This is a genomic window from Vreelandella sp. DA03-1M (assembly GCF_055725665.1).
On record NZ_CM146798.1, the window covers coordinates 854,580 to 911,171 of the forward strand.

The 56,592-nt window shown below is 54.9% G+C and carries 58 protein-coding genes and 3 pseudogenes (2 of these 61 running past the window's edge); 27 read left to right on the top strand and 34 right to left on the bottom strand.

What is annotated here, in order from left to right:
* From ACXUPB_RS04050 to tnpC, 5 genes are all read left to right on the top strand, one after another.
* On the top strand, positions 1-797 hold the 3' portion of the coding sequence (locus tag ACXUPB_RS04050) for a LysR family transcriptional regulator (RefSeq protein ID WP_472955512.1). 109 nt of this gene lie to the left of the window's left edge; the window shows 797 of its 906 coding nt (coding positions 110-906); the start codon falls outside the window, past its left edge; the stop codon is at positions 795-797.
* 87 nt (positions 798-884) lie between these two features.
* Complete coding sequence (locus tag ACXUPB_RS04055) at positions 885-1,115, top strand: DUF808 family protein (protein WP_472955514.1); 231 nt, start codon at positions 885-887, stop codon at positions 1,113-1,115.
* 76 nt (positions 1,116-1,191) lie between these two features.
* Positions 1,192-1,404: a hypothetical protein gene (locus ACXUPB_RS04060; protein ID WP_125749668.1), complete on the top strand. Its 213-nt coding sequence runs from the start codon at positions 1,192-1,194 to the stop codon at positions 1,402-1,404.
* Entirely contained in the window at positions 1,401-1,757 is a 357-nt protein-coding gene (tnpB, locus tag ACXUPB_RS04065) for an IS66 family insertion sequence element accessory protein TnpB (RefSeq protein ID WP_125749665.1), read from the top strand. The genes ACXUPB_RS04060 and tnpB overlap by 4 nt, the downstream gene beginning before the upstream one ends.
* Positions 1,758-1,802: 45 nt before the next feature.
* Positions 1,803-3,389 (top strand): IS66 family transposase, encoded by a 1,587-nt coding sequence (tnpC, locus tag ACXUPB_RS04070; protein WP_193085922.1) that lies wholly within the window; start codon positions 1,803-1,805, stop codon positions 3,387-3,389.
* Positions 3,390-3,637: 248 nt separating this feature from the next.
* On the opposite strand, the gene ACXUPB_RS04075 is transcribed toward tnpC, so the two are convergent.
* From ACXUPB_RS04075 to ACXUPB_RS04115, 9 genes and pseudogenes are all read right to left on the bottom strand, one after another.
* The gene (locus ACXUPB_RS04075) at positions 3,638-4,603 is read right to left on the bottom strand and encodes an isopenicillin N synthase family dioxygenase (RefSeq protein ID WP_179916702.1); all 966 of its coding nucleotides are present in this window, start codon (positions 4,601-4,603) and stop codon (positions 3,638-3,640) included.
* 33 nt (positions 4,604-4,636) lie between these two features.
* Entirely contained in the window at positions 4,637-5,425 is a 789-nt protein-coding gene (locus ACXUPB_RS04080; RefSeq protein WP_179916703.1) for an ABC transporter permease, read from the bottom strand.
* 1 nt (position 5,426) lies between these two features.
* Entirely contained in the window at positions 5,427-6,242 is an 816-nt protein-coding gene (locus tag ACXUPB_RS04085; protein WP_218927749.1) for an ABC transporter ATP-binding protein, read from the bottom strand.
* Positions 6,239-6,952 carry a substrate-binding domain-containing protein gene (locus ACXUPB_RS04090; RefSeq protein ID WP_246362162.1) on the bottom strand — a complete coding sequence of 238 codons (714 nt, stop codon included), beginning with the start codon at positions 6,950-6,952 and terminating at the stop codon, positions 6,239-6,241. The genes ACXUPB_RS04085 and ACXUPB_RS04090 overlap by 4 nt, the downstream gene beginning before the upstream one ends.
* Positions 6,953-6,970: 18 nt before the next feature.
* A pseudogene (locus tag ACXUPB_RS04095) lies at positions 6,971-7,153 on the bottom strand (LysR family transcriptional regulator); the annotation flags it as partial.
* The gene (locus ACXUPB_RS04100; protein ID WP_179916705.1) at positions 7,150-8,172 is read right to left on the bottom strand and encodes an adenosine deaminase; all 1,023 of its coding nucleotides are present in this window, start codon (positions 8,170-8,172) and stop codon (positions 7,150-7,152) included. The pseudogene ACXUPB_RS04095 and the gene ACXUPB_RS04100, both read right to left, overlap by 4 nt.
* Positions 8,162-9,307 (bottom strand): ABC transporter substrate-binding protein, encoded by a 1,146-nt coding sequence (locus ACXUPB_RS04105; RefSeq protein ID WP_179916706.1) that lies wholly within the window; start codon positions 9,305-9,307, stop codon positions 8,162-8,164. Before ACXUPB_RS04105 ends, ACXUPB_RS04100 begins: the two co-directional genes overlap by 11 nt.
* Before the next feature lie 131 nt (positions 9,308-9,438).
* A complete protein-coding gene (locus ACXUPB_RS04110) occupies positions 9,439-9,651 on the bottom strand; it encodes a transposase (protein WP_179916707.1) in 213 nt (70 codons plus the stop codon).
* Positions 9,633-9,791, bottom strand: coding sequence for a transposase (locus ACXUPB_RS04115; RefSeq protein WP_082072633.1), 159 nt, complete (start codon positions 9,789-9,791; stop codon positions 9,633-9,635). Before ACXUPB_RS04115 ends, ACXUPB_RS04110 begins: the two co-directional genes overlap by 19 nt.
* A gap of 18 nt (positions 9,792-9,809) precedes the next feature.
* Between ACXUPB_RS04115 and ACXUPB_RS04120 the strand changes: the two are divergent.
* Positions 9,810-9,929: pseudogene (locus ACXUPB_RS04120) on the top strand (GMP synthase (glutamine-hydrolyzing)); the annotation flags it as partial.
* Positions 9,930-10,162: 233 nt separating this feature from the next.
* Here the strand turns inward: ACXUPB_RS04120 and ACXUPB_RS04125 are convergent.
* Positions 10,163-11,047 carry a LysR family transcriptional regulator gene (locus ACXUPB_RS04125; RefSeq protein ID WP_141439889.1) on the bottom strand — a complete coding sequence of 295 codons (885 nt, stop codon included), beginning with the start codon at positions 11,045-11,047 and terminating at the stop codon, positions 10,163-10,165.
* Between the two features lie 135 nt (positions 11,048-11,182).
* Between ACXUPB_RS04125 and ACXUPB_RS04130 the strand changes: the two genes are divergently transcribed.
* From ACXUPB_RS04130 to ACXUPB_RS04150, 5 genes are all read left to right on the top strand, one after another.
* Entirely contained in the window at positions 11,183-11,953 is a 771-nt protein-coding gene (locus ACXUPB_RS04130) for an enoyl-CoA hydratase/isomerase family protein (RefSeq protein WP_141439888.1), read from the top strand.
* Between the two features lie 70 nt (positions 11,954-12,023).
* Positions 12,024-12,698, top strand: a complete 675-nt coding sequence (locus ACXUPB_RS04135; RefSeq protein WP_035563750.1) for a peroxiredoxin-like family protein — start codon at positions 12,024-12,026, stop codon at positions 12,696-12,698.
* A 46-nt stretch (positions 12,699-12,744) separates the two neighbouring features.
* Positions 12,745-13,461 (top strand): SDR family oxidoreductase, encoded by a 717-nt coding sequence (locus tag ACXUPB_RS04140; protein ID WP_035563754.1) that lies wholly within the window; start codon positions 12,745-12,747, stop codon positions 13,459-13,461.
* A gap of 360 nt (positions 13,462-13,821) precedes the next feature.
* On the top strand, positions 13,822-14,772 hold the full coding sequence (locus ACXUPB_RS04145) for a DUF808 domain-containing protein (protein WP_472955521.1): 951 nt from the start codon (positions 13,822-13,824) through the stop codon (positions 14,770-14,772).
* 65 nt (positions 14,773-14,837) lie between these two features.
* Complete coding sequence (locus tag ACXUPB_RS04150) at positions 14,838-14,987, top strand: hypothetical protein (RefSeq protein ID WP_218927750.1); 150 nt, start codon at positions 14,838-14,840, stop codon at positions 14,985-14,987.
* A 196-nt stretch (positions 14,988-15,183) separates the two neighbouring features.
* Here the strand turns inward: ACXUPB_RS04150 and ACXUPB_RS04155 are convergent, their stop codons facing one another.
* Positions 15,184-15,558: a GFA family protein gene (locus ACXUPB_RS04155; protein ID WP_472955523.1), complete on the bottom strand. Its 375-nt coding sequence runs from the start codon at positions 15,556-15,558 to the stop codon at positions 15,184-15,186.
* Between the two features lie 289 nt (positions 15,559-15,847).
* Between ACXUPB_RS04155 and ACXUPB_RS04160 the strand changes: the two genes are divergently transcribed.
* Entirely contained in the window at positions 15,848-16,210 is a 363-nt protein-coding gene (locus ACXUPB_RS04160) for a hypothetical protein (protein WP_045812166.1), read from the top strand.
* An 11-nt stretch (positions 16,211-16,221) separates the two neighbouring features.
* Positions 16,222-18,315: a pyrroloquinoline quinone-dependent dehydrogenase gene (locus ACXUPB_RS04165; RefSeq protein WP_472955527.1), complete on the top strand. Its 2,094-nt coding sequence runs from the start codon at positions 16,222-16,224 to the stop codon at positions 18,313-18,315.
* Positions 18,316-18,675: 360 nt separating this feature from the next.
* Here ACXUPB_RS04165 and ACXUPB_RS04170 read toward each other — a convergent pair whose 3' ends face one another.
* Positions 18,676-19,461, bottom strand: a complete 786-nt coding sequence (locus ACXUPB_RS04170; protein ID WP_179916710.1) for an AraC family transcriptional regulator — start codon at positions 19,459-19,461, stop codon at positions 18,676-18,678.
* A 107-nt stretch (positions 19,462-19,568) separates the two neighbouring features.
* On the opposite strand from ACXUPB_RS04170, the gene ACXUPB_RS04175 reads away from it, so the two are divergent.
* Both ACXUPB_RS04175 and ACXUPB_RS04180 read left to right on the top strand, forming a co-directional pair.
* Entirely contained in the window at positions 19,569-20,378 is an 810-nt protein-coding gene (locus ACXUPB_RS04175) for a TSUP family transporter (RefSeq protein WP_179916711.1), read from the top strand.
* Positions 20,379-20,619: 241 nt separating this feature from the next.
* Positions 20,620-21,117, top strand: coding sequence for a virulence RhuM family protein (locus tag ACXUPB_RS04180; RefSeq protein WP_472955530.1), 498 nt, complete (start codon positions 20,620-20,622; stop codon positions 21,115-21,117).
* Positions 21,118-21,362: 245 nt separating this feature from the next.
* Here the strand turns inward: ACXUPB_RS04180 and ACXUPB_RS04185 are convergent, their stop codons facing one another.
* Both ACXUPB_RS04185 and ACXUPB_RS04190 read right to left on the bottom strand, forming a co-directional pair.
* Entirely contained in the window at positions 21,363-22,442 is a 1,080-nt protein-coding gene (locus tag ACXUPB_RS04185) for an ATP-binding protein (RefSeq protein WP_179916713.1), read from the bottom strand.
* On the bottom strand, positions 22,439-23,173 hold the full coding sequence (locus tag ACXUPB_RS04190) for a response regulator (RefSeq protein WP_179916714.1): 735 nt from the start codon (positions 23,171-23,173) through the stop codon (positions 22,439-22,441). The genes ACXUPB_RS04185 and ACXUPB_RS04190 overlap by 4 nt, the downstream gene beginning before the upstream one ends.
* A 139-nt stretch (positions 23,174-23,312) precedes the next feature.
* On the opposite strand from ACXUPB_RS04190, the gene ACXUPB_RS04195 reads away from it, so the two are divergent.
* From ACXUPB_RS04195 to ACXUPB_RS04205, 3 genes are all read left to right on the top strand, one after another.
* Positions 23,313-24,473 carry an efflux RND transporter periplasmic adaptor subunit gene (locus ACXUPB_RS04195; RefSeq protein WP_472955533.1) on the top strand — a complete coding sequence of 387 codons (1,161 nt, stop codon included), beginning with the start codon at positions 23,313-23,315 and terminating at the stop codon, positions 24,471-24,473.
* Positions 24,474-24,491: 18 nt separating this feature from the next.
* On the top strand, positions 24,492-27,638 hold the full coding sequence (locus ACXUPB_RS04200) for a multidrug efflux RND transporter permease subunit (RefSeq protein ID WP_179916716.1): 3,147 nt from the start codon (positions 24,492-24,494) through the stop codon (positions 27,636-27,638).
* A 117-nt stretch (positions 27,639-27,755) separates the two neighbouring features.
* Positions 27,756-29,270 carry an MFS transporter gene (locus ACXUPB_RS04205; RefSeq protein WP_179916717.1) on the top strand — a complete coding sequence of 505 codons (1,515 nt, stop codon included), beginning with the start codon at positions 27,756-27,758 and terminating at the stop codon, positions 29,268-29,270.
* A gap of 125 nt (positions 29,271-29,395) precedes the next feature.
* Here the strand turns inward: ACXUPB_RS04205 and ACXUPB_RS04210 are convergent, their stop codons facing one another.
* Positions 29,396-30,337: a LysR family transcriptional regulator gene (locus tag ACXUPB_RS04210; protein ID WP_218927751.1), complete on the bottom strand. Its 942-nt coding sequence runs from the start codon at positions 30,335-30,337 to the stop codon at positions 29,396-29,398.
* Between the two features lie 176 nt (positions 30,338-30,513).
* On the opposite strand from ACXUPB_RS04210, the gene ACXUPB_RS04215 reads away from it, so the two are divergent.
* Complete coding sequence (locus ACXUPB_RS04215; RefSeq protein ID WP_179916718.1) at positions 30,514-31,638, top strand: M20 family metallopeptidase; 1,125 nt, start codon at positions 30,514-30,516, stop codon at positions 31,636-31,638.
* Between the two features lie 100 nt (positions 31,639-31,738).
* Entirely contained in the window at positions 31,739-33,103 is a 1,365-nt protein-coding gene (locus ACXUPB_RS04220) for a YfcC family protein (protein ID WP_179916719.1), read from the top strand.
* Between the two features lie 305 nt (positions 33,104-33,408).
* Here ACXUPB_RS04220 and ACXUPB_RS04225 read toward each other — a convergent pair whose 3' ends face one another.
* The 6 genes from ACXUPB_RS04225 to ACXUPB_RS04250 form a co-directional block, all read right to left on the bottom strand.
* Entirely contained in the window at positions 33,409-33,774 is a 366-nt protein-coding gene (locus ACXUPB_RS04225) for a cupin (protein ID WP_179916720.1), read from the bottom strand.
* Between the two features lie 148 nt (positions 33,775-33,922).
* Positions 33,923-34,447 (bottom strand): helix-turn-helix domain-containing protein, encoded by a 525-nt coding sequence (locus tag ACXUPB_RS04230; RefSeq protein WP_179916721.1) that lies wholly within the window; start codon positions 34,445-34,447, stop codon positions 33,923-33,925.
* A 75-nt stretch (positions 34,448-34,522) separates the two neighbouring features.
* Positions 34,523-34,819 (bottom strand): DUF1330 domain-containing protein, encoded by a 297-nt coding sequence (locus ACXUPB_RS04235; RefSeq protein WP_179916731.1) that lies wholly within the window; start codon positions 34,817-34,819, stop codon positions 34,523-34,525.
* Between the two features lie 69 nt (positions 34,820-34,888).
* A complete protein-coding gene (locus ACXUPB_RS04240; RefSeq protein WP_472955539.1) occupies positions 34,889-35,053 on the bottom strand; it encodes a hypothetical protein in 165 nt (54 codons plus the stop codon).
* Between the two features lie 280 nt (positions 35,054-35,333).
* Entirely contained in the window at positions 35,334-35,933 is a 600-nt protein-coding gene (locus ACXUPB_RS04245) for a LysE family translocator (RefSeq protein WP_179916723.1), read from the bottom strand.
* On the bottom strand, positions 35,923-37,179 hold the full coding sequence (locus ACXUPB_RS04250; RefSeq protein WP_179916724.1) for an MFS transporter: 1,257 nt from the start codon (positions 37,177-37,179) through the stop codon (positions 35,923-35,925). Before ACXUPB_RS04250 ends, ACXUPB_RS04245 begins: the two co-directional genes overlap by 11 nt.
* A 146-nt stretch (positions 37,180-37,325) precedes the next feature.
* Here ACXUPB_RS04250 and ACXUPB_RS04255 point away from each other — a divergent pair, with 146 nt between their 5' ends.
* Entirely contained in the window at positions 37,326-38,201 is an 876-nt protein-coding gene (locus ACXUPB_RS04255; protein WP_472955542.1) for a LysR substrate-binding domain-containing protein, read from the top strand.
* Between the two features lie 6 nt (positions 38,202-38,207).
* Here the strand turns inward: ACXUPB_RS04255 and hxpB are convergent, their stop codons facing one another.
* Positions 38,208-38,864 (bottom strand): hexitol phosphatase HxpB, encoded by a 657-nt coding sequence (hxpB, locus tag ACXUPB_RS04260; RefSeq protein ID WP_281662292.1) that lies wholly within the window; start codon positions 38,862-38,864, stop codon positions 38,208-38,210.
* 505 nt (positions 38,865-39,369) lie between these two features.
* Positions 39,370-39,879: a cupin gene (locus tag ACXUPB_RS04265; protein ID WP_472955545.1), complete on the bottom strand. Its 510-nt coding sequence runs from the start codon at positions 39,877-39,879 to the stop codon at positions 39,370-39,372.
* Between the two features lie 244 nt (positions 39,880-40,123).
* Between ACXUPB_RS04265 and ACXUPB_RS04270 the strand changes: the two genes are divergently transcribed.
* Positions 40,124-41,323, top strand: a complete 1,200-nt coding sequence (locus tag ACXUPB_RS04270; RefSeq protein WP_472955546.1) for a multidrug effflux MFS transporter — start codon at positions 40,124-40,126, stop codon at positions 41,321-41,323.
* On the opposite strand, the gene ACXUPB_RS04275 is transcribed toward ACXUPB_RS04270, so the two are convergent.
* The 4 genes and pseudogenes from ACXUPB_RS04275 to ACXUPB_RS04290 form a co-directional block, all read right to left on the bottom strand.
* The gene (locus ACXUPB_RS04275; protein WP_133733009.1) at positions 41,285-42,121 is read right to left on the bottom strand and encodes an ABC transporter ATP-binding protein; all 837 of its coding nucleotides are present in this window, start codon (positions 42,119-42,121) and stop codon (positions 41,285-41,287) included. The genes ACXUPB_RS04270 and ACXUPB_RS04275 overlap by 39 nt on opposite strands.
* Complete coding sequence (locus ACXUPB_RS04280) at positions 42,118-43,086, bottom strand: FecCD family ABC transporter permease (RefSeq protein WP_244286586.1); 969 nt, start codon at positions 43,084-43,086, stop codon at positions 42,118-42,120. Before ACXUPB_RS04280 ends, ACXUPB_RS04275 begins: the two co-directional genes overlap by 4 nt.
* 71 nt (positions 43,087-43,157) lie before the next feature.
* Positions 43,158-44,249: pseudogene (locus ACXUPB_RS04285) on the bottom strand (FecCD family ABC transporter permease).
* Positions 44,206-45,201, bottom strand: a complete 996-nt coding sequence (locus ACXUPB_RS04290; RefSeq protein WP_133733011.1) for an iron-siderophore ABC transporter substrate-binding protein — start codon at positions 45,199-45,201, stop codon at positions 44,206-44,208. The pseudogene ACXUPB_RS04285 and the gene ACXUPB_RS04290 overlap by 44 nt, the downstream one beginning before the upstream one ends.
* 262 nt (positions 45,202-45,463) lie before the next feature.
* On the opposite strand from ACXUPB_RS04290, the gene ACXUPB_RS04295 reads away from it, so the two are divergent.
* Positions 45,464-47,590: a TonB-dependent siderophore receptor gene (locus tag ACXUPB_RS04295; protein ID WP_472955549.1), complete on the top strand. Its 2,127-nt coding sequence runs from the start codon at positions 45,464-45,466 to the stop codon at positions 47,588-47,590.
* Between the two features lie 111 nt (positions 47,591-47,701).
* Here the strand turns inward: ACXUPB_RS04295 and ACXUPB_RS04300 are convergent, their stop codons facing one another.
* The 7 genes from ACXUPB_RS04300 to ACXUPB_RS04330 all read right to left on the bottom strand — a co-directional run bounded on the left by ACXUPB_RS04300 (position 47,702) and on the right by ACXUPB_RS04330 (position 53,102).
* Complete coding sequence (locus ACXUPB_RS04300; protein WP_472955551.1) at positions 47,702-47,998, bottom strand: DUF1330 domain-containing protein; 297 nt, start codon at positions 47,996-47,998, stop codon at positions 47,702-47,704.
* Positions 47,999-48,076: 78 nt separating this feature from the next.
* Positions 48,077-48,622 (bottom strand): hypothetical protein, encoded by a 546-nt coding sequence (locus ACXUPB_RS04305; RefSeq protein ID WP_472955553.1) that lies wholly within the window; start codon positions 48,620-48,622, stop codon positions 48,077-48,079.
* 85 nt (positions 48,623-48,707) lie between these two features.
* The gene (locus tag ACXUPB_RS04310; RefSeq protein WP_472955554.1) at positions 48,708-50,000 is read right to left on the bottom strand and encodes a PQQ-dependent sugar dehydrogenase; all 1,293 of its coding nucleotides are present in this window, start codon (positions 49,998-50,000) and stop codon (positions 48,708-48,710) included.
* Complete coding sequence (locus ACXUPB_RS04315) at positions 49,997-50,425, bottom strand: DUF2231 domain-containing protein (RefSeq protein WP_472955556.1); 429 nt, start codon at positions 50,423-50,425, stop codon at positions 49,997-49,999. Before ACXUPB_RS04315 ends, ACXUPB_RS04310 begins: the two co-directional genes overlap by 4 nt.
* A gap of 223 nt (positions 50,426-50,648) precedes the next feature.
* On the bottom strand, positions 50,649-51,788 hold the full coding sequence (locus ACXUPB_RS04320; protein WP_472955557.1) for an MFS transporter: 1,140 nt from the start codon (positions 51,786-51,788) through the stop codon (positions 50,649-50,651).
* On the bottom strand, positions 51,785-52,312 hold the full coding sequence (locus ACXUPB_RS04325; RefSeq protein WP_472955559.1) for a TetR/AcrR family transcriptional regulator: 528 nt from the start codon (positions 52,310-52,312) through the stop codon (positions 51,785-51,787). Before ACXUPB_RS04325 ends, ACXUPB_RS04320 begins: the two co-directional genes overlap by 4 nt.
* Before the next feature lie 67 nt (positions 52,313-52,379).
* Positions 52,380-53,102 carry an SDR family oxidoreductase gene (locus tag ACXUPB_RS04330; protein ID WP_339935490.1) on the bottom strand — a complete coding sequence of 241 codons (723 nt, stop codon included), beginning with the start codon at positions 53,100-53,102 and terminating at the stop codon, positions 52,380-52,382.
* 191 nt (positions 53,103-53,293) lie between these two features.
* Between ACXUPB_RS04330 and ACXUPB_RS04335 the strand changes: the two genes are divergently transcribed.
* The 4 genes from ACXUPB_RS04335 to ACXUPB_RS04350 form a co-directional block, all read left to right on the top strand.
* Complete coding sequence (locus ACXUPB_RS04335) at positions 53,294-54,220, top strand: AraC family transcriptional regulator (RefSeq protein ID WP_472955561.1); 927 nt, start codon at positions 53,294-53,296, stop codon at positions 54,218-54,220.
* A 556-nt stretch (positions 54,221-54,776) separates the two neighbouring features.
* Entirely contained in the window at positions 54,777-55,301 is a 525-nt protein-coding gene (locus ACXUPB_RS04340; RefSeq protein ID WP_035563824.1) for a sigma-70 family RNA polymerase sigma factor, read from the top strand.
* Positions 55,298-56,272, top strand: coding sequence for a FecR domain-containing protein (locus ACXUPB_RS04345; protein ID WP_472955564.1), 975 nt, complete (start codon positions 55,298-55,300; stop codon positions 56,270-56,272). Before ACXUPB_RS04340 ends, ACXUPB_RS04345 begins: the two co-directional genes overlap by 4 nt.
* Positions 56,273-56,355: 83 nt before the next feature.
* A protein-coding gene (locus ACXUPB_RS04350) for a TonB-dependent siderophore receptor (RefSeq protein ID WP_472955567.1) crosses the window boundary here: on the top strand, positions 56,356-56,592 show its beginning. Its footprint extends 2,172 nt past the window's final position; 237 of the gene's 2,409 nt are visible here — the first part of the coding sequence; it begins with the start codon at positions 56,356-56,358; its stop codon lies beyond the right edge, outside the window.

The window sequence follows — 56,592 nt, forward strand, 5'->3', positions numbered from 1 at the left end:
TTCGTGGGCTTGAGCGAGAGATGGGCGCGGCCCTCCTACACAGAACGACACGCAGCGTGCAATTGACCGAAGACGGACGTGCTTTCTATGAACGCGCACGTGATCTGCTGGCCGAAGCTCAGGACGTGCAGTCCATGTTCGCGAACAGCGGCGCACCTCTAAGGGGGCGATTGCGCGTAGATATGCCGACTGAGTTGGCAGAGAAAGTCGTGATCCCAGCTCTGCCCCAACTGCTCAATGTGAACCCTGAGTTGGAGCTTGAACTGTCCAGCACAGATCGCCGGGTCGATCTCGTCCAAGAAGGGTTTGATTGCGTCATCCGTATCGGGCCAATCATTGACGACAGGCTGTTCGCCCGCTCGCTGGGCAAGTTGCGAATGATGAACGCGGCGAGCCCAGGCTATCTGGTAAAGCACGGGATACCGCAAACACTCGACGACCTACTCATCCAGGGGCACCAGATGGTGCACTACACGCCAACACTCGGCGCCCGACTTGCTGGCTGGGAATATCCGGAGGGTGATGGCTATGCATCACTTGCACTGCCAGGGGCGATGCAAGTGAATAACGTGCAGACCTATCATGCTGCGGGCCTGGCGGGGATTGGACTGATCCAGGCAGGTTATTTGGCCCTGGCGCACCACATTAAAAGCGGCGATCTAGTGGAGATTCTGCCCGATCTACGCCCCGAACCGCTGGCGGCATCGCTCGTCGTCGCGCATCGGCGTAACCTTTCCCAACGCGTCCGGGCTTTCATGGCTTGGATTGAGTGTGTATTGGAGCCCTATTTTGATTAACCGCTAGGTATAGTGGCTCAAAGGGGCAACAGACGTTATTCACGGAGGAAGCATCCATGGCCATAGGCGGCTTGATAGGGTTACTGGATGACATTGCCGCATTGGCGGAAGTTGACCGCAGCATCACTGGACGATGTGAGTGCCGCTGCTGGGCGTGCGACGTCGAAGGCGGCCGGTGTGGTGGTGGATGACACGGCAGTGACACTACAATATTTGCAGGGGGTGACAGCGGAGCGTGAGCTGTCGATTGTGAAGCAGATCGCGCTGGGGTCTATTCGCAACAAGCTGATTTTTATCCTGCCGGTGGGTAATTGGTAAGCGCGCCATAAAACCCATCTACCCACATTAATGTTGGCTGATCACACTGATGGTTTCTTTGATTTTGGAGATCATCATGAGCCGCGAACTCAATTCCACTCAAGCGTTTTGGTTAGGCCACCTGTCTTATGCCGCCGCATTGGAGATACCGTTAAGTACTTATGCCGAAGCACAAGCCGTGACGTTAGCCGACCTGATGGCGTGGGAAAAACGGTTAATCGTGCAAGGGTTTCCCGTGCCACCGCGTTGTCGTCCCGCCCGGTTTGTCGCGGTGGAGGTCGTCGCATGATTCGCCCAGGCACTGATCTACAGGTGTATCTGTGCCGAGAACCCGTCGATATGCGCAAGCAAATTGATGGCTTGGCGCTGTTGGTGCAGGAAGCCATGGCCTTGAACCCGTTTGATCAAGCGCTGTTCGTGTTCGGTAATCGCCAGCGCGATAAAGTGAAACTGCTGTTCTGGGAACGTAACGGCTTTGTGGTGTGGTACAAGCGTTTAGAACGTGAGCGGTTTAAATGGCCAACGCACCTTAATGGTGAGACCGTGACGTTAACCGGCCAAGAGCTTAACTGGCTGCTGGATGGCTATAACCTGAAGGCTATGCAGCCTCACAAAGCGTTGGATTTTCAGCGGGTTGGATAGCCGTAGCGCTCCTATTTTAAGGGCGTTTTTGGTAAACTATGCAATATGAAAAACGCCACTTCCTCCTCACCGACGGTTACCCAGCTTGAGCGCAAGCTGGCCGCTGCTGACGCTGAAAATGCGCGGCTGTTGGCGTTGATGGAGAAAAAGGAAGCGCAGTGGGAGGCTACCAAGCAGTCGTTGTTTGAACAGTTCCGGCTTGCCCTGGAGCGTCAGTTCGGCCCCTCTACTGAGAAGTACCGTGTCGACCAGCGGGATCTTCTGATCAATGAAGCGGAAGTGGCGGTGGACGAGGAAGACGCATCGGAGAGCACCACCACTGTTGATGACGCGACGATCGACACCGCTACGCCTGCTAAGCGTCGCACGCGCGGCGGGCGCGTTGCGCTACCGCCAGAGTTGCCGCGTATCGAGGTTATCCATGAACTGCCCGACGAGGCGCGCCACTGCGACGATGACGGCACCGCGCTGAAGGTGATCGGTGAAGAGGTTAGCGAGGAGTTGCATGTGGTGCCCGCACGGATCGAGGTGATCCGTCATGTACGACGCAAATATGCCTGCCCGCTGTGCGAAGAGGGCGTTAACACCGCCCCAGCGCCGGCCAAGCTGTTGCCCAAGAGCAATGCCAGCGCCACGCTGCTCGCCTATATCGCGACGGCTAAATACCAGGACGCGCTGCCGCTTTATCGACAGAGCCAGATCTTTGCCCGCCATGGCGCCGAGATCCCCCGCAATACCCTGGCGCGCTGGATGGTGCAAGCGGGAGAACGGATCACCCCGCTGATCAACACGTTGCGCCAACATCTCTTAAACGCCCCGCTGATCTATATGGATGAAACCACCCTCCAGGTGAATCAAGAAGCGGATCGTAAAGCGAGTGCCACGTCTTACATGTGGGTGCAGCGCGGTGGGCCGCCGGGCCAGCAGGTGGTCTTGTTCAACTACGCGGCCAGCCGCGCCGGACGGGTGCCCGTTGATCTGCTAGGCGACTATGCGGGGCGCTTAATCACCGATGGCTATGAAGGCTACGCCGAGGTCGTGCGCCGTAATGGGATCACCCATGCGGGCTGCTGGGCGCATGCCAGGCGTAAGTTCGTCGAGGCCCAGAAGGTGCAGCCCAAGGGGAAGACCGGCAAAGCGGACTGGGCGCTGAACCAGATCCGTAAGCTATACAGCGTGGAAAAACAGGCGAAGGCCCTTGAACCCGAGGCGCGTCACGCGCTGCGTGAACAGAAGAGCCGCCCATTGATCGATCAACTGCGCACCTGGCTCGACAAGTCACTGGCCCAGGTGCTGCCCAAAAGTGCGCTGGGTAAAGCCCTGCACTACCTGGATAACCAGTGGCCCCGCCTGACCCGGTTCCTGGACGATGGCCTGATCCCGCTGGACAACAATCCGGCGGAGAACGCCATCCGTCCGTTCGTCATCGGCCGTAAAAACTGGCTGTTCAGCCATACTCCGAGCGGCGCTCAAGCCAGTGCGGCGATCTACAGCCTGATCGAAACCGCCAAAGCCAATGGTCTCTCGCCTTACGATTACTTGCAGTATGTCTTCGCGACACTGCCCACCCTCAATGATGATGAACTCAGCATGCTGCTACCCTGGCAGTGGAAAGAGACATTACCGATCTAAGAGAAATCTGCCTAGATGTGGTTAGTGGCTCGCTTACGGTAATTGAAAGGTTTATGGCGCGCTTACGCTAACACGATACCCCGCCAGACATAGTCATTCTCTGGCGAGGCCTCACACGATTAATGTCTCGTCGCAGGATGGCCCTTTCACCCTTACCAGCCGGTAAGTATGTGAAAGAGTAGAGAGCCGCTTACAAAACGTCGTAGATCATAGAGATCCTTGGACGCTAAGTTTTGATGATGGCTACTTCATCCTTTGTATTTCTGTACTTCACGAAAGCGCTTCAACAAGTAGTCACCAGACTTAATCGGCTTATGACGGGGAGGGTTATCGTCTGATTGGCAATTAGGAAGGCAAGTTACAGGCGTGTCGTAGTCTAAATTAAAGAATGTCGGAATCGAATAGCGTTCTTTTCCAGTGCGATTCACCACGCGATGGGGGGTAGAAACAAAGAGATCATTTGTCCAGACCCTGAACATGTCACCTAGATTGATTACAAAGGTATTGGGCACGAAGGGTGCTGAAATCCATTCCCCATCGCGCTTACATACTTCCAATCCTCCGATAGGATCCTGGGTCAGAATCGTCACCATGCCGTAATCAGTGTGAGGTGCGACCCCTAGCTCTTTTTCATCAACGACATCCTGTTTTGGATAGTGAAACAGCCTCGACTGAGCCATGGGTTTTTGGCTCCATTGGAGGAAGAAATCCTCATCTTGGTCAAGGGCTAGGGCGAAGAGGCGTAACAGGTCTTTTCCAAGGCGTATTGTGTGCTTCAGGTACGTTTCTGCCGCTGCTTGTAACCAAGGGGCGTGCTCAGGCCACCGATTAGGTCCGTGTAGAGGACGCCCTGCCTGCACATCAGGATCATCTAACGGTAGATCAACACCGAACTCATAGCTTTCTTTGAGATCAGGTTTAAAGCCTGCATGCTGATTGATGCCATAAGGCATAAACCCACGCCGGAAGCGCTCATCTATCAGATCGTTCATACGCACATCATGCGGTAAGTCGAAGTACCGGCGTGTGGCGTCGAATATATCGTCAATTACGTGCTGTGGCACACCGTGGCCTGATACATAGAAGAAGCCTGTTTTCATGCACGCATTTTTCAGCTCTGTTATTAGTTGGGTTGGACTGCCCCCATCTAGCCATGCCGATAGATTAAGTATGGGGACTTCATTACTACTTGCCTTACGCGGAGCTTCTAACATTTTTCACCTCTCAGAGTTGTCGAAATGACTTTTTTATTGCTGACGAAGGTCTTCACTGGTTTCGGACCAGTAAATAGTTCGTTTAGCGATAATTTTCATTATGGTATGGAGCCCAATTCCTATTGCAGAAAGGACAATGAGAATGGCGAATACACCGGTTATATCCATCGAAAAGTTACGCTGAAGGATCAGGTACCCCAAGCCAGCTTGGGCGCCTACGAACTCACCCACTATCGCTCCGATAATGGCCAGTACGATCCCTATATCCAAGCCGGCAAAAATATAAGGAAGGGCATGTGGGAAGCGTACCATTTGAAACATCTGCCAAGGCGAGGCAGTGAATGCCGTCATCATTTCAATTTGTTCACGAGGCGCTGAACGCAGTCCAACAATGGTGTTCGCTAGAATAGGGAAGAAGACAATTGTGGCTGTAATAATAATTTTAGAAGTGACACCAAATCCAAACCAAGCAACAAACAGAGGTGCAATCGCCACTTTTGGCATAGCTTGGAAGGCTACGATATAAGGATAAAGTATCTTTTCCAGTATTCTTATTTGCCCAATCAATCCCCCAAGTATTAATGCAATTATTGCACCTATAGCAAATCCCATTAATGTTTCATAGAGTGTTACGCCGGTATGTAGTAGGTATTCACCACTGACTATTCCTTTGTACAGTGCGGCTATAACACCTGCTGGAGCTGGAAAGACTAAAGAAGAAATATCGAACATTTTCACAGTGAAATGCCAAATAGCAATAACAAAGATGAAAAAGCTCGCTCTTAGCATAAAGTCGCGTTTGTTAAAAGTCATTTTTTTCATGTTAATCCAATCCAGCCTTAGAGTTAAAAGCATTTCTTATGTGGCGGTCATAGACTCCAAAATGTTCAGAATTAATAATAGAAAGCTCTTTCTCATAGGGTAAATCTATGTCCATTATCTCTTCCACACAACCTGGTCTTGGTGACATAATAATGACTCTATCACCAAGAAAAATTGCTTCTGGAATACTATGTGTTACTAACATTATTGTGGCGCCAATACGCTTTTTAAGGCGTAAAAGCTCCATATTCATGAGCTCACGTGTCATGGCATCTAAGGCACCAAACGGTTCATCCATTAGTAGAATGGAGGGGTCGTTGATTAACGCACGTGCAATGCCAACTCGCTGTTGCATCCCTCCTGATAACTCTTTTGGATATTTGGTTTCAAATCCTTTCAAACCCACCATGTCGAGTAATTCGTAAGCTTTTTTTCGTGACTCTTTTATGTCACGCTTTTGAATCTCAGCAGGAATTAGGACGTTATTCAGTATAGTGCGCCAAGGAAGTAGTACAGGGTTTTGGAACACGACCCCTATCTCAGAGCTAGGGCCCTTTTGAGGCATGCCATTGATTTCGATTCGGCCACTCGAAGCATTAACTATGCCCGCTAAAATTTTGAGGAGAGTACTTTTACCACAGCCACTGGGCCCAACAACAGTAACAAACTCTTTCTTAAAAACTTCAAAGTTTATATTGCTTAAGGCTGATACGTTCAAACCATCTCGGCTTTGGTAATTTTTATTAATATCTTGAAAGCAAAATGCTGATGCGTTTTTTACTTTAGTGTCGATGCCGTTAGTTGTAAATGCACTCACTTGTTATTCTCCAGCTGAAAAAGAGATTTTTTGAAAAATTCAATCAATGTCAATGCTGTTACAGACAAGTTTCTCCCTCGCCGAATACAGCAAGTCAAGCGCTGAGGTTTTACTCGTGGGTCATCGAATGGGATATAACGATATTGGGTTTTAGAACTTGATGAATGAGAGATATGGCTGTTGACGATTGCAATAGATAAACCCTGTATTGCCATACTGCGCAATAGCTCATAAGAATTACTAGTGAGATTGGTACGTGGCTCGATTCTTGAGTCTGAAAACATCTGGTCATAGACAACTTTTGCACTAACACTGCTATCGGGCAAAGCAATATCGTACTCTGCACAATCAGATAATCTAACGCTTTTCTTACTAGCAAGAGGGTGGGTTACATGGGCTAATACACAGGTGGGTAAAAGCATTTCATAGATATGCTTGATGTCGCTTATTGGCTGAGGATTGAAGCTCAAAGCAAAATCAAGTTCATCGCGCGCAAGCATTTCTAGTAGTTTTGGGGTGCCTGACACCTGAATGTTATAGGTGATGTTAGGATATTGCTGCTGAAAAGCTGCCAATGTCTCTGGCAGAAAATCCCTTACAAAAGACTCAGGCACACCAAAATTTATTTTACCTCTACGCATGCCTTTAAGTGCATCAATATCTGAGCGCATGCGCCTCATTTCACTTTCATCGTTACGAATGTAGTTCATAAGGAGCTCTCCCGCTGCAGTTAGTCGAAGCTGCTTGCGGCCAGCACTACGCTCGAATAATGGTTCCCCAAGTTCGTCCTCCAAGAGTTTTATTTGCCGGCTAATAGCAGACGTCGCTACATGCAGCTGTTCAGATGCGGCCCGGAATGAGCCACACTGAGCCGACACTGAAAAGTAGCGCATGGCGTTGCCTGGTATCATGGAGTAACTGCCGTATGAGCTGCGAACTTATCGATAACGCCAAAATATTGGTTTTTTTGGTTAGTATCTAAAAAAGCCGCTTCGATACTATTCCTTCCTAACATCAAGCACTGCTGCTCGGTTAATGAAAGCGCTTGCTGGCATGCTACTAGATTGTCATTGATATAGCCGTTGAAGTAGGCTGGATCGTCTGAGTTAATTGTTACTTTTAAGTCTTTTTTCAGCATCTTATTTAAGGAATGTTCTTTTAGTGAGCTCTCCACGTTAAGTCGCAGATTTGATAGTGGGCAAACAGTAAGCGCTATACCGCTTTCTACGAGATGCGCAACTAGAGCCGGATCATCTAAACAAGCATTACCATGATCAATACGGTCAACACCCAGGCGCTCAATACTTTCACGTACATACTCAGCTGGCCCCTCTTCACCTGCATGAGCTGTAAGATAAAAGCCGTAGGATTTTGCTTTGCGAAACACTCGCTCGAACTTGCGGGGAGGATTCCCTTGTTCAGCGCCTCCCAAACCAATACCTAAAAGTTTGTCGCGCCAGGGCATGGCTTCTCTAAGTATATCAATGGCTTCCTGTTCGGAACGGTGGCGTTGTAAACCTAGTAGCACTCCACTGGTAATACCCCAATCATGCTGTGCTGCTGCCATCGCAGCCAACGTTCCGTCAAGCATCTCATTCCAGCCTACCCTATTGGCCAAATGGGATTGCGGGCTTAGAAACATTTCTGCATGAATGACATTGTCATCTTTAGCCCGCTTTAAATAAGCGAGCGTAATGTCATAAAAATCATCTGCCCTTGTGAGCACGCGGCACCCATTATAAAATAGAGTAAGAAAGTCCTGTAGGCATGTAAAATGGTAAGCTTCCCGTACTTGCTGTTCATTCTCCCATGGAAGAGCAATATCATTGCGGTTTGCCAGTCTTAGCAACATGTCTGGCTCTATAGTGCCTTCTAGGTGCACGTGCAATTCAGCTTTCGGCATCTGACGGCAAAATTCTTCAATCAGCATAATGAGCAGAGCCCTTTACGTTACAGTTTCTGGCCGCCTCGATAATCGCTTCATGATCGAAGTCATTAGTCGCCTCAAAGAAGCCATCTTGATCAATGACCAGTTCACTGGTACTTACCGTGTTACTAATCATTCCATGTTCGTAAAGAAACTCTTGGATACCAGTGAATGCAGCTGGGTCTACATATCCTAATAGCTCGCCTCCATGCAGTTCGTGGGCCTTACGCATCGAGTCCAGCTGCGCATTGAGCAAGTTCAAGTCCCATTGCTCAAGAGTTTCAGAGTCGGCACCGGTGGGCTTAGTGCTAGGGAAATGCTCCCAATGAATTTGACGGACACATTCAGGGTTAGTCATGGCGAATAAGGTGGCTTTGTTGGCCCCTCGCACAATGGCTTCTACCATATCCGGGTTCTGGTCTATGGTGGATTGCAAGGTGCCGAGCGTAAAATCCGGCATTTCATGCCACGCGGGGTCACGAAAAACCCGCAGATCAGTGCCAGAATTTTCAAAAGAGGTTAACGCAGATTGCCAGAACATTAGGCCTTGTACCTGCCCAGAACGAAGGGCTTGTAAGGCCTGAGTTCCTGCTCCAACAGCTACAATGTTCACATCACGATCAGGGTCGATGCCATTCTGACGCAACAACGCTTTTAGCATAGGGACACCGCCAGTCGCTAAGCTGACAATACCGATGCGCCCTCCCTTCAAGTCAATAATGCTTTGAATAGGGCCATCTTCCTTTACACCGAGCCCCCAGTCGATCACGCCATTGCCCATGATCCCTCGGGCTGGAATACCGTTTTCGGCATTGGCTTGAATCAACACTGAGGAGTTGAACTGAACCAGATCAACAACGCCAGAAGCCATCATTTGTAAGCCCTGTAACGAGCCCTGCATTCCCACGACATTGACGTCATAACCTTCATCACGCCAATAACCGAGTGCCACTGGCATCATCAGCCAAGGGTAAGTGACATTGAGCACTTGACTGCCCAGCGCTATCGTCACTTCCTGTAATGGTTCAGTCTGTTGTGCCTCGACAGAGGTTGAGTAGCCTGAAACTGTCAGGGCTGTTGAAATAAAGGCTGTACCAAGGAGGAAGCGGGTTACGGTTCTAGTTAAAGATGTGTTCATTATTATGACTCTATTAGGTGTTTTTAGGACCTTACCATAGTGACTTGATCTCCTTAATTATCGTTTTTAGGAAAAAAATATCTAATAATTAGAACATAAGTGTTAGCAGGTGTCGGAGGCCGGATGATAGGTTAAGACAAAGGAGTTATTCTATATTGGCGGCGCGTAACGGTAATTGAACCGCCCCTCGGCGTGATGCGCCATTGAGCCGCCCTAGGTGTCGGAGCCTTCTGGATCCAGCGTAGCTTTTCCTTGATCACCCAGGCATCGGCAGTGGCGCTCTGATCAGCCGCTAACGCCTGGAGCGCCGCTAGCTGTTTGGGTGTCAGGTTCTCGTTGTCCACAGTAGTGCCCAGCGCAGCGACTTGGGGTGTCCTTGCTCACGGCGCTCTTTCTTGCGTACATCGTCCAGCCGCTTGGTGAAGGTCTGCACAATATGGAACCAGTCGACCGTGACCTCGGCCTGGGGAAGGTACTCGGTCACGCCGCTGAGGAAGGCTGGCGACTACGTGCGGTAGAGACCATCGACTTCATGACCGCCCGCTGGGCGCACCTGCCCTATGAGCTGCTGGAGAAAGTTTTCAACCGGATTATCAATGAGTTGGGGGAGGGGAGCAGATGATTTATGACGTTAGTAGGTTCGTTCATGATAATGAAGTCAATACGGGCAAAGGTCTCCGCTTGCTGCCTAGGATAGAGCACTGGATCCGAGGCTATGTCGTCTCAGAATTCGGAAAAAAAGCATCTTAAGCCAGATTGGAATCCCGGGCAGGGCATGACATTAGCTACAAGCTTCCCTGTAGAGCAGGAGCTGCATTTAAGATTAAAGGCCATTGTGGAGGCATCAATGTCAACTCAATGGCTTTCTTTCATAACGCTCTCCACAAACTTGGCGAACAAACGTGCTTTGGCTGTGGCAAGGCGTCCCGTGGGAAACACTGCCCATAGGTCAGTGTCAGGCAGCGACCAACTCTCCAGCAGGCGGAGCACACGATTATTGGCCAGCTCAGGAGCGAACATCCAGTCCGAGGCAATGGTTAGACCCATATCAGCGAGCACGGCGGCGCGGATACCTTCAGCGGCGCTGAAGCGTGCTCGTCCATGGATCATAACGGATACCTCGGTCCCCTCGCGACGGAACTTCCACACGTTGTCCAATTGGGTGTAGACGATCGTTTCGTGGTCGGCCAGATCGGCGGGAACCTGCGGTCTCCCCTTTTGCGTCAAGTATTCGGCAGTCGCCAGCACCGAGCAGCGCGAAGAGGCCAGTTTACGCGCCACGGCGCCGGTATCGGCCAGCTTTCCCAGTCTCAACGAGATGTCGATCCCTTCAGCGATCAGGTCAATCATCCGGTCGTCCAGCACCACGTCCACGTCGAGTCCGGGATGTGCCTCAAGGAATTGTGGCAAGTGAGGAATGACATGCAGGCGCGCGAAGGTGGGGGCGGCCGAGATTCGCAGCCGACCGGATAGTCCCCCACCAGCGCCCCGCGCGGCCAGTTCGGCCTCGTCCGCCTCTTGTATCGCCAGGCGCGCCCGTTCGTAGAAGCGTAAACCCGCTTCGGTCGGCGTCAGCCCGTGCGTAGAGCGCAGCAAGAGCTTCACGTTCAGCCGCTGCTCCAGCTGAGCCACGGTTTTGGACACCGCCGGCTGCCCAACGCCAAGCACGCGGGCAGCGCCTGAAAAAGAACCGGCTTCTAGCACACGCACGAAGACGATCATTGCCTGCAATCGATCCATGTAATTCCTGGTAGGAATAAATGTTATCACCGAATCATATCTGCCATTCCGTCAAGGGGGCAACCATAATTCGATCAACAGCCTGGCGCGCTGGATATCCCAAAAAAACCTATCACTTGCAACAAGGGAAAAACCATGTCCCGTTTCGATGACTACCGCAACGCCTATCCCAACGCCCGTCTGAGCCGTACGCCTGACGGCGTGCTCGAAATTGCCCTGCACACCGACGGCGGCAAGCTCGTGTTCAACGGACACACACACGAGCAATTTGTCGATCTGTTCCATGACGTCGGCAGCGACCCTGACAACCGCGTGGTGATCCTCACCGGCACGGGCGACGCCTTCATGGACGCGATCAGCGCCGAAGGCTTCGATTTCTTCACCCCGCGCGGCTACGACAAGATCTATCGCGAAGGCAAGAAAGTGCTGATGAATCTCCTTGACATCGAAGTGCCGTTGATTGCTGCGCTCAACGGCCCGGTGCTACTGCACTCCGAATACGCGCTGCTGGCCGACATCGTGCTGGCCACGCCGGAAACGGTGTTCCAGGACAAGCCGCATTTCGATTTCGGCATCGTGCCCGGTGATGGCGTGAACCTGCTGTGGCCAGAAGTCATCGGCAGCGTACGCGGCCGATATTTCATCCTGACCCGCCAGCAACTTGATGCACAGACCGCCCAGGCATGGGGCGCAGTCAACGAAGTGGTGCCGGCCGATCGCCTGCTGCCGCGTGCCCACGAGATCGCCGGCGAACTGGCGAAGCTGCCGCCGCTGACTGGTCGCTACACCCGTATCGCCCTGACCCAGAAGCTGCGCCGCATCATCGACGAAGGCGCCGGCTACGGTCTGGCCTTGGAGGGCATCAGCGCTGCCGAAGTGGCGCGCTCGATGACCCCGCCCGCCTGATCTGCGCGGCAGGTTGTCCGCTTCGCGGACGGCATGCTTTCTCATTTCCATGCTTACCAAGGACTTCACCATGTCACTGCAAGACAAGCTCGACGCCTTCAAGGCCGACTTCCAAGCTGGCAAACCACCCTATAACGTGCCGCCTACTGTCATCGAAACCATGAACCGTGCCACCGCCGAACTGACTGCTTCCGGTGCTGCCCAGAAAGCACTGAAGGCAGGCGACCACGCGCCGGCCTTCACCCTCAACGACCCGGATGGCAAGCCGGTTTCGTCCATCGACCTGCTGCGCCGTGGAACGCTGGTGGTGACCTTCTACCGTGGTGTCTGGTGCCCGTACTGCAATCTGGAATTGCAGGCGCTGCAAGCCGCATTGCCGGACATCCATGCAGCGGGGGCTGGCGTGGTGGCGATCTCACCGCAGATTGCCGCCAACAGCCGCAAGGCGTTGCGTCAGAGCGCGCTGACGTATCCAATTCTGTCGGATCCGCACAATGATACGGCAGCCGCGTTCGGCCTGCGCTTCGAATTGCCGGACTACTTGGTCGAACTCTACAAGTCATTGAAAAACGACCTGCCTGCATTTAATGGCGATCCGAGCTGGACGCTGCCGATGCCTGGACGCTACGTGATCGCACCGGATGGCACCATCGTTTATGCAGAGGTCAATCCTGATTACACCCGCCGCCCCGATCCGTCGGAAATACTGCCGGCCATTCGCAAGGCCGCTGCCGGCGTCGCCTGAATCACTTGGAATCCGCCGCCGTGTGGCGAGCGGTAAAGGAGCACACATGTCTCGTACTTTTCTCGTCACCGGTGCCAGCAAGGGCATCGGTCTTGCGCTTTCGGCGCGCCTTGCCGCAAGCGGTAACCATGTCGTCGGCTTGGCGCGCACTTCGCCACGCGACTTCCCCGGCACGTTCATTTCCGTCGATCTTGGCGATGACGATGCGACGAGAGTCGCATTGGATGACATCGCGCAACGCTTCGAGCTGGATGGCGTGGTGAACAACGTCGGCCTCGTTCGTCCTGCTTCGCTGGCTGACGTCACGCTGCCCGCACTGGACGAAGTCTTCAGCGTCAACCTGCATCCCGCGCTGTTGGCCGCGCAGGCGGCTTTGCCTGGCATGAGGGAACGACGCTGGGGCCGCATCGTTAACATTTCCAGCCTGACCATCCTTGGAATGCCGCACCGCACGGCCTATGCGGCCGCCAAGGCAGCGTTGGTCAGCTTCACCCGAAGTTGGGCGATAGAGCTGGCTGATGCCGGTATCACCGTCAATGCCGTGGCTCCCGGCCCAACCGAAACCGAATTGTTCCGCGCGAACAATTCGCCCGGGAGTGAAGGTGAGCAACGCTATCTTGCGGGGGTGCCGATGAGGCGCTTCGGGAAGCCAGAAGAGATTGCCGCGACCATCGCGTTCCTGCTTTCGGAAGAAGCTGGATTCATGACTGGACAGACCTTGCATGTCGATGGCGGCGCGTCCCTCGGACGCGCCGCGTTCTGAGGGAGGGCTCTCCTTTGTCCTTGACCGCTGATAAGGCTGCCTTTCCAAGCTACCCGGCGGTGGGCGTAGCACGCGCTATACGGTGTTACTTGGGCAAGCTCATGAAGGCACGCAGTAGCTAGTGGACTTTGTTAGTGAGGCCATATCGCTCCTTCTCAGTTTAACGAATGTGGCATGGCTAACCTAACAAGATACCTGCGTACCCATACCTCATGTTGTTTTTGAATCTCTGTTTGCCACGATAATTGCATTGAAAATCGACCTATAGCAAGTGAATGCCTTTGCCTCAAAACACTTTGAAGGTAACTCAGCCACTGTGTGTTTTACTATCTGCAACTGTTATTCACGGAGGAAGCATCCATGGCCATAGGCGGCTTGATAGGATTACTGGATGACATTGCCGCATTGGCGAAGTTGACCGCAGCATCATTGGACGATGTGAGTGCCGCCGCTGGGCGTGCGACGGCTAAGGCAGCAGGGGTGGTGGTGGATGATACGGCGGTGACGCCGCAATATTTGCAGGGGGTGGCAGCGGAGCGTGAACTGTCGCTTGTGAAGCAGATCGCGCTGGGGTCGATCCGCAACAAGCTGATTTTTATCCTGCCAGTGGCGCTGCTGCTGAATCACTTTTTGCCCGCGCTATTGCCAATCATCCTGATGGTGGGCGGTACTTACTTGGCCTTTGAGGGCGCGGAGAAGGTCTGGCACAAGCTTTCCGGCAAGCATGACGAGGACAAGCCAGCGGTAGAGCAGGGGCCGGAAGCCGAGAAAAAGATCGTAAGTGGTGCCATTCGGACCGACCTGATTCTGTCGGCTGAAATCATGGTAATCGCGCTGGCCACGGTCTCCCATCAGGGGTTCTGGTCTCAACTGGCGAGCCTGGTGGTGGTCGCGTTTTTCATCACTATTCTGGTGTATGGCGTGGTCGCGCTGTTGATCAGGATGGATGACATCGGCCTGAAGCTCGCCCAGCGGGATAGTTCGGGCATGCAGACCCTGGGTCGTGGTCTGGTGACGGCCATGCCCAAAGTGCTAGCGACCATCTCGGTCGTGGGTACCGTCGCCATGCTCTGGGTGGGTGGGCATATCCTGATGGTCAACCTGGGTGCCGATGGCACGGCGTGGTTCAACGCGCCCTATGAATGGGTACACCATATTGAGCAAGGCATTAGCGAGGCAACCGGTGCCTTGGGCGGCACGCTGGGCTGGAGCTTCAATACGCTGTGCTCTGCGGTGATTGGCTTTTTGGTGGGCTCGGTGGTGGTGGGGGTGTTGCACCTCATTCCTATTAAGAAGGCGCATGCCGGGTAGGTGTGGGCTGCGAAGCGTTATTGGGCTGGCTACGTGAGGTGTTGAGTGATGAGTGACGCTAGGGTTTGTACGAAACTCACAAAGAGCATATCGACAAGATTATTACCCGCTGGCTAAAACGCCACTTGCAGCGGCTCGGGGCTGAGGTCGACCTCAATCAGCTCAACAGTTTGGTGGAGGATAAAGACATGTTGGCAGAAAATTTGGAAAACTGAGCTCAGCAAGAACGTCAGGAAGGCGAAAAGCTGGGTATTGAGAAAACAGCTCGTCATCTGCTCAAGCTGGGGGGGCTTAGTGACGAGCAAATTGCTGAAGTGACCGGCTTGGCGTTAGAGGATGTGGTTAAGTTGCGTATTGAAGGTAAGCGCTGATCGATTGCCTTCTGACCTAAGCGGCAGCCCTTGAACCTGCTCAATCTTGCCGATCCCGGTCATATCGCTCCATGGCAGGGAAAGGCGGCAGCCAATGTTCGCGGCGAATGTTCCAAAGCTCATACGTCGGTTTCAGTTGATTCGGAGCATCAAGGGCCCCAAGGTGTATTTCGATTTCTTCCTCGCTTACCGAAAAAACCGACGAACCACATGTCGAACAGAAGTAACGCCCCTGATAACTCTGCGGTTCGCCTTCGATAATGACAGTTCGCTTGGGATAATCAGCAGCCGCATAGAAAAGCGCCCCATGATGCTTACGACAATCCATACAGTGACAAATACCTACCCGAAGCGGCTCGCCATTGGCCACGATTCTGATCTTGCCGCAGAGACAGCCACCTGTTAGTTGAGCCATTGCCAATCTCCAGAAAATTCATACCTTCTGAATTCAAAGTAGGTGGCACTTTCGGTTTTGTCTTGCTGCCATCTCGTTGGTATTTAATGGCCGTCAATTTAATGGCCGTAAAATGACATAAATCGAGAATGACAGGCTTTAACACATAAGTTAATCAAGTGATACTTTACAGGGTCGAGAATCTCTACTTGGATTAAGGAGGACGGCGCTTCATTTTATAAAGGCATTGTTAGTGGGTTTGCCAAGCGCTCTTGATAGCAATCAACCACGAACAACGGAGGTACCTGGTTTGGCTACCAATAAAGCATCTCGGGGTGTGGGCGGTTGGTTTCTGCTCGTGTTCGCCATCATTCTGGTCATCCTCGGCCTGATTCTTGCAGCCGGCGGGATCTGGCTGGTGACGCTGGGAGGCTCCTGGTATTACCTCATTGCCGGTCTGGGGCTGATCATTTCGGGTGGCTTAATGGCCAGGGATTTGCTCACGGGAGTCTGGGTCTATTTCTTGGTTCTGTTAGGTACGCTGATTTGGGCCTTATGGGAGGTTGGCTTGTCGCCATGGGAGCTGCTGCCCCGGGTATTCGGTTACATCGTCCTGGGTGTCATCGTCTTGGCGCTCCTGCCCACTCTCAAACGCCGCCAGGCCACTATATGAGGAGCGCTGCCATGTTCACGTCACTGCGAGTGCTGGCCTATGTCGTCAGCCTGTCACTGGCGACGCATGCCGTTGCCCAGAATGCCGAGGGTGAAACCGAAGTCCCGGAGGAGCCCACCTCAAGCGAGGCCCAGACACCGACCTTCTCGGCGACGCCGCAGCCTAGCGATGACCCAGCGCCCGGCGATTGGGCCGCCTGGGGACGAGAGAGCGGCGCCTCACGTCATTCGCCGCTGGATGAAATCACGCCCGACAATGTCAGCCAGTTGGAGGTTGCCTGGATCTATCGCACTGGCGATATGCCGGAAGAAGAGGGGCAGGGCAAATACGCACCTGAAACTACACCGCTTAAGGTTGGCGACAATCTGTATCTCTGCTCGGCCATGAACGTCATGGTCTCCCTCGATGCACGGACTGGGGAGGAGCAGTGGCGCCATGATCCCGAGGTCGATCCAGGTGCCATTCCCTATAGCGCCAGCTGCCGCGGCGTGACCTATTACGAAGTTCCGGATGCCGCCGATGACCAGCTCTGCGCAACCCGCATTATCGAGGGGACGTTGGACGCCAGATTGATTGCCGTCGATGCGCAAACGGGTGAGCTGTGCCAGGCGTTTGGTGACGGCGGTACGGTAGATCTATGGGCAGGCATCGGCGAGAAGGTTCCCGGTTGGTACGCCGTCACCGCGCCACCGGTCGTCGTCCAGGGCGTCTTGGTGACCGGTGCCCAGGTCAAGGACGGGCAAGCGGAGGACGCCCCCTCTGGCGTGATTCGCGGCTACGATGTCGTTACCGGCGAACTGGAGTGGGCGTGGGATATGGGCAACCCCAACTTGGATGGACTACCACCCGAGGGCGAGACCTATACTCGGGGCACGCCCAACATGTGGACCACTGCTTCCTCCGATGAGGAGTTGGGTTACGTCTACCTGCCGATGGGCAACTCATCGGTCGATTATTGGGGCGGAAACCGCAGCGAGGAAGAAAACGAGTTCTCGACTTCGCTCGTTGCTATCGACGTCAACACCGGCGAACCGGTCTGGCACTTCCAGACCGTCCATTACGATGTCTGGGACTATGATCTCGGTTCGCAACCGACCCTGGTCGATTTCCCTCGAGATGACGGCAGCACGGTGCCGGCGATCATTCTGCCCTCCAAACAGGGCGACATTTACGTTCTCAACCGTGAAACCGGCGAATCGCTATTCCCCGTGGAAGAGGTGGAGGCGCCCACTGGCGGTGTTGAGCCAGATAACCTCTCGCCCACGCAGCCTCGTTCAGGCTATCACTCCCTCGCTTTTCCGAACCTAGAAGAGAAGGACATTTGGGGGATGACGCCCATCGACCAGTTGTGGTGTCGTATTCAATTCCGCCGAGCCTCCTATAAAGGCATGTACACGCCGCCGACCGTGGATCAGCGCTTCATTCAGTATCCCGGCTACAATGGCGGCAACGACTGGGGCAGTACAGCGGTGGACGCCGAGCGCGGCATCATCATTGCCAATTACAATGACATTCCCAACTTCAACCGTCTCATCCCCCGTGAAGAAGCCGAGGAACGTAATCTTCGACCCATCTATGCAGGAGATGACAACACCGATAGCGACACGGATGGGCCCGCCGAAGGGGCCGGCGATCCACAAGTAGGTGCGCCTTATGCGATCGACGTCAATGCCGGCTGGCGAGCGCCGGTTACCGGCATGCCCTGTACCGCGCCTCCTTATGGCGGCATTCGCGCCATTGATCTGGCGAGCGGTGAAACGCTCTGGGATGAGCCATTGGGCACGGCGCGCAAGAATGGTCCCTTCGGCATACCGTCGCACATGCCGTTCAAAATCGGCACACCCAACAATGGCGGTCCATTACTCACGGCCAGCGGACTGATATTCATCGCTGCCGCCACCGACGATCTGATTCGCGCCATCGACACGGAGACCGGTGAGGTGCTTTGGAACGATGTGCTGCCGGCCGGCGGCCAGGCCAACCCCATAACCTATGAGGCGAATGGTCGCCAATACGTAGTCATCGGGGCCGGCGGGCATCACTTCATGGAAACACCGATAGGCGATTATGTAATCGCCTACGCGCTACCGGAAGACGGGAATTAAGATCGCTTTCTTGGCTGAGCCAGTATTCGACTGGCTCAGCTACCAGCCTGTGAGGATGAATATGGGAAGGGATGACAAGAAAGACAAGCGTCCTAACAAGCCCTCTGAATGCCCATGAGCCGAATATAAACCTTAATCGGCTCATAAAATGATCCGAATAGATGGTGCAATCAGCTCATTTATATTTGGGAATAGCTCCACTGGCCGTCTTTTTAACCGAGTAACTGTGCACCTGCTTCATCGCCGTCCCGTTCATTTGAGTAATTTAAGGCCCATGAGGGTTTTTGTGGGCCTTTAAATGTTCACTGTGGGTCAGGCTGGGCGAGGCCGTGACTATCTAACGTCTGTTCCAACTACTTTTTACGCTTCCTGCTGACGATTAGCCGCCCGAACGAAAGCGCTGGGAGATTGGCCTAGCACCTTGCGAAACATGCTGGAGAAAGCGGTTGGGCTGTCGTAGCCGAGTTCCAGCGCGGTTCGTGTAACGGAATTGCCGGAGAGCAGCCTGGGAATCGCCGCCATTAGGCAGGCCTGCTGGCGCCATACGGCGAAGGACATACCGGTTTGTTGGCGGAACAAGCGATTGAAGGTGCGCTGACTGCGATGCAACTGCTTGGCCCACTCCTCGGGAAGGCTATGGATGTGCGGCTGGCCGAGAAACTCTCTGCACAGGCTGGCGAGTGGAAGGTCATGGGGCAGGGGCGCAAATAGTGGCAAGGCCTGAGCACGTTCCAGTTCGTATAGGAGTAGTTGAGCCAGGGCTCCGTCGCGGCCGTTTTCATCATAGAGTGCGGGGATGTGGGCGGAAGCCAGCAGCAGGTGGTGCAGGAGAGGCGTCACGACCAGCACCTCACAGCTGCTCGAAGCGCGTGGCGCGACATGGGGCTCGACATACAGGCTTCGGGTGCTCACCCCGTTCATACGCACTTGGTGCCGCTTGCCCGCAGGTAGCCAGACGCCGCTATAGGGCGGCACCATCCAGGTGCCGTCATCCGTGTTCACCTCCATCACGCCGGTCATGCCATAGAGAAACTGGGCACGGCGATGAGTATGGAAGCCCAGGAGGGTGCCGGGGCGGTAATCAGTGCCGATGGCCACCATGGGCCGTGCTACATGATCCACATCTGAAAGAGGCGTATTGAGCATTAGCGTTAACCTGGCTGAAACGCGGTGATGGTTGTCCGAATGACGAGTGTCGGCCAAGCCTCGCCAGCATATAGTGCCTGCTGTTTCGTTTCATCAGGAGAGTGCCGGTGTATAGCGTATTGCTTCTTTGTGGCGGGGTGGCGGGAGTGACCACCGTATTGTTCGGTTTCGGTGGCGGGTTCGTGGTAGTTCCCTTGCTGTATACCCTGCTGATTGCCGTCCATGGGCCGGATAGTGGTATCGGCCAGGCGGCCATGCATATCGCGGTGGCTACCTCGACAGCATTGATGGTATTTGCGGCTTCCCTGTCCACATGGCGCCACCACCAACGGCAGACCGTGCAATGGCGCCTGGTGCGTCCGCTGGTGGGCTATATTGCTATCGGCGCTGTGCTTGGCGCAGCGGCGGCTGTGTCTTTGAGCGGGGAGTGGGTGCGCTGGGCATTCATCGGTTATCTAGCCCTCACGATTGCGGATGCTATTCTGCGGCCCGGTTTTCTGCATCAGGCGGGGAGTGATGTGCCTCCTATGGGGCGTGGAGTAACGGCGATAACGGGTACCTTGATGGGTGCGGTGGCCGCCCTGCTGGGCGTTGGTGGCAGCGTGATGACCGTACCGCTCATGCGTCGGAGAGGCGCGAGCATGACGGCAGCCACTGCGATGGCCAATCCGTTGTCGTTGCCCATGGCGGTGAGTGGCACCGCGACGTATGTGTTGCTGTCGGCAAATCACCCAGCGTTGGGGGACTGGTATGCCGGTTATGTGGATCTGCGCGCCTTGCTGGTACTCGCAGTGGGCTCATGGCTCGGTATTCGCCTGGCGTCGACCTGGATCGGGCGCATTCCTGACCGCCTGCATGCAAGGGTGTACTTGCTATTGCTGACCATGGTGTTGGTGGTGATGGCTTTTGTAGGTTGAAGCGCCCACTTTTGCTAGGCAGATTTATTTGGCAGAATCAGGGTAATATTTAGCTGTATGAATAAACTGTTTTTATGCTAAGGTTTACTTAACCTCTAATGGCGGGCGCGCTTGAGTCTCTCTTTTAGTATGCAAAGATGAGTACTGCTGGATTGACCACTGCTGGATTGAGTGCTGCTTGCTTGGGAGGTGCTTGTTTTGAAGTCGCAAAGCGCTTTATGTAAACCTGGAGGCAACACTCATGAATGATCAGCAAATACAGATATTCATCAGCGAAGATGGGCAATCACATCTAGAAGTAACGCTGGAGCAAGAGACCGTTTGGTTAAGCCAAGCGCAGATGTGTGAATTATTTGGGCGCGAGCGTTCTGTCATTACGAAGCACATTCGCAATGTTTTTAAAGAAGGGGAATTAGAGCGAAATTCAGTATGTGCAAAATTTGCACATACTGCTGAAGATGGCAAATCTTATCAGGTTGATCACTTCAATCTTGATGTCATTATTTCAGTTGGCTACCGCGTTAAATCTCCGCGAGGCGTTCAGTTTCGCAAGTGGGCTACAGATGTGCTCAAACAATATTTGATTCAAGGTTATACCTTAAACCAACGCCGCCTAACCGAGCGTGGCATCGAGTTTGAGCAGGCGGTGAATCTGCTCAGTCGAACCCTGACCAATCAAGGCTTGGTTTCAACAGAAGGCGAAGCGGTAGCCCGTGTGATTAGCGCTGTTAGTGGCTGAAAGCCTACCCGATCAGAAAACGTTGATGATTCGGCTGATCGAACATTTCATACTGCTGAAAGAAGAATGAAGCTATCGATACTGGGGCAGCGCTGAGATCTCATACCACGGCCGCGGCTCGCGATTGTGCTGCCGCCAGTTGTGCAGGGTCGCCGCGCTCTATCGCTGGCGCTTGGTTTGGTGGATAGAGGCACCGACCGCCGGTCATTCAGCAAACACGCGCCATGTCATCACGCTCTATGTGATCACGTACTTTGTGATGGAGTAGGCCAGCGCAACTCAAAACAAGAGCCACCCTCATCAGAGGGGTAACATCTGGCCTCGCCACGGTGGGCTCTCGCAATCGCCGCGACTACCGCCAATCCGAGCCCACTTCCTCGCTTGTCTCCTGGCATACCATTTTCGGCGTCCCGCGCATGGCGGAATGCCGTGAAAATATGAGCGGCATCTTCCTGCGGTATGCCTGGGCCAGCATCGCTAACACGCAAAACACACCACCCGTCGTTCTGGCGCGTTTGGATGATGAGTGTCCCCGGGGATGCATGCTGGCGAGCGTTTTCCAGCAACGCAAGCAATGCCTGACGTATACGGAAGGGGTCGCAATACGCAGTGCCAGACTGCAGGTCAAGGGTTGGATAATGGTTTGATGCATTTAGGGCATGCTTACAAAACTCAACGACGGATTCAATTTCAGCAGAAAGATCACATTCCTTGATCTCAAGATTCAGATGACCGCTTTCGGCCAAGCTCACGGCGCGAAGGTCTTCAATCAGTTGTGCCATGCCGTCGATTTGGGTAAGGAGACTTTGAAACTGGGGTTGTTCAGGAGGGAAGACGCCTTCTGCCAAGCCTTGCAGACGTCCGCGTAAAATAGTGACCGGCGTACGCAGCTCATGGGCAATAGCGGCATTCCAGAACGTCATTTCCTTGGACATACGCTGTAATTGGTCTGCTAGCGCATTGAAGTCGTTGGCTAACACGGCGGCCTCGCCTAACGAGCGATCACCGGTGGTGGCGCGTGCGTCCAGGTCGCCTTGCGCGACGCGACGCATGCTTTCTGTTACAGAGTTTAGCGGTACCAAAATGCGACGTGCCAAGTGAATGCCCACTATCACGGCGAACGCCAGCCCAACCAGCGTAGTGCTAACGAGCCAAGCCCACTCGAGCCCCGACGGGAACATGTTTGGTTCGTTAATCGACCCCTGCCAAAAATGGAAGGTAATGAAATAGAAAACATAAGAGGTCACTACGACTAGCAGTGTTATCCCAAACGCCATCGCTGCCATTGTTAACGCGATGGTCCGGCTCAATCCAATGAGTTTCATTCTTTTCCCCATAGCCGGTACCCAACGCCGCGTATGCCAACGGGTATGCCTCTCACATCGACGTCTTCCAGTTTTTTACGCAGCTTGCTGATATGGCTGTCGACAGTGCGCTCAAGCGCCTCACCTTCGGGCAGGCAGGCGGCCAATAACTCTGCGCGGGTGCACACCTTTTTGGGCGCGCGGGCAAGGTGCGTCAACAATCTGAACTCGGTGAGCGTTAACGCAAGGCTGTGCGAGTCTCCTCCTATCTGAACAAAGGCTTCGTGTTGTTCAAGGTCGATCTCAAAGGGCGGCACCCGGAGGACACGGGGTTGGTGGCTTGCATCAGCCATGGTGCGTCTTAACACTGCCTGAATGCGTGCGACGACCTCGGCAGGGTTAAACGGCTTGACGACGTAGTCGTCGGCACCAAAACGTAAACCCATGAGTTTATCGATATCCTGATCCATCGCGGTCAACATGATGACGGGTGTCTTACCACGGTGGCGAACCTCTGACAGCACCTGCCAGCCATCCATTTTAGGCATCTTTACATCAAGTAAGACGAGATCGGGTTTCATCGACATATGCATGTCCAATGCTTTGCGCCCATCTTCTGCGTAGATGGTTCGCAGGCCCGCCCGTTTCAGATAAGCCTGCAGAATATCAGCGATCTCAGGCTCGTCTTCGGCGATGAGAACCAGTGCTTGCTGGCCAGAATAAGAACTTGGCGACTGATGAGTCGTGGACATGAAAGCGCCTAATGAAACATTAATTGTGTTCTCCATCATATCTACACATACCGTCGACGTTAATACCACGCTACAGCGATATAGTCCCCTTCAATTTTATTGCTAGGCAAATGTTTGCCTATGTCTGAAGGGACGATACATGACGATCCGACATATCTATCGAAATGGTGGGTTCTGTGCCTTGCTGCTGATCGTGCTAACTGCTTGCGGTTCAGTTGAGCAAGAAGTAGCGCCGCCTCCTGCTCGAGTGACGGTTGTTACCTTGGAACCCGTTAAATTGGAGCTGACTGAAGACTTGTCGGCCCGGGTCGTCCCTTTTCAAATGGCGGAAATTCATCCGCAGGTGAGCGGGATTGTTCAACGTCGCCTGTTCGAACAGGGAACCGACGTGAGTGCGGGGCAGCCATTATTCGACATCAACCCAGCGCCGTTTCGAGCGGAAGTGGAAACAGCAGAAGCCGCTTTGCAGAAAGCCGAATCCGAACTCGCTCATGCCCGTGCGCAGTCAGCCCGGTTGGAGCCGCTTGTCCGGGCACAGTCGGTGAGCCGTCAGGCCTACGATGACACCGTATCCAAAAGTCAGCAGGCCGCCGCTGATGTGGCCCAAGCGCGTGCCACGCTGTCGCGCCGCCGCCTTGACCTGGAATTCTCCACGGTGGTGTCCCCCATTGCAGGCCGAATTGATCAGGCGTTGGTAACGGAGGGAGCGCTGGTGGCCAGCAGCGATAGCACGCCCATGGCCCGTGTTCAGCAGATCGATAAGGTCTATGTCGATGTTCGACGCCCGGCTTCCGCGCTCGAATCGCTTCAAGACGCGATGGCGTCGCAGCCCTCCCTCGACAATGGCTTACCGGTCATCATCCTGGGCAGCAACGGTACACCCTACGATGTCACCGGACGCATTCTTTTTTCGGGAATCAATGTGGATACCAGCACGGGTGACCTTTTGCTGCGAGTACTCGTGGACAATCCCAATCGACGCCTGCTGCCCGGCATGTTTGTGCGTGCCCGCGTGCCGTATGCACGCTATGACGATGCGTTGACGGTACCGCAACAGTCTGTGGTACGCATTGGCGGTAAGCCCTACATTTGGTTGATTGGTGCTGACGACAAGGCGGTGATGGTTTCAGTGGAGCTTGGTGAATTGGCGAACGGCAATTATCGGGTGCAAACAGGAGTGACAGAGGGGCAGAAAGTCGTCGTCGAGGGTATAGAACGACTGACTGATGGTGTCGACGTCAGCGCGACTGATTGGAAGATGCCTATGCCACTCAACGCCTCAGCGGCATCCTCTCACTAAGTTTCAGGAGTATCCGCAATGCCCCAGTTCTTCATCCAGCGCCCAGTCTTCGCGTGGGTGGTCGCGCTGTTTATCATCCTGTCGGGTGTGATCGCCATCCCTAAGTTGCCGGTCGCTCACTACCCTTCGGTAGCGCCCCCTTCGGTGACCATCACCGCGACGTATCCCGGCGCCACACCGCAGACCATGAACGACGCCGTGCTCAGTCTCATTGAACGTGAGCTCTCCAGCGTCAAGAACTTGCTGTACTTCGAGTCGTCCGCCGATGCTTCGGGGTCAGCCTCTGTCACCGCCACCTTCAAACCAGGGACAAACCCAGAACTGGCCCAAGTGGATGTGCAGAACCGGCTCAAGGCCGTCGAACCCCGGTTACCCCAGGCGGTTCGTCAGGATGGGCTGAGCGTAGAGTCAGCGTCATCCAGTTTTCTGATGATTGTGGGCCTGAATTCCGATGATGGGCGCTTTGATGAGATCGCGCTGAACGACTATATGGCGCGCAATATCGTGGAGGAGCTACGCCGCATTGACGGTGTCGGTCGTGTGCAGCTGTTCGGTGCTGAGCAGGCAATGCGCATCTGGATAGAGCCGGAGAAGCTGATTGCTTTCGGCTTGTCGGTGAATGATCTCTCGACCGCGATCACGGAGCAGAACGCACAGATTGTGCCGGGCAGCATCGGCGCGTCTCCGGCCTTACCCGGTCAAAAGGTGTCCTCGCTGTTGACCGCACAGGGGCAATTGAGCACGCCTGAAGCGTTCGCCGCTATCGTACTTCGCGCTAATGTCGACGGCTCAAAAGTGGTGTTGGGCGATGTGGCGCGCGTCGAGTTGGGCGCCCAATCCTACGGCTTCTCCAATCGTGAGAATGGCCAGCCAGCGACGGCGGCTGCCATACAACTGGCACCCGGTGCCAATGCGGTGCGCACGGCGGAAGGCGTGCAGGCGCGTTTGGCTGAGTTAAACCAGGCTCTGCCTGCGGGCATGAGCTCATCGATCCCCTTTAATACGGCCCCGTTCGTTAAGGTGTCTATCAAGAAGGTCATCCATGCCCTCATCGAGGCGATGGTACTTGTCTTCCTGGTGATGTTGCTGTTTCTACAGAACATCCGTTACACGCTGATTCCCGCCCTGGTCGCGCCGATTGCACTGTTGGGGACCTTCACGGTGATGCTGCTGGCAGGTTTCTCAATCAACGTGCTGACGATGTTCGGCATGGTGTTGGCGATTGGCATCATCGTCGATGACGCTATCGTGGTGGTCGAGAATGTTGAGCGCATCATGGCCAAAGAGGGATTGTCGCCAAAGGACGCCACCATCAAAGCGATGAAGGAAATCACGGGCGCGGTGGTGGGGATCACCCTGGTATTGACGGTGGTGTTTATCCCGATGGCCTTTTCGAGTGGCTCGGTCGGCGTGATCTACAAGCAATTCGCGCTGGCAATGGTGGTTTCGATTCTGTTCTCGGCGTTTCTGGCGCTGTCGCTGACGCCAGCGCTATGCGCCACCCTTCTCAAGCCCATTAAGCCGGGGCACCACGACAAAGGCGGCTTCTTCGGCTGGTTCAACCAGGCGCTTACCCGTATGACCACCCGTTACGAATCGCGTGTTGGAAAGCTGGTCGCTCGCAGCGGTCGGGTCATGGTGGTGTTTGTGGTCATCGCGGGTGTGCTGCTGCTCGCCTTCCGCCAGTTGCCTTCGGCTTTTCTGCCGGAAGAGGATCAAGGCTATTTCATGACCAGTATCCAGTTGCCCGCTAATGCGACCACTGAGCGCACCTTGGATGTGGTCAAGGCGTATGAGGAGTACGTCATTGCGCGCCCTGCTGTAGACGGCAATATGTCTATTTTGGGCTTCGGATTCTCGGGCTCCGGCGCGAATACGGCACTGACGTTCACCACACTAAAGGATTGGGGGCAGCGCGACGGCGTTACGGCGGCGAGTGAAGTGGAAGGGGTTCAGGAAGCCATGAGTCAACTGAACGAAGGGACGGTAATGAGTATGTTACCGCCGGCCATTGATGAATTGGGCACCAAGTCCGGCTTTACGATGTTCTTGCAGGATCAACGCAATCAGGGGCCGGCCGCCCTTAAGGCTGCCGAGACGACGCTGCTAGAACTGGCGGCGCAGAGCAAGGTGGTCAGCGACGTCTATTCCGACGGCCTGCCAGCAGGTGCGAGCATTCGTCTTGATATTGATCGTCAAAAGGCCGAAGCGCTCGGGGTGTCGTTCGCCAATATTAGCGACATCCTGTCTACCGCAATGGGGTCGTCCTACATCAACGATTTCCCGAATGAGGGCCGGATGCAGCAGGTGATTATGCAAGCGGATGCGTCGGCACGCATGCAGGTTGATGACGTGCTCAAGCTGCACGTGCGTAATAGCAGGGGTGGCATGGTGTCCTTGTCAGAGGTGGTTACCCCGGTATGGGACGAAACACCGCTACAAATGGTGCGTTACCTGGGCTATCCCGCCACCAGTATTTCTGGCGGTGCGGCGACAGGTGCCTCCACCGGAGACGCCATGGCTGAAATGGAGCGTCTGGCGCAGCAACTTCCGCCCGGCTTCGCAGTGGCCTGGACGGGGCAGTCCCTTCAGGAACGCCAATCGGTAGCTCAGGCACCCATGCTGGTGGCGCTATCCATCCTGGCGGTGTTTCTGGTGTTAGCCGCGCTCTACGAGAGCTGGACCATTCCGCTCTCGGTCATCCTGGTTGTGCCGCTGGGGCTGCTGGGGGCGGTGGCCGCCATGTTGCTGCGAGACCTACCTAACGATGTGTTCTTCAAAGTCGGTATGGTCACCGTGATCGGTTTATCGGCGAAAAACGCGATCCTTATTGTAGAGTTTGCCAAACAACTGCGTGAGCAAGGTAAGGGACTGAGAGAGGCCGCGGTGGAAGCCGCCAGCCTGCGCCTGCGCCCGATTCTGATGACCTCACTCGCTTTCGGTTTGGGGGTGGTGCCATTGATGGTCGCGTTTGGCGCCAGCGCCAACACCCAGCATGCGATAGGTACGGGTGTTTTCGGCGGCATGGTCAGCGGAACGCTGCTGGTGATTCTCTTTGTTCCGGTGTTCTTCGTTTTCGTGATAGGTCTTCAGGAGCGTGTTAATGGCTGGCGTACGGCTCGTCGCCCCTCATCATTAGAGCCCCATAACGACATAGCGCATTAATGCCATGCGATGACTGATGCTGCCTATCGTGCTAACGCTGTCGGCGTTCCCTGTGCCAGACGACATGTCAGTGACAGCGTTAGCAGTTACATCGATTATTTAGGAGTTAAGTGGCTAATGCTTTCTGCTATCCCGCAACGTTGGCTAGTGCTGTTTGCCGTCATGCTGGCGTTCCTACCTGTTGTCATCGATATGACCATTCTGCACGTCGCGGTGCCTGTGCTGACGCCAGCGCTGGGGGCCACGGGTACTGAGGTGCTGTGGATCATCGACATTTACCCATTGCTGATGGCAGGCCTGCTGGTGCCGATGGGTACGCTGGCTGACCGAGTTGGTACGCGCCGTGTGCTGCTGACCGGTCTCTCGGTGTTCGGGGTGGCGTCCCTCCTGGCGGCATTCTCGACGACACCCGCTATGTTGATCGGTGCTCGGGTGCTGCTCGCCATGGGTGGATCGATGATCATGCCCTGTGTGTTGGGTGTCATCCGCAAAACCTTCGAGGACGAGCGCGAGCGTGCGATGGCGCTTGGCCTGTGGGGAACGGTGGGGGCCGCCGGTGCCGCAGTGGGCCCCTTGATTGGTGGTGCCTTGCTGGAGCATTACTGGTGGGGCTCGGTATTCCTCATTAATGTGCCCATCATGCTGGTGGTGGCGCCGGTCGTTTATGGCCTGCTGCCGCGCCGCGAGGCGACGACACCAGGCAAGTGGTCTTTTGGTCAGGCGCTGATTTTGCTGGTCGGTATCATTTCGGTGGTCTACGGCATCAAGTCCGGGATGGGAGAGGGGCAGCCACTATGGCGTACTGGATTGGTGCTCTTCGGGGGGCTAGTCCTGCTGGCGTGGTTTGCACGTATTCAGTTGCGTTCGGTGATGCCGATGCTGGATCTATCACTCTTTCGCCATCCGGCCATTGTCGCCGGTATGGTAATGGCGCTCGTGGCCGCTGGCGCCCTGGCCGGTGTTGAGCTGACGCTGGCGCAAGAGCTGCAATATGTGCTGGGCAAGACGCCGTTGCAGGCCGGTCTTTTCATGGTGCCGATCATGGCGGCGGCTGCCGTCGGTGGGCCCGTTGCAGGTTACCTTTCCAACCGGTTTGGCTTAAGGCTGGTGGCCAGTTTATCGATGGCGTTCGCTGCAGCCGCGTTGGGTTATCTGGCGCAGGCGGACTTACACGCGCCTAACTGGACAGTGCCAACAGCGTTGGCCGTGCTGGGGCTAACCCTGAGCATTGGACTGACCGCTTCCTCGATTGCCATTATGGGGGCCGTGGACGCCAGTAAAGGAGGGGCTGCTGGCTCTTTGGAAGCCACCGGTTACGAGCTGGGCAGTGGGCTAGGCATCACTCTGTTTGGGGTTTTCATGGCGAGCATATATAGCAGCACCATTGTACTGCCGCCAGACTTGGAGCCAGCCCTCGGTGCACAGGCCGCGCGCTCAATGAGCGACAGCGTTGTTGTGGCACAAGGGCTTGATGCAGATAAAGCGGATGTCCTGATTATGGCCGCGAAGGCGGCGTTCTCCACCACGCACTCAATCCTGCTCACCGCTGCTGCGATTCTCATCGCATTGCTGACGGTGGTAGTGTTTTTGATGCTGGGGAGCCACTCAGACAAAGTGGGAGCGCATGAGTGATGTTGGTTGGGCTCTGGCAGATCCATATGGTTCTCGCCACGGTGCTAGCTATCAAAGTGAGCATGGCGGGTTGCCTTGTCAGCCTCATGTGCGTGTATTACTGGACGCGAATAGCGTTACCTGTTTTAAGCTCTGTGCTTTCCGGCAGACTGTGATTGCATTGAACTCGCGAGTACTTTCCATAGATGTTCAGCGGCAGGAGTGAACCTTCTCCCTTGGCTACGGATGAGGTGGCAGGTAGCGGTATGCGATAAAGGATGTTCGACTGGTATCGCAACGATATCTCCACGATCAACCAGCGGGCGGGCAGATTGCCGCGTCATGAAGGCAATACCTAGTCCTGATATTGCGAGCGCAATAGCCGTTGAAAAGTGATTGCACTGGTAAGCGGGCAGCGGGGCTAAGCGTTGGCTGCTGAACATTTCATTGATGTACTGTTGGATGCCGAATTGTTCTGCCATAAAGATCAATCGCTGGGGAGCCAGGGTTTCAAGCGTAATGGCTTCAAGGCCTGCCAGGGCATGGTGTGGCGGCACAATGGCACAAATGGGGCCGCGGTTAAAACTGCGAACCATGACCGGAGGATCGCCTAATGGACCAAAGCTGATCGCCATGTCCACTTTGCCTCGCAGCATCATGTTGATTGTTTCACTCATATTGCCAGAGTGAATATCCACAAACACATCAGGGTAATCTGCGCTGAACTGTTGGAGAGGCCCTTCCACAAATTCACTGATCATACCCTGCCCGACCCGTAGGCTGACACTGCCTCGACGCAAGTGGCGCATATCCTGCAGTGTCTCGGCTAACTGACGCCGCCGATACAGCATTTCCCGGTGGTGCTCTATCAGTAGCTTTCCCGCCTGGGTCACCGCGACGTTTCTTCCCTGTTTTTCGAGCAAGGGAATTTGCAGATGGCGCTCAAGCAGTGCTATTTGGCGGCTGATGGCCGAAGGGTTGACGCCGACCGATTCGGCTGCCGCTCTAACGCCCCCGTGCAGGGCAACCTCGTAAAGGTAAGCCAGCCGATGTTCGGTAATTCCCTGATCCATGCGTTGTTGCACCATTCTCTTTATCCTTCTCCGGCTTCTTAACCGTTGCTTTGAACGCAACGATTCAGCTGCGCACTTCTTATTCTTTCCTTGTTACGCCCCTCACATACTGACCGTGCGCTTATTTAATAGCACAACGCTGTTTTGGGTTGCTGCCGTTTAGAGGCCGTCATTCTTATTCGAGAGGCTATATGAATACCCTTCACACTTATCTGCAAGAGCATCAACGTTTTATTCTCGATGATATTGAAGCGTTAGTACGTGCTGAATCGCCATCCAATGATAAAGCCGCAGTGGACGCCTGTGGTCAATTGTTGCGTCGGTTATTTCAAGACCGACTCCAATGTCAGGCGGAAACGTTTCCACAAACTGAAAAGGGCGACCATATTGGCTTCACGCTAGGAGAGGGGGATCGTCAGATTCTTATTTTGGGGCATTTCGACACGGTTTGGGATATCGGCCGACTCGCTATCCGCCGTGAGGTGGACAAGTTTTACGGCCCCGGCATTCTGGATATGAAAGCAGGTATTGTTCAAGCCATTTGGGCTGTCAAAGCACTCGTTGAACTCGATGCGCTTCCCGATGCCCGCATTCGTTTTCTATGTACCAGTGACGAGGAGTTAGGTAGCCCTTCTTCGCGACAACGAATTGAAGAGGAGTCGGTGGCTAGCGATGTGGTGCTGGTTGTTGAACCTGCTACGGCGAATGGCAGCGCTTTGAAAACGGCACGTAAAGGTTCTGGACGCTTTTACATGCATATAACGGGTAAAGCAGCTCATGCAGGCAATAACCCTGAAGATGGGGTGAGTGCGATTGAGGAACTGTCCCACCAGATTCAGTACTTACATAGCCTGGCCGACCCTAGTCTAGGAACCACAGTGAATGTTGGGATGGTAAGTGGCGGAGGCCCGCTTAATGTCGTGCCAGAGAAAGCCGAGTTAGGTATTGATGTTCGGGTAACGACGCTGGAAGAAGCCGAGCGACTCTACAATGCCATTTATCAAAGTACCCCATTTCATCCCAGTGTAACGCTAACCGTTAGCGGTGACATGACGCGCCCGCCGATGGAGCGCACAAATGCTACGGCTCGTCTATTTGCGCTTGCCCAGCACGCTGCCAGTGCAGTCGGCATTGAGCTTACGGAAGCCTCGGTAGGCGGAGGAAGCGACGGCAATTTCGCTGCAGCCAAAGGTATTCCCACACTTGATGGGCTGGGCGCAACCGGCGCTGCTCCCCATGCGGAATATGAGCATATCGAAATAGCCTCAATTGTACCGCGTGCGGCGATGCTGGCGGCGTTGATAAGGCAGGTCTGATAGGCCATTAAGCCTTTTGCCAGTACATTAAATAAATAATTATATGAATAAATATTCAGGAAATTTCAACGTGAAAACTAGATCAATACAAAGAATGGCCATGCCTGATGCCTTTGTAATTCTGTTTGGGTTACTAATGGTGGCTTGGTTATTGAGTTTCTTTATCCCCTCGGGCCAGTTTGAGCGAACCACAGAGGGGCGGCCTACGGTTATTCCTGGCAGTTTTCATCTGGTGGAATCTAGCGGCCTTAATTTTTTCGATATTTTTCTTTCTATTCAGAGCGGTTTTATCAGCTCAGCAAACCTAATTGCTTTAGTTCTGGTAATGGGCGGTGCGATTGCCGTGGTGGAGTCTACCGGTGCGATCAATGCGGGTATCAAAAGCCTGGTTGATAAAGCCCGGGGGCGTAAATATCTGCTCGCGATTGTGGTGTCTTTTGTATTTGGTGTGATATCTGCCATTGGCGTTGGGTCGAATGCCGTTATTGCCTTTATTCCACTGGGTATTGTGTTGGCACGAGCGCTTAAGTTAGATGCGATCGCGGGGATCGCCATTGTCTATCTGGGCTATTTTTCGGGCTCAGCGGCTGCTGTTTTCGATCCTATTACGCTGGGTATCGCGCAATCTATAGCAGGGCTGCCGCTATTTTCTGGCGCGCCGCTTAGGGTGGCGCTATTTTTCGTGCTACTGGCAGTGACAATTGCTTATGTGTGTCGGTATATCAAACGCATTAGCGACGATCCCGGCCGTAGTCTAATGGGGAGTCAGTCCTTTAGCACTGAAGCCATTGGAACCGATGATGAGAACTTAACGTTTACACGTCGGCATCTGGTCATTTTAAGCTTCTTTGTTGCCTGCCTAGCGGTGTTTATTTATGGCTCTTTAGGGTGGGGGTGGGGCGTTAATGAGCTTTCAGCCATCTTTATGATCAATGGAATAGGAAGCGCTGCACTCGCTCGTTTCTCGCCTAATGAATTTGTGCAGATGTTCATGAAGGGTGCCAAAGGTATGCTTTATGGTGCCTTCATTATTGGTATTGCCAAAGGCATTACGGTGCTAATGGCCGAGGGCATGATTCTCGATACGGTAGTGAATTCAATTTTTGTGCCCTTAAGTACGCTCCCCCCCATGTTGGGTGCGCTCGCTGTCTTTGTATTCAATCTCTTTTTCAACTTTCTGGTGCCTTCTGGTAGCGGCCAAGCAGCTGTAGTGATGCCGATTTTGACACCGCTTGCGGATATGCTCGATATCACTCGGCAAACAGCGGTGATCGCATTCAAGCTTGGGGATGGAATTACCAATATTATTACGCCGACATCGGGGGTGTTGATGTCTGTACTCGCCGTGGGCGGAGTGCCTTGGAGTAACTGGGTACGTTTCGCGTTTCCGTTGGTATGCCTCTGGACGCTAGTGGGTATTGCCTTCGTGGTTATTGCCGTATTGATTAATTACGGACCGTTCTAATCAGGCGTAGGAATACGCTCTGTTAGCATTGCCATACATTGGCAATAAACAGTCAAGCCGCCCAAATTGAGCGGCTTGGTTGTTCATTAATGATATTTATAAGATACCGAATGACATTTATATAGTATTTTACCCTCACATGAGGGCACTGGTAGCTTCATGAGTTAGTTAACTCAGGAGCTAGCAACATGATTTTAGAAATTTTTATTTCAGAAATTCTGAAGTTATGAAAGGCAACAGGACTAACTGTCCCATTTAGTCGAAAAGCCAATCAATCGACGAGCTTGCCAGTGGCCCTCCACCTGCTAAGAGTCTTCCCGCCACAGCTCAGCTAATGAACCACCTACCGGGGAATCCTCGGGTAAGGCAACGGCAGCCACTCGTTCTTGTGCTACTTCCAGCTGTGCGGGGTCGCCGCGCTCTATTTCCGGCTCTTGCCCTGGTGGGTAGGCGCCTACCATGCAGAAATCATCGTTCGCCTCCAGGCTGGCATGCCCAACCCCGGCGGGTAGCACCAGCACATCGCCTGAGTAAAGCATCAGTTCCTGGCCGTGGGCCGCCCAGCCGTGCCCGCGGAAGATGCCCAGTGCTTCATGGGCAGTGGAGTGAAAGTGGTCAAAGTCATACAGGTGGTAGCGCCACGCTGGTGGCCAGCCGTGGCGTTTGAACATGGCTTCGAACGACTCGGCCCGCGCTTCAGACCAGCATGCCGATCATCCAGATGCTGATGAACACTTACCTGCTAATAGAATGTGCTACACGACAGTTCTGCTACTTTTAGCAGCATCGGCAAAGGGTGGCCTTGCTTCAGTTCAAGGACTACCCGCGCTTTTGCTGCGCGGCTTGCTCTTTGGCCTGACGCAGGGCTCTCAACTTTTTTAGGTAGGCCACCTCAGCACGCAAGTATTCGTTCTCTTGGAGCAGTTGCTTCAGAGAGCTCTTTTCAGTCACTGGAAGTGGCGGCTTGGGTGGCTCTGCTGTGGGCATCTTCGTCGGGCAACCTCGGGGTTTAGGCTCCAACGCCTGGAAGGCTCCTTCATGATACTGTCTTTCCCATTCCCGTACGACACCCACTCTACCTCGGATGTTGAACAGGGCAATCGCTTGTCGGGCTGAGAGATACTCTTGTCTCATCCTTTGCAACACCGACAATTTGAACTCAGCGCTGTAGCGGCTGAAATTCTTCTGCAAGCCGCTCAGGCCATGATGTTCATAGCTTTTAACCCAACGCCTGACGGTGGCGTGATCAAGACCGTACTGTTTGACCAGCCTTCTATAACCCTCTTGTCCTTCTGTGTAGCGTTGTACTACTAATAGCTTGAACGCTTCATTATATTTCGCCATGAAAAACACCCCAATCGTTGGATGAGTGTCCAACTTTTGGGGTGCAGTTCATTTTTTAGTCGGGGTTTTTGCGCTTTACGCTTCTTGAACACCGTCAACGATAAATACGCGGTAGTCGGAGCCCTGGAAGCGGTGCTTGCGAGCCTCCTGGTAGGCGGGGCTTTCATACCAGGCGCGGGCAGCGGCCATATCGGGGAAGCGCAGAATCAACGCGCCTTCCATGTCGCTGCCTTCCAGTACTTCAAAATCGCCGTAGAAGGCGAGCGGCTGTGGGTCGTGGCCTTCGCGGGCAGCTTTTGCCTTTTCGCCATAGCGCGAAAGCTCCTCGGCATCGTGGGTGCATTCGCGGGTCAGTACGACATAAGCGGGTATTGGATCTCCTCGTTGGTATAAAGTGGGTGTTTCGAAATCATACCTTCTATAAGCAGGGTTCTGCCCTCTTTATGATGCTTGCTTCCACGAGGTTTTCAGTGAGCCACCGATGGGGTCGGCTTCATCGCCGTGGGCGCTGTGCTTGGCGAGGCGGCTGCCGTGTCGTTGAACGGAGAGTGGTGTGCGTCCTATGGAGTAACGGCGATGACGGGTACATTGATTGTTGTTGCCCATGGCAGTGAGTGGCACCGCGACGTATGTGTTACTGTCGGCAAATCACCCGGTGTTGGTGCTTGCTTGGGAGATGTGTGGTGCTTGATGCAAGCCTAGGCAACATTCATGATGATCAGCAAATACAGATATTCACCAGCTAAGATTGACAAGCACACTTTGAGGTGACGCTGGAGCAAGAGACTGTCTGGCTAAGTCAAGCGCAGATGACAAAAAGGCCAAGTAGACCGACTGATTGGGCAGGTGGGACATCGAATGTTTAGCGCGTGATGTTGTAATCATCTCACCTTCCTAACCACAGAGCCCCCACCGACAAAACCAACATGGTGGCAAAGATGATATTTGTTGCTCGTCCGATAACCGGATCTCTTAGAAACTTGGCAAATGCTGCACCAAAGGTAAGCCAGATAATACTGAATATAAGTATCACCAAGGACAGCAACAACAGTTTCCAGCCTGTATCAGCCGCCAGATTATCAATTACAATCGTATGACTCGAATAGACGGCGCCAATGGCGGCGAAAGCCTTTGGATTGATCACTGCAAGTGTAAAACCAGGCAAAAACGCCGGCGCACTGCCAAAGCACTTCGCATCCTTAACGACGGGCGCCGTGGCTATTCGAAAAGCTAGGTACAGAATATAGATCCCAGCCAAACTCGACAGAGCCACGAGCAACAATGGCTTGGTGAGAACCACAGCCGTGATACCGGCAGCAATCATGAGCAAGACCACTACCGTCCCCAGAACAATTCCAGACATGTAGCGCAGCCCCCTCCTAAAACCATACGCAGAGCCAATGCCTGCAAGACTCAGGGTTGCAGGGCCTGGGCTACCCATCAGGGGGAATGCAGCCATCAAAAGTAATAGGATGTTATCCATCATAGGCCAAACCTTTTGGAGGTGCTGGTCGTTCCTGTACGAGAAGATGGGCAATGGCCGAAAGCACACCCAGAATAATTGAGAGGTACCAAACCTGATCATAACTGGCATAGCGATCAAACAGGGCACCGCCCAGCCAGACTCCAAAAAAGCCTCCAAGTTGGTGACTTAGGAATACCAAACCAAATAAAGTCCCCATCGCACGAGAACCAAACATGGTAAGCACTAGCGCACTGGTCAATGGAACCGTGGAAAGCCATAGTCCTCCCATGACCAATGCAAAAATCATCACCGATGCTGGTGTGACAGGCTGCGAGATAAATATGAGGATGACCAAAGCCCTAAGGACGTAGATCGCCGATAGCACATAGGGTTTGGGAAACAGCATGCCAAGCTGCGAAGCGAGCAACGTGCCAAAGATGTTTGCCAACCCAGCCAGAGCCAGGGCCTGAAGACCCAAGGCACGCAATTCATCCGGAGAAGCAGAGGAAACACAGAAGTGCTGTACATAGTTAGGCAGGTGCGCTGTGATAAACGCGAGATGAAAGCCACATACGAAAAATCCCATGTTGAGCAACAAATAGCTCGGGTGGCCAAATGCAGATCGAACCGTTTGAGTGACTGGAGCATACTCAGCGCTACTGGACAACAGTGATTCATTCACACGAAGAAAAGGAATACACATAGCAATGGGTAGAAGTGCGCCGGTAATGACAATAATCATCAACCGCCAGTCGAGCCATTCCGTCAACCACGACGCCATTAATGGCATAACGACTTGACCGGCGGAGCCCATGGCCGATGTTATACCAAGATAATAGCTGCGTTTGTCCTCTGGCGCGGCTCTGCCAACCACGGCTAAAATGATGCCGAATGCAGTACCGGAGACCCCCATACCGACAAGCACTCCAGCGCCAAAGTGTTGAACCAAGGGTGTCGTACCCAGGGCGCAAACCATCATCCCAAGCACATAGCACATGAACCCCAGCCATAGTGCGCGCCGATCACCAAACTTGTCGGCGACCATTCCGAAGCCCGGTTGTGCGAGCCCCCACACCAAATTCTGAATGGCGATGGAAAGCGAGAATACCCCGATACTGCCACCGAACAATTCATCCGAGAGTGGCTCAACCACACCACCAAAGATAGCTCGAACTCCAAATGACAGTGCCAGCACAACGCCACCTGCAAGCACGATTGGCATTATCCCCTGATTCGATACTGGGAAACCGGTTGTTTGAAGCCTCATAGCTATCTCACTCTCTTTCCTTGAACCTTCAAGGAGGGCTGATTGGCAATAAGGTGTACAGCACACCTGAATTGACGCCAATGCTAGCACTGGCATAAACTTTTGAATAACGAATATATTTGAAGTTATAGTTTTGGATTTTTGAAGTGAATATAGCCTTTGATATTGATGCGTTACGCGCCATCGTTGCCGGAGCCGATTTGCGCAGCTTCGCACGTGCGGCCGCACAACTTGGTCGCTCACAGTCAGCAGTCAGTATGCAACTGAAGAAGCTGGAGCAGCAGGCAGGCACTCAGCTGTTTGTCCGCAAAGGTAGAACACTGGTTGCCACTGATGCAGGCGAGGCACTGGTTGCCTATGCTCGACGCATCATCGCTCTCAATGATGAAGCCGCGCTCGCGCTTGGCGCGACAGCCACCACGGCAACGGTCCGGCTGGGCCTGCCTCAGGATTTCTTTGAAGATGTGATGCCGGCAACCTTGTCTGAATACTCCCGCCTGCATCCAGGGATTCATGTCGAGGTGCAGGCTGGTCCTAATCACGTTCTAGCCGAGGAAGTTAGAGCTGGAAGGCTGGATGCTGCGATTGCATTCTGCCCAGAAAGCTCATCTGGAAGTGATGGCGAGCTGATCGGCAAACTGCCTATGCATTGGATGGCGCACAAAAGCTTGGTATTCGATTCTCGGGTTGACCGGATACCATTGGTGCTGTTCGACCATCCCTGCCTCTTTCGGCAGTCGGCTCTCAGTGCACTTGAAAAAGCTGGCAAACGTTGGCGTGTGGCGGTTACCACACCTAGTCTGCCGGGCATTTGGGCCGCACTTCGCTCAAACCTTGGGCTTGCCGTGCGAACTGAACATGGTATGCCCGAAGGAGTTCAGTGTTCTGGCGAGAAATTTGGTCTTCCCAAACTTCCAGCGATTTCGCTGAAGCTGCTTCGCTCTTCGAATGCTTCACCCGCTGCTCAGGATCTATGCGACCTTCTGGAACATGAAACGATCAGGCTAGTCACTCCCGGCTGAATGAGGCTACGTCAAATAGAAGGCTTTCTCTGAGAATTCCCATAAGGATCGCCATTTACTGTCTGCCAAGGAGTAGTCTGGCTTATCAAAGTCGTGTGCCGGTGGCACGGCAATAGTCTTGATTCCTGCCGCCTTTGCTGCCTTAACTCCTGATGCAGAGTCTTCAAAAGCAATGCAATGCTCCGGATGAACCTCTAGCTTTTGCAACGTAGAGATATAGACAGCGGGGTCAGGCTTTCCGCTTTCCACATGCTCCGATGACGAAATTCCGTGGAAATACTGGGCAATATCGAGTTTCTTCAGAACGGTATTGATCAATAGGTAGGGGGAGTTTGTCGATAAACCGACCCTGAAGTTTCTACTGTAAAAATAGCTCACTATCTGTTGGGCGCCTGGCATAGGCTCGCCATGCTTTCTTATCAATTCGTCTACGCAGTCAATGACATCGTTTTCGACATCTTTGATGGATCTGTGCTTCCATGGAAAACGCCGATACCAGAATTCAGTAACCTCTCGTGTCGTCATCGCTGCGGTTTCTCGACATAATGAGTCCGACAGTTCAACACCCACGGATGAAAACACCATTCTCTCCGCTTTTGTCCAGAAGGGCTCGGAATCGATCAAAAGACCGTCCATATCAAAAATCACAGCCGCTGAGGTCACTTTATCCAGCTCCTATAGATAGAAAGCGGGTCAACCTGCGTCGCCTCCTGTAACCCAGGGAACTAACGAGATAGGTATTGTCCCTTCAATATTGTACCTAATTCATTTACGTTGAGTTAGAGGAGTACCGCCCTACAATCCCTGGAATTTCCGTGGACTTTTACAGTATCAGTCCTTTAGCATTATTCTTACAACGTTATCTAGTGGTTCCAGGCCAATGGGCAGAAACTTGGATTCTTGTAATGAAAATCTTTCTATTCACTCAGGTAATGCAAGTTAGATCATGCTATAGCCGAAAACAGTGAGGGGACGAACGGCCTCATTTGGTATAGGGCTTATGGCAATAGCGTCCCCTATTGTTCCAGTTGTGGATGGTATCGCAAAACTTTTGGGTGATAGCTTTTCACCGCTATTGATCGCTTGGGTAAGATACGCCATAGCAATGCTCATCACTATAGGCATTGCCTCCCATTATATTGCTGCCTGCCTTTCATCTTCTAAGAGCTTACCCCCATAGCTCTGCCAGTGGCCCACCTACCGGAGAATCCTCGGGTAAGCCAACGGCAGCCACTCGCGTTTGCGCTGCAGCAAGCTGTGTGGGGTCGCCGCGCTCAATCTCTGGCTCTTGCCCTGCTGGGTAGGCGCCGACCATGCAGAAATCATCGTCCGCCTCTAGGCTGGCATGTCCAACCCCGGCGGGTAGCACCAGCACATCGCCTGGGTAAAGCATCAGCTCCTGGCCGTTAGGGCCGCCCAGCCGTGCCCGGGCCTGCCCGCGGAAGATGCCTAGTGCTTCATGGGCGGTGGAGTGAAAGTGGTCAAAGTCATACAGGTGGTAGCGCCACGCTGGTGGCCAGCCGTGGCGTTTGAACATGGCTTCGAACGACTCGGCCCGTTCCTCGGCATTACTGAGGTCGAGAACCTGGCGATAAACCAGCACCGGGAGAGGGGAGTTGGGGTAGCCGGTCGTTGCATCGCTGTCGAGATGAAGTCGCTCTGGCTGGGGGATAGACATCCTTGCCTCCTCATTTCTCGTTGGGGGTATGCTTTCAGCATGGTTTTAAACTTAGTTTTAAGCTTGGTTTTAAGAATAGTTTTTAATGCATAGCCGAGCAAACCGATAACAAACTGGCTAAGTGTTTAGTCGATTACCGCCTTGCAGCCCACCCCCTCATTTTCTATTCGATTGCCATGATGACATCAGTCGGTATCATATCGTGGGTGTTGTCCATCATTATGCCCTTTTACCGCGAGCTTCTATGACCCAATCTAAAACGCCTTTCATTGTGGTGCTGAGCCTGGCAATGACCATGATGCTGGGCCCGTTTTCCATGGATACGTATCTGCCAGCCTTTCCGGTTATCGGCGAATCGCTGGGGATTTCTCAGCAGGCGGTATCGTTGAGTGTTTCGGTGTATGTATTTGCGTTGGCGTTGGGTCAGTTGATCGGCGGTGCGCTTTCCGACCGCTTCGGGCGCCAGCGAGTGCTTATGAGCGGACTGGCGATTTTTGCGCTCTCAAGCATTGTCATTGGTATGGCGGATTCCTTGAACACCCTGCTCGGCGGGCGGGCAATTCAGGCCATTGGCGCCGGTTTGACTCTGGTGTCGGTACCGGCGTTAGTGCGCGACCGGGTGGCGGGCCGCGACGCCGCGAAGCTGTTCTCGATGATGGGCTTTATCATGGTGCTGGCGCCTGGAATCGCTCCGAGCGTAGGCAGCGCGATTCTGGCGCTGGGTTCCTGGCACACTATCTTTTTCGCCTTGGCGGTATACGCGGTGCTGCTGGTGCCGTTGCTGGTGCGGGTGATTTTTACCGGCACGGGCAAGGTGTCCCGCGCGAAGAGCCCTAAGATGAGCTTGCTGGCGCGCTATAAACTGGTGCTGACGACAAAGCCGGCCCTGCCGTTCATCGTTTGGCAGGCCGCCTCGTTTTCTACCCTGATGATGTTCATCACCTATGCGTCATTTATCTATCAGGGGCATTTCGGCCAGTCGCCTTCAAGCTTTTCAATGCTGTTTGCGGCGAATATCGTCGCGATGCTTATCTTCAATATTCTCAATCGAGTGCTGCTTTCCAGGCTACCGTCACTGCGTATCCTGCAGTTGGCAACGGGCTGTCAGGCAGTGGGCATACTATTGCTGGTGATGGCTGCCTTTATGGATTGGTCGCTTTACGCCTTCCTCGCCGCCATGATGCTGACAATCGGCGCGGTGGGGGCGATCTCGCCGAATATTCAGGCCTGCTTTTTGGAGTTCTTTCCCACCAGCAGTGGGACGGCCGCAGCGCTGCTGGGTGCCGCACAGTTCGGCATCGCTGGGATTCTGAGTGGATTGTCTGCACTGCTACCGCATACGCTTGAAGCGGTCATTTTGGCCATGGCCGCCTGTGGTTCGGTGGGGTATCTGATGCTTGCCCGCTCAATCATCAAGGGGCGCGCCGCTGTCGAGGCACACTGAGTCAGGCCTCCCATGCCGCCCGAGCGGTATCATCATCGGTTTGCCGGTGACGGGGTCTTCGATAACCCGGCTTTCCAGGCCAAATACCTCGCGCACCATCTGCTCGGTCAGAATCTCCCCCGGTGGGCCTGCCGCGTAAACCTTGCCGTTAGCCATGGCAACCAGTTGGTCGGCGTAGCGAGCGGCCAAGTTGAGTTCGTGGAGCACCATCACGATAGTGGTGCCGCGCTGTCGGTTTAGGTCGGTGAGCAGGTCGAGTACATCGACCTGGTGGTTGATATCCAGAAAGGTGGTGGGCTCATCCAGCAGCAGCACCTTGGTTTGTTGGGCCAGCGCCATGGCTATCCATACCCGCTGGCGCTGCCCGCCGGAAAGCTCGTCCACGTGGCGTTCGGCCAGCTCGCTCAGGTGGGTGGCGGCCAGGGCGTCGGCGACGGCTACTTCATCGGCCGCGCTCCAGCGTTTGAAAAGCCCCTGGTGCGGGTGGCGGCCCCGGCTGACCAGCTCGAGCACGCTAATGCCTTCCGGGGCGATGGGCGATTGCGGCAGAAACCCAAGTTGTTGTGCCAGCCGGCGGGTGGGCAGTTGGTGAATGGCGTTACCCTCCAGCAGCACGCTGCCCTGCGCGGGCGTCAGCAGCCGTGAAAGCACGCGTAAAAGCGTCGATTTTCCGCAGGCGTTGGCGCCCACAATGGCGGTGGTCTGGCCGGCAGGCACCGTCAGGTTAACGTCGTCCAGAATGGTGCGTTCCCCATAGCCTGCCACCAGGCCCTGGGCGAGTAGTGAGCAAGCGCTCATAGAGTGCCTCGGGTTTTGTTGTCGCGAAGTATCAGATAAACGAGATAGGGCGCGCCTAATACGCCGGTCACGATGCCGACCGGGTAGCGGGCGGGGAGCAGAAACTGGCCCGCATAGTCGCCTAACAGCACCAGTAGAGCGCCCACCAGCGCGGAAGGGATCAGCAGTGAGGCGTTGCGGCCCATCAGGCGGGCCGCAATGGGACCGGAAAGGAACGCCACAAATGCCACCGGGCCGGAAACGGCGGTGGCAAACGCCACCAGTGCCACAGCGGTGATGACCACGACAACCCGCGTAATAGCCAGGCGAACCCCCAGCCCGGCGGCAAGGTCGTCACCCATGCGTAGGGTTTCAAGGTCGCGGTGGCGGCTCAATAGCAGCCCGCCGAACAGGAGCAGGGCGATCAAAAGCGGCAGCGCTTGATCCAGCTGAACGCCGTTGACGCTGCCAGTGAGCCAGCGCAGGGCTTCTTGCAGTGTCCAACTGGGTGCGCGCATTAAAAGATAGGCGGTAATACTTTGCAGCATCGCGGCCAGGCCAATGCCGATCAGAATCAGCCGTCCGCCGGTCACGCCCTGGCGCCAGGAGAGCGTGTAGATCAACATCGCCACGCCCAGCCCCGCAGCAATCGCCACCATCGAAACCGCCGGGCCGCTTAGCGAGAGCACCACGATGGCAAACACCGCCCCAGTGCTGGCGCCGGTGCTGATACCAATGATATCCGGGCTTGCCAGCGGGTTGCGCAGCAGGGTCTGAAAGGCGATGCCGCCCAGGCCGAAGCAGGCGCCCACTAATACTGAAACCACCGCTCTGGGCAGGCGCAGCTCACGCACGGTGAAACCAGCGCCCGGCACCTCGGCGCCGCCAAGTATGCGTACCACCGTGGTTAGCGGCGTGAAGGACTGCCCCACCATCAGGGTTAACAGTACGCCTGCCAGTAGGCAAGCGCTAAGCACTGCAATCATGCGAGCGCGGTGCCTAGCGCTCGCCCTTCTAATATGTCGGAAATGGCTGATCGCGCTAAGAGGCGGCTGGTTCATAGCGAGCCTACCTTGCGGTTGCGCACAATCCATATAAACACCGGTGCGCCGATAAAGGCTGTCACGATGCCCACGTCCAACTCCGAAGGATGGGCGATCAGCCGCCCGGCCACGTCTGACAATGTCAGCAGTACCGCACCACCCAGGGCAGAGAAGGGCAGTAACCAGCGATAATCGCCGCCCGCTAGCAGGCGGCAGGCGTGGGGTACGACCAGCCCTACAAAACCAATCGGGCCGCACACCGCCGTAATCGGGCCGCACAGCAGTACCGCCCCCACTGTCGACATGGCCCTGGCCACGGCTACTTTTTCCCCCAACCCCGCTGCAGTGTCATCGCCCAGGGCCAGCATATTGAGTTTGCGCGCGGCGAGCAGGGTGATCACAAAACCCGTCACTAGAAAGGGCAGCACCGGAAGAAGCTGCTCATAGGTCGCGCCACCCACACCACCCACTAACCAGGATTGCACCAGCCCGCCGATATCACCCCGTGGCAGCACCACGGCGGTAGCAAGCGAGCTAAGCGCGGCGGTAATGGCCGCGCCTGCTAGTGCCAGCCTGAGCGGCGTGGCGCCTCCCTGGCCGAGGCTGGCTATGGCGTAAACCGCACAGGCAGAGATAGCGGCGCCTGCAATGGCTGTCCAGATGTAGCTGGTCGTCTCGTCAATACCGAACTAGGCAATGCCAATCACCACCGCCAGCGCCGCCCCGGCGTTAACGCCCAGAAGGCCGGGGTCGGCCAGCGGGTTGCGGGTCAGGCCCTGCATGACCCCACCGGAAATCCCCAGGGCGGCTCCGGCCAGCATGGCAAGCAACGTGCGCGGCAGGCGGCTGGCTACGGCAGCGTCGCCAACGGTTGCTACCTGGCCGCTCAGCGCGGCGGCGATTTCCGGCCAGCCCACTTCCCGGGCCCCAAACGCCACAGAGAGCATGGCGGCAAGCCCGAGCAGAACAAGCAGCGCTGCGCCGCCAGACAACCGACGGGCAGCGTTGCGTTTGATACGAAGAGCGACCGAGCGATTAACGCTTGAGCCAGACGCCGGGCCGCTACCGTTGTGACTTGCGTGCGGCTTCTGAGAGCAGGTCTGCATAATCGTCCAGTAACCATGAGATCGACATGGGGGTAGGGTTGGCCGCTGTGCCCAGCGGGGTATTGCCGAGCATGACAATGGCGCCGTTTTCTACTACAGGCAGGCGGGAGGTAAGCGGGTGCGCGTTGAGCTGATCGATCAGCGGCTGACCGCCGTAGGTGACGAGAATATCCACATCGTTGAGCTCATCGATCAATTCAGAGCTGATTTCGCCAGCAAATTTACCGGGGGGAGAGTTCTGTTTGACGACTTCAGGCGAGGCCAGCCCCAGGTCATGGAAAAACCGCACCCGCGCGTCGTTGTCGGTGTAGAACGAAATGCGCCCTAGGTTGGTGGGGTCAAGGTGGGTCACGAACATGGCTGTCTTGCCCGCAAGGTTAGGATGGTCGGCGGCGGTATCGGCAATCTGTGTCTCGATTTGCTCGATGAGCGCCTGGCCATCCTCCGCCATGCCGAGCCCTGCGCTGTTCAGTTGAATCATCGCGCGCCAGTTGGTTGCCCAAGGGCCTTGGGGGTAGGCTACCACCGGGGCAATCTGGCTCAGGGTGGTGTAGTCCGCCTGGCTAAGCCCTGAGTAGGCCGCCAGAATCACATCGGGCTGGCTGGCAGCCACGGCTTCAAAATCAATCCCGTCGCCTTCGTCGAACAGGGCGGGGGGCGTGGCATCCAGCTCGTCAAGCCGGGCTTCCACCCAGGGCAGTAGCCCGTTGTCGTTGTCGTCACCAAAGTTGGCGGCCGCGAAGCCGACCGGTACCACGCCAAGGGCCAGCGGCACTTCGTGATTGGCCCAGGCCACGGTCGCTACCCGCTCGGGCTTCTCGGAAAGCACGGTGGTGCCCAGGGCATGTTCGATTTCAAGGGGATATTGCTGCGCGCCAACGGGCAAAGCGCCGAGGCTGCACGCAGCGATAAGCGCCACGTAAGCACTCAGACTTCTATGGAACAGAGCCATAGCCTTCTCCAAAAGCTTAAGACGTAATGACGAATAATCCTCACTGCGTGGTAAGCACGCAGCGCCTAGATATATGACGGGTAGTCCGGGTGATGCATGACGTCACGGTGTATTGTAATTATTATCAAAAGTTTAACTAAATGATTGTGATTGACATTATCACTCTTGACTCGGGGATGCTAGCTTTGGATACTCTGCCGGCCTTTCAAAAGAGAATCACAAGGCGCGAGGGTAGGTTTATTCATTTCAAGGGATCTTCAACATGACTGATAGCAGTAGCACAGTCCGGCGCAACGCAAGTTGGTTACGGTGGCAGCAGACCACTACCGCCATTCTGTGCGGCACCACGCTGGTGACTATTCCCATGATCGGGAACGCCCAGGAAACCGGCGAGAGCAGTGAAGGTAATGAGGGCTATCGCCTTGCTCCCATTATCGTCAATGCTCAGGCTTACGCTGATGATGATGCCAACTCGATAGTGGCCCAAGAGCTATGGGTCGGCGGTAAGGTGGCTACCAGTATCCTTGATACCCCCGCTTCCGTGTCGGTCGTCACTGAGAAGGAAATTGAGCAGCGCAACGCCTCTACCACCGAGGAAGTGCTGCAATATACGCCAGGCGTCCTCACTGATTATTACGGCACCGATGACCGTAACGACTATTTTAAAATTCGCGGATTCGAGGCCACCACCTACCGTGACGGGCTTACGCTAGGCTCAATGCGCGGTGTACGCGAAGAGCCTTACGCCTACGAACGCGTTGAAGTGTTGCGTGGGGCCAACTCCACCCTGTTTGGCCCGGCGGATCCAGGTGGTTCGGTCAACTTCGTGAGCAAGCGGCCACGCTTTGAGCGTTTTGGAGAGGGGTATCTCTCCTACGGTTCATTTGACGCAAAAGAAGCCGGTGTTGATGTGGGTGACACGCTGAACGCTGACGAGACAGTGGCCTACCGCTTTACCGGCACCATCCGAGACAGCGACCGCGAATACGATCACTCCAAAGACAACAATGGCTTCCTGATGGGTGGCCTGACCTGGGAGCCGACGGCGTACACCTCCGCAAGCGTTATCTTCGATTACCTGAAACGTGACGACACCCCCAATAGCGGTGGTTATCCGCTCGACCGGGAGTACGACCGCAGCGAGTTCTTTGGTGAGCCTGGTTTTAATTATCACGATGTTGAGCGTACCAGCCTTACCGGACAGCTCACCCATGATTTCAACAACGGGCTGACGCTGCGGGGTAATCTGCGCTATAGCGACCTGACTGATGACTTCGGCTACGTTTATATCACTGACTCCGCGGCGCGAGTTGGCAGCGTGGTGGATCGCGACTATTTTGGAACGGACAACGAAGCCCAGGAGTTGATCGGCAACGCTATCCTGCAATACGACGCCCGCTTTGATCAGGTCGACAGCAGCACGCTCGTGGGTGTCGAGTATCGCGATGCTTCCACCGAAGACCGTTCGTTTTACGGGGATGCGACCTCCATTGATATCGCAAATCCCGTCTTTAGCGGTGCCCCGAGTAGCCCGAACGTCTATAGCCGCAACAAGCAGGACTTCACCACCGAGTCGGTTTTCCTGACCCAGAATTTGTCCTTCTATGACCGATTCATCGTGACAGCGGGTGTGCGCAACGACTCGATGGATGTCTCAAGCACCAACATGGCGGGCGTTACCGATTCCGATGACTTCTCTGAGACTTCACTTCGCGGTGCGCTGACCTATCGGGTCACCGACGAAATTTCTACCTATGTCAGCATGGTGGAGTCGGTCGCACCACCCACGGTTGGCGTCGAGCCTGAACGGGGCGAACAGTACGAAATTGGTGCGAAATACGCCCCCTTTGGTACGAATGCGCTGTTTTCGGCGGCCATCTATGACCTAACCAGGGACGACGTCACCATCTCGGTTGTACAGGACAATGGCGTTATCGAGCGGGAAACCGTGGGTGAGTCCCGCGTACGGGGTCTTGATCTGGAAGCGAAAGCTGAGTTGACCGATAGCTTTAGCGTGGCCGGTGGTTACTCCTATATGGAGTCGGAAGTGGTACGCGACAGTAACGCAGCCAGAGAGGGTAACGAGTTCACTGCAGCACCCAAACATACGGCGTCGCTGTGGGGCTACTATACCTTGCCAAGCCAGGATATGAGTGTTGGCCTCGGCGCCCGTTACATCGGCTCCTACTACTTTGATGTCGCCAATACGTCAAAAAGCAGTGCGGCAACGCTCTTCGATGCAGCCTTCAGCTATCAGCTCACCAAAGACGCCGATCTAGCCGTCAATGTCAGCAACTTGCTCGACGAGCAGCACGTGGTCGGTTCAAGCACCGCCGATTACTATAATCCGGGTCGCGAAATCAGCGCGAAAGTGAGCTATCGCTGGTGATGCCCTATCACCCATCCGTAGGCTTTACAGGGCGGGGACTCTAACCGATGGATTTGGCTATTTAGGCAGCCAACGCAAACCCCCGCTTTTAAAGGCGGGGGGTTTTACGCTTTACGCTTCTTGAACACCGTCAACGATAAAGACGCGATAGTCGGCTCCCAGGAAACGGTGTTGGCGGGCTTCCTGGTAGGCGGGGCTTTGGTACCAGGCGCGGGCGGCGGCCATGTCGAAGAAGCGTAGGATTACTGCGCCTTCCATCGCGCTGCCTTCCAGCACTTCAAAATCTCCATAAAAAGCGAGCGGTTGCGGATCGTGGCCTTCGCGAGCGGCTTTTGCTTTCTCGCCGTAGCGCTCCATCTCTTGGGTGTCGTGGGTGTGTTCACGGGTTAGTACGACGTAAGCGGGCATTCATTTCTCCTGATGTCATCGTTAATCAATCCGCTAGAGCATATCACCGCCTAACAGCGGAGCCACATTAGAAACCCGTTATTCAGCTTTACTGGCAATATCGGCAGTCAGGGGTGGTACCGGTTCGGGCGTTGGCCCTATCAATGCGACGGGCTCAAGCTGCTCGTTCTCCAGTGTTGCCAGGATGATCTCATAACAATCGTCGATATGGCTGTTGCCCATGTATTTCATGGTGGTAAAGCTGATGCCGCCCGCAATGGCGCTGCCCAGGAACGGCACATATGTCGACGCACTTTTTGCCGAGATCCTGCCAGCTATTTTTTTGAACATCATCGTGATCAATTTGCGGGTGATATATTTACCCGCCATTTTGCTTCCCGTCGTTGAGATGGAAGTCATGATGAACAGCCGGGCTTCTGTGTCCAGACTCTCGATCTGTTCCGGCGATAAGCCAAATTGCTCGTTAATCTTCGGGAACAAGCGCAGCAATATAGCGACGTCTGAGCCGATGTTCACACCGGGAATGGGGATAATGGCGGTGCCGGCAGAAAGACTTGAGCTCTTCGTTACCATTGAGCGGCACGACTGTTTAACGGCTTCGAGCTCTTCCAGTGATCTGATCATATAAATCCCTTCTAAAACAAACGGAAAAGGCGGCAGCCTAAGTGACCGCCGCCTTCTTCACGCTATTGAATAACGCATTGCGCGGTTAGTCATTGCCATCATAGGTGACGCGCCACACGGCATTCGTTAGGTCATCAGCGATGATGAGGGCACCGTCTGGGTCGATGCTGACACCAACGGGGCGACCGCGTGTGCGGCTGTCGTCGGTTAGAAAGCCGGTAACGAAATCGATCGGCTCGCCATCGGGTTCGCCGTTGCTGAAGGGCACGAACACCACCTTGTAGCCGACCGGTTCGTTGCGGTTCCAACTGCCGTGTTCGCCGATAAACACGCCTTCCGCGAATTCATCGCCCATTTCAGGAATGGAAAAGGTGAGCCCTAACGGCGCTACGTGCGAACCCAGGCCGTAATCGGGCGATATCGCTGATTCCACCTTGTCAGGGTTCTGCGGGCGAACGCGTGGGTCAACGTGCTGACCCCAATAGCTGTAAGGCCAGCCATAAAAGCCCCCTTCCTGCACGGTGGTGAGGTAGTCGGGTACCAAGTCGGGGCCCAACTCATCACGCTCGTTGACCACAGCCCATAGCTGGTCCGTGTCGGGCTGAATGGTCAATGCGGTCGGGTTGCGCAAGCCAGTGGCATAAGGCCGGTGCAGGCCGGTTTCGGCATCGATTTCCCACACCTCGGCGCGATTGACCTCGGCGGCCATGCCGCGTTCGGTGATATTACTGTTGGAGCCAATACCCACGTATAAGAACTCACCATCGGCGCTTGCGGTCATCGCTTTCGTCCAGTGGTGATTGATTTCAGCGGGTAGCTTGGTCAGTTCTTCCGGCGGCCCGCTAGCTTCGGTTTGGCCTTCCTCGTAGTCAAAACGGACGACTGCATCCTGGTTGGCCACATAGAGGTTGTTATCCACCAAAGCTAGCCCGTAGGGCGCGTTGAGATCTTCGGCAAACACCGACTGCTCGTAATTACCATCGCTATTTTCATCGCGCAGCAGGGTTAAGCGATTGCCGCTCTCAACAGAGGTCGTGCCCTGGCTTTTGATGTACCCGGCAATGAAGTCTTTTGGCTTCAACTTGGGTGCATTGCCGCCGCTCCCTTCGGCCACCAAAATATCGCCGTTGGGCAATACCAGCGTCTGCCGGGGGATCTGAAGATCGGTGGCAATGGCGGTTATCGTATAGCCATCGGGCACAGTGGGCGTTTGGTCGCCCCACTCAGCGGGTTCGGGGATCGTCATGTCGGGCAAAAGCCCGCGCTGGGGTTCGGGCAGTGTGGGGTCAGGCCCGTACTGCTGAGATTGTTGCGCGCTGGCGGCACTGGCGAGCAACAGCAGCGAAAGAGGCGCAACGTAAAAAGGCGGCAACTTCATGGCTTGCCTCCGGCGCCTAAACGAGAAAAACCTACCCATGCCGCCGTGCCTGCCAGCAACGCCACCACAATGGAGAGGGCAAAACCAGCTGGCATCATGGCCCAGGCGTCTCGCGCATGTACCAGTGAATTGACAAAGCCAAGCACCCAGGTAAGCAAGAGCAGCGCGGGGTAAATCATATTCACTACACCCCGGTGCGAAGAACGGAAGAAGCCAATCAACGCGCATATCAAGGCGAAACCCGCAAAAACCAGCCCGCCTACGTTCAGCCAGGAAGCGAAGGTAGCCCATTGAATGTGGTAGCCCGTGGAGTAGGCGTAATCACACAAGGTGGCACCAAGAAAGAGCGGCACTGTCCCGGCAAGCATTACGGCATGAAACGGATTCGGCCCGCTTCGATAAGTACGATCGTCAGTGGCTGTCACGGCAAACTCCTTATGCTGTTCAGCTAGTTAATGTACCCAAGCTGGCATGACGCATACGCGCATCCAGCCCCAGGCAACGACATCATGTTCGTTGTGGCGCAGTATAGTTGACGATTTGGTACTTGCCCAAAGCGCAGCGGAGGCTTACACGCAACGTATCGCCACGCCCGTTATGGTGAAGGTTATTTAATTAAGAGGCGTCGAAGAGCGGGTGTCACCACGTTCATGCAGCCTGGTGTTTTGCGTTGCTGACGCTCGCCAGCCCAGCGGTGAACGTGAGGCGCGCAAAAATGGTCACGGCGTAATCGATATTCAGCTGATCCATGAGTAGCCCGAATAGCGGCGCGCCGACGGTCTGGCCGATAGCGATCGTCAGGAAGCCAATCATCAGGCCTGTGGCGGGTCGGTCGGGGAGTGTAGAGACGCCCCAGATTAAATACACACCGGTGAGCATGATATAAGCCGCACCGAAGAGCATACCGCCGAGGAGTGCTAAGAGGGGCATGGTAACGCTGGTGCCGACTAAGATAATCCCTGCCGCTAAGGCCGCCAGAAAACACCAATGGGTGAAATTGAGCCCAAAACGCGCCACTAATGTGCCCGCGGCAGCCCCTAAGATGCCCGCAGTACCAATAGTAATCCAAAGCAGTCCGGCGCCAGTGTTATTCCACCCCAACTGATGTGAAACGAGCAGGCCGCCGAACGACCAAAGCGCAGTGCTGGACGCACCCATCAAAAAGGCGGCCACGATCAGTCGAACAATGTCACTGGTAAACGGCGGCAAACCGGCGGCGGTTTTCGAGGTCGCTTTCGTTTTGCTGGGAACGCTGAATGCGGCAGCGATCGCCATGATAAAAGCAGCGGCTGCAAAGCCCGCGAAGGCTAACCGCCATTGGCCGCCAAGCAGTAACGCGATTGGCCCTGAAAGTGCCACGCCTGCGCTGGTGCCAGCATTGATGATCGTATTAGTAGCGCTTTGTCGATCGGGTCTGACAATCGCGGCCACCGCTGCGGCCATGGGTGGGGAGGCTAGCCCGGTGCTTGAGCCTGCGAGCATGACTGCCGTGGCGAGCAGCAGGGGAGAAGGCGCCACTGCAATACCCACCATGCCTACCGCGGCGACCAGGGCCGCCCCAATGGCAACCGCGCGGGCGCCGATGCGCTCGGTTAGATACGCCGATAGCACGATGGCGACACAGTAGCCCAGAAAAGCCCCGCCGGATATCAAGCCGCTGATGGTAGACGATAGGGAAAGGTCGGCATCGATTTGGGGTAGAAATAGCCCGAAGGCGAAGCGAGCAAAGCCGTAGCAGACGGCGATCAGGCCAAAGCCTGTAGCGCCCAGGTAAAGGCTGGGGTTCATTCGCGTGCCTGCTGGATGAGCGCTGACGCAGCGATACGCGCCGACGTTATCGACTCAGCCCCGCGATAGATAGCGGCTGCCGTCGCCCCTTCAAACAGAATAAGGATCTGTTCGGCCAGTTCAGGATTATGGTTGCCGCCGGTCTCTAGCGATACGATTTCCTGAACCTTCTCATACAGACTCGCCTTGTGTGCCAGCACAGCATTGGCGATTTCCGGTGTATCGCCACCAGTTTCGCCGTAAGCGCGTAGAAACAGACACCCCCGAGAGCCCTCGACCCGCACCCACTCTTCCAGCGCGCAAAACAATGCATCAACGCTATCCACTTCGATGCGCTGCTGAAACCGACGGTGCCGCTCTGTGAGCACGTCGTTAATTAGCGCCGTTTTGCTGCCAGCATGTTTGTAGAGCGTGCGGCTCGACATGCCAGCAGCCTGGGTTAGTTTGTCCATTCCGGTGGCGGTAAAGCCGTGCCGGTCGAAAAGAAGTTCTGCTGCAGAAATAAGCTTTGTCTTGGTATCCATCCGCGAAGTGTAAAACGATCACTTTACATCGTCAATTGTTACCTTTTGCGATGGAGTGCATGGAGGCTCACATTTTATTGAGCATCTCCACCGCTTGGTCAAAGTGCCCGTCACGCTCTGCCCAGCGTAGGAACTTCACTTTTTCGACCAGAATTTCCTTGGGTGTTGGTTGCTGGCTAAACAGCGTCATGACTTCTTCGATGTAGTTGTTGAGCGGCATATAGCCTTCCCGGGTGGACTGGCCCGGCGTCAGTTCTGTCTGTACGGCGGGAGGCGCAAGCTCGATGAGCTCGACCTTGCCCTTGAGCTGTTCGCGCAGGGAGATTGTGTAAGAGTGGATGGCTGCCTTGGTGGCGTTATAAGTGGGCGTGCCGCTCAACGGCACAAACGCCAACCCGGAGGAGACGTTCACGATTGCCGCGTCTGGCTGGTTTACCAGATGGTCGGTCAGTGCGTTCGTTAGCCGGATTGGACCGAGCAGATTGGCAGCGACCGTCTGCTCGGCATCGCTCAAATCGCGGGTGCGGGACACGTCTTCGCGCCGCATAATGCCCGCATTGTTGATCAGTACATTGAGGTTGGGGTGCGCGGCGACGACCCGCTCTGCAAAGGCAGTAATGGCTTTGGGGTCCTCGATATCGACCACCATCGCGTGCATATTCGGCTGGCCCGCAATGGTCTCTTCTAACGTTTCCATGCGCCGACCGGCGACGATAACGGTGTTGCCAAGCGCGTTGAAGCGTAAGGCAAGTTCACGGCCAATCCCGGAGCCGCCACCGGTGATAAGCATAGTATTTCCTGATGTTTTCAAGGTTTCACTCTCCGTCTGTTGTTAGGACTCAATAACACTAATGTTTTAACAATTCGGTGGCGGCGGGGCTTGCCAACACCTGCGCAAAACTTGCCTGATCCTGCAGGTGTGGAGAAACGCCTTTTCTGTCATGCTAAATTTGAGTTGAGAGGCTGGCTTGAGGAAAGCAGATGAACTCACTTATACAAGCGGTTCAGACGTATGCCACGCAGCATGCTAATAGCGATGGCTTGGTGTTATCCCGTGTGCCGGGGCTTAGTATGATGTGTGTAGAAACCCCCGCTGGTGACTTGCAATCGATATATAAACCGCTGGTTTGCCTAGTGTTACAAGGGGCAAAGCGGATGATGGTCGGGTGCCAGAATAGAGTGGTAACTGCGGGGGAGTCCGCAATCGTGAGCGCGGATATGCCTGTCGTCGGGCGGATAGTCCAGGCGAATCCGAGCGAGCCCTATCTGGCGGTCGCGGTCGAACTGGACATGGTCATCTTACGCGAGCTTGCCGCTCACTTAGGAACGCCGCGGCCCCAGCGGCCATCCGAGATGCAGACACTATTTGCTGAAGATACCGAAGCCGAGGTGATTGACTGCGTATCACGGCTGATGAAGCTGCTGGATCGCCCCGACTCAGCACCGCTTCTACGCCCGGGTATCATGCAGGAGTTGCACTATTGGCTGCTATCGGGCCCTCATGGCATCGCTTTGCGGGGTATTGCCGATCCTGATAGCTACGCGAGCCGCCTTGCCGCCGCCATTGACATCTTGAGAGCCGAGTACACATCGCGCGTGCCGGTGGAGCAACTGGCGACAAAGGCAGGCATGAGCCTTAGTTCGTTTCATAAGCACTTCAAACACATGACGTCGCTTACGCCGGGACAGTACCAACAACGGCTGCGCTTGATCGAAGCCCGCCGCCTGATGCTGGATGAAGGGTGTTCCGCGAGCCATGCTGCCTTCGAGGTGGGGTATGAAAGTGTTTCTCAGTTCACTCGCGAATACGGTCGCCTTTTCCAGCTGCCGCCAAAGCGTGATGCGCTGCGCTTTCAAAAATCCAGCGATGTAAGTCGCATTTCCACCGAACCGGCACGTCAGCGCTAAGCTGCGCGTATTCATTGATTGGATTGTGAAATTGATGGCACTGAATGCGCCTATCGTTGATCGGCAGGTGCGTAAACGCTAACGGTGAAGCCCTTCCTTTTTAAGCAGTACCCGACGGTCAGCTCTGGTATACCCAATAAAATGGCATCACCAAAGACTTCACTGCATATCAGCTTGCCACATCTCTATCGGCAGATAGGGCCACGTCCTTATACTTTTCGAGCGACTCAATCCGCTCGTTTAGCGCATGATTAATTGAGTCATAGGCAGTGCTTCATAGAGCCAAGCGTAATGGTGGGTTCGACATATCCGCTCTCAGTGAAAGCATTACGGAATAACGCTGAAGATCTCGCATAAGCGAAAACTATGTTCACCGGCTCAACTGAATGGCCAAGCTTGGGCAGTGTACGGCCAATATCGCCGAAAAACTGTAGTTTAATAAGTGAGTCGTCACTAGTCTGCGCGATAGTATTCTTAAAGAAAATAATAATGATTTGTATTAACTGATTGCTATTACTAGAATGTCCCTCCGTTTGCTGATCGTTTGGGAGGGGGGATGCCGGTTTCAGCTGAGAATACGCCATTGGCCGAGATGTACAGTGCACATCATGGTTGGTTGCAGCGCTGGCTGCAGCGTAAGACGGGCTGTAGTTGGCAGGCGGCTGATCTGGCTCAGGATACCTTCCTGCGCATTCTTACTTCCCCGAGTAATTCCTCCCAAATTAGCAAACTTCATGAACCGCGTAGTTTTCTGACCACCATTGCCCGCCGGGTGTGGGTGGACTTTGTGCGTCGGGATGCATTGGAAAAAGCCTGGTTGGAAGCCTTAAAGCATCAACCTGAACCGGCTGCCATTTCGCCGGAAGAACAAGCCCTTATTCTGGAAACCCTGTTTCAGATTGATGAAATGTTGGAAGGGTTAGGCAACAAGGTAAGCCAGGCGTTTTTGCTCTGCCATTTGGAGGGTCTGCGTTATGCCGAGATCGCCGAACGCTTGGGGGTATCCGTCAGCTCGGTGAAAAAATACATGGCCAAGGCGACTGAACATTGCTTGCTGCTGATGTGCGAAGAACCGCTATGAGCGATATCCAGGCAGCCCGCAAAGATACCCTCAGGGCTGCTGCCCGCTGGTACGCACTGCTGTGCTCTGAGGATGTTACTGCACAGCAAAAACACGCGCATGCTGCTTGGTTAGCGGAGGATCCCGCCCACACTCATGCCTGGCAAGAGGTTGAAAAATTACGTCGGCAGTTTCAGGCGATTCCGGGCACACCTGCGCTTGATGCGTTGCAAATTAAGCAGCGTCAGGGCCATAGCCGACGAGCAGTACTGCGTGGTTTTGCTTTATTGGCAGCAGGAAGCGCGCTGGGCTCGTTGGCCTGGCAGCGGGCACCGGTAGAAAGCTGGAGGGCCAGCCACCGCACCGCACGGGGCGAACGTCGCGAATATACTCTGGCGGGTGGAACACAGCTGGTGCTCAATACCGCCACCGCATTGGATGTGGTGGAAACCTCTACCACGCAGTTGATTCGTCTCTATGCAGGCGAAATTTTTATCCGCACGCGGAATGGAACGGGAAAAGTGGCCGCTGTCAAAACGCTTCAGGTGCATACGGAACAGGGCGCTGTGGTGCCGTTGGGCACCGTGTTTACCGTGCGCAAGCTGGGCACCTCTACCCAGGTTACTGTGTTGGAAGATGAGGTCGAGTTGATTCCTCAGTCGGCTGGCGGCAAGACGCAACGTCTTGTTGCCGGAGAGCAGGCGCAGATGAGCTCCGATAATGTGGAAGTTGCCACCGCCAGCGCCCAGGCGGATAGCTGGACGCGCGGTCTGCTGGTGGCGGTAGACTGGCCACTGAGTCGTTTGGTAGCCGAATTGAGCCGTTATCGCACAGGCGTACTGCGCTATGACCCCTCTATTGCTGGGCTGAGAGTGTCAGGTGCTTTCCCTATTGATGATACCGACCGGGCGCTACAAGCCATTGCCAATGCGTTGCCGGTTAGCGTCGACCGCCTGACCCAATATTGGGTAACCCTCAAATCTAGCAAATAAAAAGTTGGATTATTTATTGTCCCTTTTCCGATCTCGTTCGACCCAGAGATAAAGCAACCGATTCTGGAATTAACGAGATAACGATGACCACATCCTTTAACCCCAAGCAGACACTCATATCCCTTCGATATCACCATGGCAAATCCTCGTGCGCGTTTGGCGGTATCGCCCTGGGCTGTGCCCTGATGAGTTCGATGTCGCTTTTGCCCCTACAAGCCGCGCAGGCGCAAACAGCGGACGGGCAGGCGCAACAGGCTGCTAGCCAGCAGGCATACCGCATTGAGCCTGGGTCGCTGGGCAGTGTATTGAGCCAATTCGCC

Coding starts and splice junctions, on each gene's coding strand:
- ACXUPB_RS04290 (WP_133733011.1), bottom strand. CDS start 45,201: ATGGCTCTGTTCCATAGAAGTCTGAGTGCTTACGTGGCGCTTATCGCT.
- ACXUPB_RS04330 (WP_339935490.1), bottom strand. CDS start 53,102: ATGCTTATCACCGGTGGCGGCTCCGGGATTGGCCGTGAACTTGCCTTA.
- ACXUPB_RS04145 (WP_472955521.1), top strand. CDS start 13,822: ATGGCCATAGGCGGCTTGATAGGATTACTGGATGACATTGCCGCATTG.
- ACXUPB_RS04205 (WP_179916717.1), top strand. CDS start 27,756: ATGCTTTCTGCTATCCCGCAACGTTGGCTAGTGCTGTTTGCCGTCATG.
- ACXUPB_RS04080 (WP_179916703.1), bottom strand. CDS start 5,425: ATGAAAAAAATGACTTTTAACAAACGCGACTTTATGCTAAGAGCGAGC.
- ACXUPB_RS04310 (WP_472955554.1), bottom strand. CDS start 50,000: ATGAAGTTGCCGCCTTTTTACGTTGCGCCTCTTTCGCTGCTGTTGCTC.
- ACXUPB_RS04270 (WP_472955546.1), top strand. CDS start 40,124: ATGACCCAATCTAAAACGCCTTTCATTGTGGTGCTGAGCCTGGCAATG.
- ACXUPB_RS04345 (WP_472955564.1), top strand. CDS start 55,298: ATGAGCGATATCCAGGCAGCCCGCAAAGATACCCTCAGGGCTGCTGCC.
- ACXUPB_RS04220 (WP_179916719.1), top strand. CDS start 31,739: ATGCCTGATGCCTTTGTAATTCTGTTTGGGTTACTAATGGTGGCTTGG.
- ACXUPB_RS04140 (WP_035563754.1), top strand. CDS start 12,745: ATGTCTCGTACTTTTCTCGTCACCGGTGCCAGCAAGGGCATCGGTCTT.
- tnpB (WP_125749665.1), top strand. CDS start 1,401: ATGATTCGCCCAGGCACTGATCTACAGGTGTATCTGTGCCGAGAACCC.
- ACXUPB_RS04225 (WP_179916720.1), bottom strand. CDS start 33,774: ATGTTCAAACGCCACGGCTGGCCACCAGCGTGGCGCTACCACCTGTAT.
- ACXUPB_RS04295 (WP_472955549.1), top strand. CDS start 45,464: ATGACTGATAGCAGTAGCACAGTCCGGCGCAACGCAAGTTGGTTACGG.
- ACXUPB_RS04240 (WP_472955539.1), bottom strand. CDS start 35,053: ATGGGCAACAACAATCAATGTACCCGTCATCGCCGTTACTCCATAGGA.
- ACXUPB_RS04135 (WP_035563750.1), top strand. CDS start 12,024: ATGTCACTGCAAGACAAGCTCGACGCCTTCAAGGCCGACTTCCAAGCT.
- ACXUPB_RS04130 (WP_141439888.1), top strand. CDS start 11,183: ATGTCCCGTTTCGATGACTACCGCAACGCCTATCCCAACGCCCGTCTG.
- ACXUPB_RS04275 (WP_133733009.1), bottom strand. CDS start 42,121: ATGAGCGCTTGCTCACTACTCGCCCAGGGCCTGGTGGCAGGCTATGGG.
- ACXUPB_RS04340 (WP_035563824.1), top strand. CDS start 54,777: ATGCCGGTTTCAGCTGAGAATACGCCATTGGCCGAGATGTACAGTGCA.
- ACXUPB_RS04105 (WP_179916706.1), bottom strand. CDS start 9,307: ATGAACACATCTTTAACTAGAACCGTAACCCGCTTCCTCCTTGGTACA.
- ACXUPB_RS04320 (WP_472955557.1), bottom strand. CDS start 51,788: ATGAACCCCAGCCTTTACCTGGGCGCTACAGGCTTTGGCCTGATCGCC.
- ACXUPB_RS04055 (WP_472955514.1), top strand. CDS start 885: ATGACATTGCCGCATTGGCGGAAGTTGACCGCAGCATCACTGGACGAT.
- ACXUPB_RS04190 (WP_179916714.1), bottom strand. CDS start 23,173: ATGTCCACGACTCATCAGTCGCCAAGTTCTTATTCTGGCCAGCAAGCA.
- ACXUPB_RS04185 (WP_179916713.1), bottom strand. CDS start 22,442: ATGAAACTCATTGGATTGAGCCGGACCATCGCGTTAACAATGGCAGCG.
- ACXUPB_RS04280 (WP_244286586.1), bottom strand. CDS start 43,086: ATGATTGCAGTGCTTAGCGCTTGCCTACTGGCAGGCGTACTGTTAACC.
- ACXUPB_RS04195 (WP_472955533.1), top strand. CDS start 23,313: ATGACGATCCGACATATCTATCGAAATGGTGGGTTCTGTGCCTTGCTG.
- ACXUPB_RS04075 (WP_179916702.1), bottom strand. CDS start 4,603: ATGTTAGAAGCTCCGCGTAAGGCAAGTAGTAATGAAGTCCCCATACTT.
- ACXUPB_RS04060 (WP_125749668.1), top strand. CDS start 1,192: ATGAGCCGCGAACTCAATTCCACTCAAGCGTTTTGGTTAGGCCACCTG.
- ACXUPB_RS04090 (WP_246362162.1), bottom strand. CDS start 6,952: ATGAACTACATTCGTAACGATGAAAGTGAAATGAGGCGCATGCGCTCA.
- ACXUPB_RS04100 (WP_179916705.1), bottom strand. CDS start 8,172: ATGCTGATTGAAGAATTTTGCCGTCAGATGCCGAAAGCTGAATTGCAC.
- ACXUPB_RS04335 (WP_472955561.1), top strand. CDS start 53,294: ATGAACTCACTTATACAAGCGGTTCAGACGTATGCCACGCAGCATGCT.
- ACXUPB_RS04245 (WP_179916723.1), bottom strand. CDS start 35,933: ATGATGGATAACATCCTATTACTTTTGATGGCTGCATTCCCCCTGATG.
- tnpC (WP_193085922.1), top strand. CDS start 1,803: ATGAAAAACGCCACTTCCTCCTCACCGACGGTTACCCAGCTTGAGCGC.
- ACXUPB_RS04155 (WP_472955523.1), bottom strand. CDS start 15,558: ATGGCTCAACTAACAGGTGGCTGTCTCTGCGGCAAGATCAGAATCGTG.
- ACXUPB_RS04180 (WP_472955530.1), top strand. CDS start 20,620: ATGAATGATCAGCAAATACAGATATTCATCAGCGAAGATGGGCAATCA.
- ACXUPB_RS04300 (WP_472955551.1), bottom strand. CDS start 47,998: ATGCCCGCTTACGTCGTACTAACCCGTGAACACACCCACGACACCCAA.
- ACXUPB_RS04165 (WP_472955527.1), top strand. CDS start 16,222: ATGTTCACGTCACTGCGAGTGCTGGCCTATGTCGTCAGCCTGTCACTG.
- ACXUPB_RS04230 (WP_179916721.1), bottom strand. CDS start 34,447: ATGGCGAAATATAATGAAGCGTTCAAGCTATTAGTAGTACAACGCTAC.
- ACXUPB_RS04305 (WP_472955553.1), bottom strand. CDS start 48,622: ATGATCAGATCACTGGAAGAGCTCGAAGCCGTTAAACAGTCGTGCCGC.
- ACXUPB_RS04200 (WP_179916716.1), top strand. CDS start 24,492: ATGCCCCAGTTCTTCATCCAGCGCCCAGTCTTCGCGTGGGTGGTCGCG.
- ACXUPB_RS04215 (WP_179916718.1), top strand. CDS start 30,514: ATGAATACCCTTCACACTTATCTGCAAGAGCATCAACGTTTTATTCTC.
- ACXUPB_RS04125 (WP_141439889.1), bottom strand. CDS start 11,047: ATGGATCGATTGCAGGCAATGATCGTCTTCGTGCGTGTGCTAGAAGCC.
- ACXUPB_RS04170 (WP_179916710.1), bottom strand. CDS start 19,461: ATGCTCAATACGCCTCTTTCAGATGTGGATCATGTAGCACGGCCCATG.
- ACXUPB_RS04210 (WP_218927751.1), bottom strand. CDS start 30,337: ATGGTGCAACAACGCATGGATCAGGGAATTACCGAACATCGGCTGGCT.
- ACXUPB_RS04265 (WP_472955545.1), bottom strand. CDS start 39,879: ATGTCTATCCCCCAGCCAGAGCGACTTCATCTCGACAGCGATGCAACG.
- ACXUPB_RS04250 (WP_179916724.1), bottom strand. CDS start 37,179: ATGAGGCTTCAAACAACCGGTTTCCCAGTATCGAATCAGGGGATAATG.
- ACXUPB_RS04325 (WP_472955559.1), bottom strand. CDS start 52,312: ATGGATACCAAGACAAAGCTTATTTCTGCAGCAGAACTTCTTTTCGAC.